The 57,671-nt window shown below is 45.0% G+C and carries 49 protein-coding genes and 1 pseudogene (2 of these 50 running past the window's edge); 41 read left to right on the forward strand and 9 right to left on the reverse strand.

Going from position 1 to position 57,671, the window contains the following annotated elements:
* The 19 genes and pseudogenes from dtd to NST45_RS03540 form a co-directional block, all read left to right on the forward strand.
* Positions 1-13, forward strand: partial view of a D-aminoacyl-tRNA deacylase gene (gene dtd / locus NST45_RS03450; protein WP_036677641.1) — the end only. 431 nt of this gene lie to the left of the window's left edge; only the last 13 of its 444 coding nucleotides appear in the window; the start codon falls outside the window, past its left edge; its stop codon occupies positions 11-13.
* Between the two features lie 134 nt (positions 14-147).
* A complete protein-coding gene (locus NST45_RS03455; protein WP_170914232.1) occupies positions 148-303 on the forward strand; it encodes a hypothetical protein in 156 nt (51 codons plus the stop codon).
* A 150-nt stretch (positions 304-453) separates the two neighbouring features.
* Complete coding sequence (locus tag NST45_RS03460; RefSeq protein ID WP_076141540.1) at positions 454-963, forward strand: type 1 glutamine amidotransferase domain-containing protein; 510 nt, start codon at positions 454-456, stop codon at positions 961-963.
* A gap of 48 nt (positions 964-1,011) precedes the next feature.
* Positions 1,012-1,461, forward strand: coding sequence for a hypothetical protein (locus tag NST45_RS03465; protein WP_036677637.1), 450 nt, complete (start codon positions 1,012-1,014; stop codon positions 1,459-1,461).
* Between the two features lie 367 nt (positions 1,462-1,828).
* Entirely contained in the window at positions 1,829-1,966 is a 138-nt protein-coding gene (locus NST45_RS03470) for a hypothetical protein (RefSeq protein ID WP_170914233.1), read from the forward strand.
* Between the two features lie 192 nt (positions 1,967-2,158).
* On the forward strand, positions 2,159-3,412 hold the full coding sequence (gene hisS, locus NST45_RS03475) for a histidine--tRNA ligase (protein ID WP_036677635.1): 1,254 nt from the start codon (positions 2,159-2,161) through the stop codon (positions 3,410-3,412).
* 55 nt (positions 3,413-3,467) lie between these two features.
* Complete coding sequence (gene aspS / locus NST45_RS03480) at positions 3,468-5,252, forward strand: aspartate--tRNA ligase (RefSeq protein WP_076141541.1); 1,785 nt, start codon at positions 3,468-3,470, stop codon at positions 5,250-5,252.
* A gap of 61 nt (positions 5,253-5,313) precedes the next feature.
* The gene (locus NST45_RS03485; protein WP_036677632.1) at positions 5,314-6,069 is read left to right on the forward strand and encodes a tRNA threonylcarbamoyladenosine dehydratase; all 756 of its coding nucleotides are present in this window, start codon (positions 5,314-5,316) and stop codon (positions 6,067-6,069) included.
* Between the two features lie 239 nt (positions 6,070-6,308).
* Positions 6,309-7,607, forward strand: a complete 1,299-nt coding sequence (locus NST45_RS03490) for an NCS2 family permease (RefSeq protein ID WP_036677630.1) — start codon at positions 6,309-6,311, stop codon at positions 7,605-7,607.
* Positions 7,608-8,615: 1,008 nt separating this feature from the next.
* Positions 8,616-10,799 (forward strand): UvrD-helicase domain-containing protein, encoded by a 2,184-nt coding sequence (locus NST45_RS03495; RefSeq protein WP_038572975.1) that lies wholly within the window; start codon positions 8,616-8,618, stop codon positions 10,797-10,799.
* A 391-nt stretch (positions 10,800-11,190) separates the two neighbouring features.
* Positions 11,191-11,472 (forward strand): CD3324 family protein, encoded by a 282-nt coding sequence (locus NST45_RS03500; RefSeq protein WP_036677625.1) that lies wholly within the window; start codon positions 11,191-11,193, stop codon positions 11,470-11,472.
* Between the two features lie 295 nt (positions 11,473-11,767).
* Positions 11,768-13,072: a replication-associated recombination protein A gene (locus tag NST45_RS03505; RefSeq protein WP_036677622.1), complete on the forward strand. Its 1,305-nt coding sequence runs from the start codon at positions 11,768-11,770 to the stop codon at positions 13,070-13,072.
* A gap of 380 nt (positions 13,073-13,452) precedes the next feature.
* Positions 13,453-14,469 (forward strand): ABC transporter ATP-binding protein, encoded by a 1,017-nt coding sequence (locus NST45_RS03510; RefSeq protein ID WP_036677618.1) that lies wholly within the window; start codon positions 13,453-13,455, stop codon positions 14,467-14,469.
* Complete coding sequence (locus NST45_RS03515; RefSeq protein ID WP_036677615.1) at positions 14,456-15,391, forward strand: ATP-binding cassette domain-containing protein; 936 nt, start codon at positions 14,456-14,458, stop codon at positions 15,389-15,391. Before NST45_RS03510 ends, NST45_RS03515 begins: the two co-directional genes overlap by 14 nt.
* Positions 15,392-15,395: 4 nt before the next feature.
* Positions 15,396-16,358, forward strand: coding sequence for an oligopeptide ABC transporter permease (opp4B, locus tag NST45_RS03520; protein ID WP_036677612.1), 963 nt, complete (start codon positions 15,396-15,398; stop codon positions 16,356-16,358).
* A 27-nt stretch (positions 16,359-16,385) separates the two neighbouring features.
* Positions 16,386-17,291 carry an ABC transporter permease gene (locus NST45_RS03525; protein WP_051490985.1) on the forward strand — a complete coding sequence of 302 codons (906 nt, stop codon included), beginning with the start codon at positions 16,386-16,388 and terminating at the stop codon, positions 17,289-17,291.
* 19 nt (positions 17,292-17,310) lie between these two features.
* On the forward strand, positions 17,311-19,161 hold the full coding sequence (locus NST45_RS03530; protein ID WP_036677608.1) for an oligopeptide ABC transporter substrate-binding protein: 1,851 nt from the start codon (positions 17,311-17,313) through the stop codon (positions 19,159-19,161).
* Between the two features lie 292 nt (positions 19,162-19,453).
* Positions 19,454-22,186, forward strand: a complete 2,733-nt coding sequence (locus NST45_RS03535) for a glycoside hydrolase family 9 protein (protein WP_339824932.1) — start codon at positions 19,454-19,456, stop codon at positions 22,184-22,186.
* A 32-nt stretch (positions 22,187-22,218) separates the two neighbouring features.
* Positions 22,219-25,199: pseudogene (locus tag NST45_RS03540) on the forward strand (glycoside hydrolase family 48 protein).
* A gap of 363 nt (positions 25,200-25,562) precedes the next feature.
* Here NST45_RS03540 and mnmA read toward each other — a convergent pair.
* On the reverse strand, positions 25,563-26,684 hold the full coding sequence (gene mnmA, locus NST45_RS03545) for a tRNA 2-thiouridine(34) synthase MnmA (RefSeq protein ID WP_076141568.1): 1,122 nt from the start codon (positions 26,682-26,684) through the stop codon (positions 25,563-25,565).
* A 294-nt stretch (positions 26,685-26,978) separates the two neighbouring features.
* Between mnmA and NST45_RS03550 the strand changes: the two genes are divergently transcribed.
* On the forward strand, positions 26,979-27,398 hold the full coding sequence (locus tag NST45_RS03550; protein ID WP_036677599.1) for an Rrf2 family transcriptional regulator: 420 nt from the start codon (positions 26,979-26,981) through the stop codon (positions 27,396-27,398).
* A 191-nt stretch (positions 27,399-27,589) separates the two neighbouring features.
* On the opposite strand, the gene NST45_RS03555 is transcribed toward NST45_RS03550, so the two are convergent.
* Genes NST45_RS03555 through NST45_RS03565 form a run of 3 tightly spaced genes read right to left on the reverse strand, consistent with a single transcriptional unit; the run spans position 27,590 to position 29,175 of the window.
* Entirely contained in the window at positions 27,590-28,045 is a 456-nt protein-coding gene (locus NST45_RS03555; RefSeq protein ID WP_076141546.1) for a GNAT family N-acetyltransferase, read from the reverse strand.
* Positions 28,046-28,087: 42 nt separating this feature from the next.
* Positions 28,088-28,732 carry a YitT family protein gene (locus NST45_RS03560; protein ID WP_038572968.1) on the reverse strand — a complete coding sequence of 215 codons (645 nt, stop codon included), beginning with the start codon at positions 28,730-28,732 and terminating at the stop codon, positions 28,088-28,090.
* A complete protein-coding gene (locus NST45_RS03565; protein ID WP_038572966.1) occupies positions 28,729-29,175 on the reverse strand; it encodes a GNAT family N-acetyltransferase in 447 nt (148 codons plus the stop codon). The genes NST45_RS03560 and NST45_RS03565 overlap by 4 nt, the downstream gene beginning before the upstream one ends.
* Before the next feature lie 128 nt (positions 29,176-29,303).
* On the opposite strand from NST45_RS03565, the gene NST45_RS03570 reads away from it, so the two are divergent.
* Positions 29,304-29,756 carry a MarR family transcriptional regulator gene (locus NST45_RS03570; RefSeq protein ID WP_036677586.1) on the forward strand — a complete coding sequence of 151 codons (453 nt, stop codon included), beginning with the start codon at positions 29,304-29,306 and terminating at the stop codon, positions 29,754-29,756.
* Between the two features lie 167 nt (positions 29,757-29,923).
* Here NST45_RS03570 and NST45_RS03575 read toward each other — a convergent pair whose 3' ends face one another.
* On the reverse strand, positions 29,924-30,367 hold the full coding sequence (locus NST45_RS03575; RefSeq protein ID WP_076141548.1) for a carboxymuconolactone decarboxylase family protein: 444 nt from the start codon (positions 30,365-30,367) through the stop codon (positions 29,924-29,926).
* Positions 30,368-30,656: 289 nt separating this feature from the next.
* Between NST45_RS03575 and NST45_RS03580 the strand changes: the two genes are divergently transcribed.
* Positions 30,657-30,806, forward strand: coding sequence for a hypothetical protein (locus tag NST45_RS03580; RefSeq protein WP_155288181.1), 150 nt, complete (start codon positions 30,657-30,659; stop codon positions 30,804-30,806).
* A gap of 204 nt (positions 30,807-31,010) precedes the next feature.
* Here the strand turns inward: NST45_RS03580 and NST45_RS03585 are convergent, their stop codons facing one another.
* Entirely contained in the window at positions 31,011-32,255 is a 1,245-nt protein-coding gene (locus NST45_RS03585) for a sialidase family protein (protein ID WP_051490984.1), read from the reverse strand.
* A gap of 167 nt (positions 32,256-32,422) precedes the next feature.
* Between NST45_RS03585 and NST45_RS03590 the strand changes: the two genes are divergently transcribed.
* The 3 genes from NST45_RS03590 to NST45_RS03600 all read left to right on the forward strand — a co-directional run bounded on the left by NST45_RS03590 (position 32,423) and on the right by NST45_RS03600 (position 35,289).
* Positions 32,423-32,797, forward strand: coding sequence for a hypothetical protein (locus NST45_RS03590; RefSeq protein ID WP_036677578.1), 375 nt, complete (start codon positions 32,423-32,425; stop codon positions 32,795-32,797).
* A gap of 159 nt (positions 32,798-32,956) precedes the next feature.
* The gene (locus NST45_RS03595) at positions 32,957-34,165 is read left to right on the forward strand and encodes a glycosyltransferase (protein ID WP_036677575.1); all 1,209 of its coding nucleotides are present in this window, start codon (positions 32,957-32,959) and stop codon (positions 34,163-34,165) included.
* Between the two features lie 26 nt (positions 34,166-34,191).
* Positions 34,192-35,289 (forward strand): glycosyltransferase family 4 protein, encoded by a 1,098-nt coding sequence (locus NST45_RS03600; RefSeq protein ID WP_036677572.1) that lies wholly within the window; start codon positions 34,192-34,194, stop codon positions 35,287-35,289.
* A 113-nt stretch (positions 35,290-35,402) separates the two neighbouring features.
* Here NST45_RS03600 and NST45_RS03605 read toward each other — a convergent pair whose 3' ends face one another.
* Positions 35,403-36,071: an SOS response-associated peptidase gene (locus NST45_RS03605; protein WP_036677569.1), complete on the reverse strand. Its 669-nt coding sequence runs from the start codon at positions 36,069-36,071 to the stop codon at positions 35,403-35,405.
* 156 nt (positions 36,072-36,227) lie between these two features.
* On the opposite strand from NST45_RS03605, the gene NST45_RS03610 reads away from it, so the two are divergent.
* The 6 genes from NST45_RS03610 (at position 36,228) to leuS (ending at position 43,015) form a co-directional block, all read left to right on the forward strand.
* Positions 36,228-36,683, forward strand: coding sequence for a DUF523 domain-containing protein (locus NST45_RS03610; RefSeq protein ID WP_036677566.1), 456 nt, complete (start codon positions 36,228-36,230; stop codon positions 36,681-36,683).
* A 128-nt stretch (positions 36,684-36,811) separates the two neighbouring features.
* Positions 36,812-37,963 (forward strand): cysteine desulfurase family protein, encoded by a 1,152-nt coding sequence (locus NST45_RS03615; protein WP_076141549.1) that lies wholly within the window; start codon positions 36,812-36,814, stop codon positions 37,961-37,963.
* Between the two features lie 92 nt (positions 37,964-38,055).
* Entirely contained in the window at positions 38,056-38,577 is a 522-nt protein-coding gene (locus NST45_RS03620; protein WP_038572961.1) for a PRC-barrel domain-containing protein, read from the forward strand.
* 14 nt (positions 38,578-38,591) lie between these two features.
* Complete coding sequence (locus tag NST45_RS03625) at positions 38,592-38,801, forward strand: hypothetical protein (RefSeq protein ID WP_036677557.1); 210 nt, start codon at positions 38,592-38,594, stop codon at positions 38,799-38,801.
* Positions 38,802-38,980: 179 nt separating this feature from the next.
* A complete protein-coding gene (locus tag NST45_RS03630; protein WP_036677553.1) occupies positions 38,981-40,048 on the forward strand; it encodes an AI-2E family transporter in 1,068 nt (355 codons plus the stop codon).
* Between the two features lie 516 nt (positions 40,049-40,564).
* Positions 40,565-43,015, forward strand: a complete 2,451-nt coding sequence (gene leuS, locus NST45_RS03635) for a leucine--tRNA ligase (protein ID WP_076141550.1) — start codon at positions 40,565-40,567, stop codon at positions 43,013-43,015.
* Between the two features lie 61 nt (positions 43,016-43,076).
* On the opposite strand, the gene comER is transcribed toward leuS, so the two are convergent.
* On the reverse strand, positions 43,077-43,928 hold the full coding sequence (comER, locus tag NST45_RS03640) for a late competence protein ComER (RefSeq protein WP_036677548.1): 852 nt from the start codon (positions 43,926-43,928) through the stop codon (positions 43,077-43,079).
* 187 nt (positions 43,929-44,115) lie between these two features.
* On the opposite strand from comER, the gene NST45_RS03645 reads away from it, so the two are divergent.
* The 7 genes from NST45_RS03645 (at position 44,116) to NST45_RS03675 (ending at position 54,052) form a co-directional block, all read left to right on the forward strand.
* On the forward strand, positions 44,116-44,835 hold the full coding sequence (locus NST45_RS03645; protein WP_076098998.1) for a ComEA family DNA-binding protein: 720 nt from the start codon (positions 44,116-44,118) through the stop codon (positions 44,833-44,835).
* A 114-nt stretch (positions 44,836-44,949) separates the two neighbouring features.
* On the forward strand, positions 44,950-45,468 hold the full coding sequence (locus NST45_RS03650; protein WP_036677545.1) for a dCMP deaminase family protein: 519 nt from the start codon (positions 44,950-44,952) through the stop codon (positions 45,466-45,468).
* Positions 45,469-45,581: 113 nt separating this feature from the next.
* Entirely contained in the window at positions 45,582-48,257 is a 2,676-nt protein-coding gene (locus NST45_RS03655; protein ID WP_339824939.1) for a ComEC/Rec2 family competence protein, read from the forward strand.
* A gap of 854 nt (positions 48,258-49,111) precedes the next feature.
* Positions 49,112-51,175, forward strand: coding sequence for a glycosyl hydrolase 115 family protein (locus tag NST45_RS03660; protein ID WP_339824942.1), 2,064 nt, complete (start codon positions 49,112-49,114; stop codon positions 51,173-51,175).
* 133 nt (positions 51,176-51,308) lie between these two features.
* Positions 51,309-51,848 (forward strand): RNA polymerase sigma factor, encoded by a 540-nt coding sequence (locus NST45_RS03665; RefSeq protein WP_052097267.1) that lies wholly within the window; start codon positions 51,309-51,311, stop codon positions 51,846-51,848.
* On the forward strand, positions 51,845-52,963 hold the full coding sequence (locus NST45_RS03670; protein WP_036677542.1) for a hypothetical protein: 1,119 nt from the start codon (positions 51,845-51,847) through the stop codon (positions 52,961-52,963). Before NST45_RS03665 ends, NST45_RS03670 begins: the two co-directional genes overlap by 4 nt.
* 72 nt (positions 52,964-53,035) lie before the next feature.
* Complete coding sequence (locus tag NST45_RS03675) at positions 53,036-54,052, forward strand: LacI family DNA-binding transcriptional regulator (protein ID WP_036677540.1); 1,017 nt, start codon at positions 53,036-53,038, stop codon at positions 54,050-54,052.
* A gap of 555 nt (positions 54,053-54,607) precedes the next feature.
* On the opposite strand, the gene NST45_RS03680 is transcribed toward NST45_RS03675, so the two are convergent.
* Positions 54,608-55,558, reverse strand: coding sequence for a sugar kinase (locus tag NST45_RS03680; protein ID WP_036677538.1), 951 nt, complete (start codon positions 55,556-55,558; stop codon positions 54,608-54,610).
* Positions 55,559-55,903: 345 nt separating this feature from the next.
* Between NST45_RS03680 and NST45_RS03685 the strand changes: the two genes are divergently transcribed.
* From NST45_RS03685 to NST45_RS03695, 3 genes are all read left to right on the forward strand, one after another.
* A complete protein-coding gene (locus NST45_RS03685) occupies positions 55,904-56,545 on the forward strand; it encodes a bifunctional 2-keto-4-hydroxyglutarate aldolase/2-keto-3-deoxy-6-phosphogluconate aldolase (protein WP_036677536.1) in 642 nt (213 codons plus the stop codon).
* Between the two features lie 238 nt (positions 56,546-56,783).
* Positions 56,784-57,020, forward strand: coding sequence for a hypothetical protein (locus NST45_RS03690; protein ID WP_036677533.1), 237 nt, complete (start codon positions 56,784-56,786; stop codon positions 57,018-57,020).
* A 240-nt stretch (positions 57,021-57,260) separates the two neighbouring features.
* Positions 57,261-57,671 carry the 5' portion of a sigma-70 family RNA polymerase sigma factor gene (locus NST45_RS03695; RefSeq protein ID WP_036677530.1) on the forward strand. Its footprint extends 138 nt past the window's final position, so the window shows 411 of its 549 coding nt (coding positions 1-411); it begins with the start codon at positions 57,261-57,263; the stop codon falls past the right edge of the window.

Genomic DNA, 57,671 nt, shown 5'->3' on the forward strand with positions numbered 1-57,671 from the left:
TAGCCGCAGCTAACGAAATAGAGGATGTCGAAGATTGCTTCTGGCCGGAGCTAACTTTCGACATCTTTTTTTTATGCGGATAGAGCTTCTTTGGGCTGGATAAACTAAATGCAGGCAGATATCACGCATAAGGCAGGGAGTTTAAGAATGAGACAATCACAGAAGGCATGGGTATGGAGAAGTATCCCGGCACTACCGACTGGGAGTCCTATGGAAGCCTGTGCATTAGCCAAAAAGCTAGAAGGCGAGACCGAACCATTAGTAATCAAAGGAAGAAGCCGCAATCTCTTGCCGCGTACCTGAAGCGGGTGGAAAAGGCGGCTTTTTCGGTGTTGTGAATGAAGCCTTTTTTCCGATTAAAGGTTAGAAAGCATCCTCATAAGGGTAATAGACCACAAGAAAGAATAATAAGAACATCATTAATTGCTAAAGACAGAGAGGAGAAACTATCACATGAGTAACGTTGCTTTCTTACTGGCTAATGATTTTGAAGATTCTGAAATGAAGGTTCCTTATGATGAAATTATAAAGGCAGGACATCAAGCTGACATTATTGGTTTGAAAAAAGGGGAGACCCTGCTGGGTAAAAAGAAAGAAGTCTCCTACGCAGCAGACAAGGCGATCGCCGAGGTTCAAGCAAGTGATTATGACGCGATTGTTATCCCGGGTGGTTCTTCCCCCGAGAATTTACGGCAAAATGCCGATATTTTGAAGTTTGTAAAAGAAGCAAATGAAGCAGGCAAGCCTATCGCCTCTATTTGCCACGGACCGCAAATTCTGATCAGTGCAGACTTGCTTAAGGGACGCACCATTACCTCTTATCCTCCGCTGAAGGATGATGTTGTAAATGCCGGCGCGGAGTTTAAGGATGAGGAAGTAGTGGTTGATCGCAATTACATTACTTCGCGTACACCAAAAGATGAGCCTGCATTTGTTCGTGAAATATTGAAGGTCCTGAAATAAATAAGCAATATTTAAATAAGAGTCTTATAATCCAAGGAGGTAATGGCAATGAGCAGAAAAATCCAAGCGTATTTCAGAACTGAAAATGAAGCAGAAGGCGCAAAAACAGCATTGATTAGCTATAAGGTGGATGGCTTGGAGGTTTGGCCACTCACGGACCCTATCGGCAATGATCGTAATATTCTGTTTCCAATCATTCCACTGGATAGTGCATCTGTAGTCGCAGGCACAACTGGAACGCTTGGAACGGCTAGCACACCTGCAGCTGGAGCTATGCTGGTTCCTGGCATTGCCGCCTCCGACACACGGGCTGACCCTGAAACGCATTATAGTGTGAATGAAGATCAGGTTAGTGCGAACGTGGCAGAAGGAGATCTCGAAGATGGGGATTTAAGTGAACTTCGTTATGTGATGGAGCTAAGTATAGCAGAAGAGAATTATAATGAAGTTGTGGAAATCCTCCGGGGCAAAGGAGCTTATGTTGAACAATTCGAATAGTATTCTATTAAAAATAAACCGCTTTCATGGAATGTAATATAATCGTAATATTACGTACATGATTCCTTAATATAGCGTGTTTATAATAAAGGCATGACCCCCTTTTTAATAATATATGATGATGGACCTGCAGCATTCGGCTGCAGGTCATTTTTTTTGTTACAATATAATTGCTGAATAAAAAACTCGGAAGCTGTCAAAATTTATACTAGGCATCCTTTTTACTACCTTGACTTTAATGCAGTAGTTCAGTAGAATATTAACAATATACGATTTTATCATATGGTTTTGATGACGGGACCAAGTAATTCGAGAACCCACAACTCCAGAGAAGAATCCCTTGTCGATTCGGATGACATCTACTTAAGTGGATGATGAAACGGTATCGCTTGGCTGCAAGGATTCTGTTGATGAGCGAATGAATGACCTCCCCGAGAACGTACGGCGAAAGTGGGCAGTGTTGATTGCCGCGATCAGTAGCCGTTTACGCGTAGGCGGGCGTTAACCGCTTTGAGCGGCTTCAGTATATTTTTACTGATCCGGAATGTGGGTGGTACCACGTGGTGTATTATTGGTTATGATAATCCCTCGTCCCTGTTTTTTTATAAAACAGGGCGAGGGATTTTTTGCTTTTTCTGCAATAGAAACAGATGAAGAGAACAGCTTTAGAGGGGTTATTTTTTAGGAGGGATAGACTGTGGCTAAAGAAAGATTCGAGAAACCAACAGGAACGCAGGACGTGCTTCCGGGTGCTGTGGAGAAATGGCAGTATATTGAGGGGAAGGCCAGAGATTTATGCCGCCGTTTTAACTATCGGGAAATTCGCACACCTATGTTTGAGCACACAGGGTTATTCGAACGTGGAGTAGGCGAAACAACGGATATTGTGGAAGGCGAAATGTATACGTTCAAGGACAAAGGCGACCGTGATTTGGCTCTTCGTCCAGAAGGAACGGCTGGTGTCGTGCGAGCTTACGTTCAGAACAAGCTATACGGTGAACCTGATGTAAGCAAGCTGTATTATATCGGACCTATGTTCCGTTATGAGCGTCCGCAGGCCGGAAGATATCGCCAGTTCCATCAGTTTGGGATTGAGGCGTTTGGGGCCGTGGATCCGGCTATTGATGCAGAAGTAATCTCTATGGGCTATCAGTTCTATAAGGATCTAGGTCTTAAGGATGTAAGAGTGGAGCTTAATTCCGTGGGTAATGCACCAAGCCGTGCGGCTTACCGGGAGAAGCTGCTGGGATTCCTTAGACCGATGAAGGATAACCTCTGTAGTGACTGTCAGCGTCGAATCGAGCGTAATCCGCTTCGTGTGCTGGATTGCAAGGTGGATCAGGATAAATTTACAGATGCCCCTTCTATTTTGGACAGTTTGGATGATGAATGCATAACTCATTTTGAGAAGGTTAAGATGCATCTCGACATTATGGGTGTAGAGTTCACGATTAATCCTCGTCTTGTACGTGGTTTGGATTATTACACGCATACTGCGTTTGAATATAAAGCAGCTGGCATTGGCTCTATTGATACCGTAGGCGGCGGAGGCCGGTACAACGGTTTGGTTGAAGAAATCGGTGGACCGGATCAACCGGGTATTGGTTTTGGGATCGGGCTGGAGCGTATTCTTCTTATTCTGGAGGATCAGAAGGTAGAGCTGGAGACTGCGAAGCCACTGGATGTGTATTTTGTAGCTCTTGGCGAAGAGGCTGACATTGAAATCTCCAAGCAGCTATACTTTCTGCGTAGCCAAGGGTTCTCGGCAGAACGCGACTACCTCGGCCGGAAGATGAAGGCGCAGATGAAGTCAGCTGACCGTATGTCGGCACGTTATACTGCGATTCTTGGCGAAGACGAGCTGAAGAATGGTGTAATTGCGCTGAAGTCGATGAGCACAGGGGAACAGCAGACTGTGAAGCTCGAAGAGCTGGCTCAGGCGTTGGTATAGAAGAAGACTTTTTAAGTAGAAATGTATTTTTAAATAAAAAGGGGAATGGTGAATTATGCAAAGAAGTCATAACTGTGGGCAATTAACACCAGAACATATTGGACAAACGGTAACCTTAAACGGATGGGTCCAGACCCGCCGCGACCTTGGGGGCGTACTTTTTATTGACCTGCGTGACAGAAGCGGTATTGTGCAAGTTGTATTCAACCCGGACTACTCCGGCGAAGCACTGCAAATTGCAGATAAGGTTCGCAGTGAGTATGTTTTGGCTGTCAAAGGAAAAGTGGTTAAACGTGATGAAGAAACCATTAACCGCAATCTGCCAACAGGTGAGATTGAAGTTCAAATTACAGATATCGAAGTGCTGAACACTGCTAAGACTCCTCCATTCTTCATCGAAGATGGAGTGGAAGTAGACGAATCTCTTCGTCTGAAATATCGTTACCTGGATCTGCGTCGTCCGGAGATGCAAAAAACACTGTTGCTACGCTCGAAAGCTTCTAAGATTTTCCGCGATTTCCTTGACAGTGAAGGATTTATTGACGTAGAGACACCAATCCTAACTAAGAGCTCACCGGAAGGTGCGCGTGATTATTTGGTGCCAAGCCGTGTGCATGAAGGCGAATTTTTCGCATTGCCTCAATCTCCACAAATCTACAAGCAGCTTTTGATGGTGGGTGGCGTTGAACGCTATTATCAAATTGCTCGTTGTTTCCGTGATGAAGATTTGCGTGCTGACCGCCAGCCGGAATTTACACAAGTGGACATCGAGACTTCATTCCTGTCTCAAGATGAGTTGCTTGGCATGATGGAGAACCTAATGCAGCGTTTGTTCAAAGAAACTGTAGGAGCGGATATTCAGCTTCCATTCCAACGTTTGACTTATGCTGAGGCAATGGGCAAATACGGTTCAGACAAACCTGACCTGCGTTTTGGATTAGAGCTTGTAGAAATGAACGATATTGTTGCAACAAGTGGCGTAAAGGTATTTGCTTCTGTGATCGAAAAAGGCGGAGAAGTGAAATGTCTAAATGCTAAAGGCTGTGGGACTTGGACTCGTAAAGAAATCGATGATCTCGGACCTTATGCTGCGCGTTATGGAGCGAAAGGTCTGGCTTGGATTCAAGTGAAAGACGGCGAGTTCAAAGGACCGATTGTCAAATTCTTCACTGAAGAAGAAATTGCCGCTGTGAAGGAGCGTACAGGCGCTGAAGAAGGCGACCTACTGTTGTTCTCCGCTGATACCAAAAAGGTTGTAGCGGACGTTCTAGGCGCCCTTCGTGTCAAAATCGGACGTCAGCTGGGTCTGATCGACGATAATGTGTTCAAGTTCGCTTGGGTGACTGACTTCCCATTGCTTGGTTATGATGAAGATCAGAAACGTTATGTAGCAGAACACCATCCGTTCACTCGTCCGCGTGAAGAGGATCTGCATCTGTTTGACACAGATCCAGGTGCAATTCGTGCACAAGCCTACGATATCGTTCTGAACGGTTATGAAGTAGGCGGTGGCTCCATGCGGATTTACAAACGTGAAGTACAGGAAAAAATGTTCCAAGCTCTCGGCTTCACAGAAGAGGTTGCTTACGAGAAGTTCGGTTACCTGATGGATGCGTTCGAATATGGTACACCTCCACATGGTGGTATTGCCTTCGGTTTAGATCGTCTAATCATGCTGCTGGCGGGCCGTACAAATCTGCGCGAAACCATCGCATTCCCGAAAACGGCAAGTGCAACGGATCTGCTTATGGATGCACCTGCACCAGTAGACGGTTCACAATTGGAGCAACTGCATATTAAGCTGGCTCTTAAACCAAAGAAAGAAAAAGAAAAAGAATAATTAAATAAAGCGGGCGAGGCAGATTTCTGCTTCGCCATAGCTTTTGAAGGAGGCTGACCTCATGCTGCATCAGTTCTCACGTACGGAACTGGCGATCGGACCGGAAGGTCTGGAGATTATGAAGAACAGCACAGTAGCGGTACTTGGTATCGGCGGTGTTGGCGGTATGGCTGTTGAGGCATTGGCTCGTAGCGGGATCGGCAGACTGATTCTGATTGATAAGGATTCTGTCGACATTACCAATGTGAATCGGCAGATTCACGCACTTACTACTACGGTTGGGCAAAAGAAGGCCGAACTGATGGTGGATCGCGTGAAGCTGATTAATCCGGAATGTGAAGCGATTGCGCTGAACATGTTCTATACGGAAGAAACCTATGAGGAACTGTTCAAGCTGAAACCGGATTATGTGATTGATGCCTCGGATACGATTATCTACAAGGTCCATTTGATTAAAGAATGTCTGTCACGGGGAATTCCTATGATCTCAAGCATGGGCGCTGCCAACAAAATGGATCCTACAAGATTCCAGGTAGCGGACATTTCCAAGACAACGTATGATCCGATTGCCCGTGTCATTCGCCAGAAGCTGCGTAAGGATGGGATTAAGAAAGGCGTGAAGGTGGTCTTCTCTACGGAGCCGCCAATGAAGCCACGTCAGGATGTTACGGACAAGATTGTTCCGGAGAATGCGCCGGATCGACGTAAAGCGAAACAACCGCCAGCCAGCAATTCATTTGTTCCACCGGTAGCCGGCCTAATCATGGTCAGCGTTGCCGTGCGTGATTTGCTTGAGGCTGGAGGCGTCAGCTTGTAAGTGAATCGCTGAGCTGAGGCTGTTTCAATTATAGATATAGGATTAGAGTAATGGACAAAAGGGCGAGTAGCTGGAATCCGGCTGCGTACGCCCTTTTGTTGTCGTTAAACAGGCGGGTTCTGCAAGAAGCAGGCCACAAATAGGCATAATAGCTGAACCGGGATGAACGGCTGATTATTAGATTTATAATCCGGGTAATATCCGCCTGCGGAACTTAATATCAGTGGAGGTTTTTGTACATGAAATCGAATTTTTGGCGAAATAGTGTGGGGCTTGCGCCTGAGAATGACTGGAAACGGGAATGGGCTGCAGGGATTCTCTCCTATTTTGCTTCAGTTTATATTGTTATGGTGAATGCGACGATTCTCCATGACGCGGGGATGCCGCTTAGACCTGCAATGGTGGCTACACTGTTGACTGCTATTACCGGCTGTCTGCTGATGGCTTTTGGCGGGAAGACGCCTATCATCGTGGTTCCGGGGATGGGGATTAACGCATTTTTCACTTATACGCTTGTTCATTCCATGAAGCTGGACTGGAGAGAGGCGCTTACTGTAGTCGTTATAACAGGCGTGTTATTCGCTATCGTGGCCTTTACATCACTTTATCGTATTCTTAGTGAGGCAATTCCCCAAAACCTGCAGCATGCCATTACAGTCGGTATAGGGCTGTTTCTGACTTTTATAGGGCTGCAAAAGAGCGGGATAGTGATTGCCCATCAGACTACTTTTGTTGCCATAGGACATTTTAGTGATCCTGCAGTTATTACATCCTGTGTGACTTTATTGCTGGCTTTAGTGTTATTTATCCGGGGAACTAACGGCGGCCTGCTGATAAGTATGCTGGTTGGTACAGGACTAGCCTATCTTCTGGGAGCTGCACATGCACCGGAAAAACAAGCTTCAGGGCATGTATTCTCAGGTTATGGCGGCCTATTTTTCGGAATGGACTGGAGCGGTATTGTGAGCCTTGTGTTCTGGATTGCTGTATTCCTGTTATTGTTAATCGTTGTATTTGAAAATATCGGTCTTGTAGCCTCACAGACGATGATGGCAGGCCGTCCAGAACGCTTCAAAAGCAGCCTGCGTGCGCTCTCGCTTGCCAATATCGCCGCGGGTCTTTTCGGAAGCAGTCCAGTCGTGGCCGCTGCAGAATCCAATGCAGGAATAGCTGCGGGCGGGCGTTCGGGTCTCACCTCGCTGGTGACAGGGCTTCTATTCGGGGCGACCTTCTTATTCCTTCCGTTGTTATCCTATATTCCCGATAGTGCGATCGCACCGATCCTGATTGTGATCGGCGGACTTATGGTACAGAATGTGCGTGAGATGGACTTGAGTGATTTGACCGAGCTGTTCCCGTCTTTTCTAATCATGGTTATGATTCCATTCACCTATAGCATTGTGGATGGTATGGCTTTTGGTTTTATTACCTACCCAATTGTGAAGCTGGCGCTGGGCAAAGGGAAGGAAGTGCCACCTGCGCTGTATGGGATTGCTGGTTTGTTTGTAGCTAACTTTATTTTGCAGGCTGTGCTATAGTGCGGCATCCAGTTTCTTTGATTGCGAGGGAACTGTTGTTCACTAATCAGCTCTATTAGCCAGCGTTGAAATCAAAGGTATAAATACCGTCGATTGGAGCTAAATGCGCGTAGACGTCGAAATCAAAGGTATAAATACCGTAGATTCGAGCTAAAAGCGCATAGACGCCGAAATCAAAGGTATAAATACCGTTGATTGGAGCTAAAAGCGCGTAGACGACGAAATCAAAGGTATAAATACCGTAGATTCGAGCCGAATACGCGTAGATGTCGAAATCAAAGGTATAGATACCGTTGATTGGAGCTAAATGCGCGTAGGCGACGAAATCAAAGGGAAAAATACCGTTGATTGGAGCTAAATGCGCGTAGACGTCGAAATCAAAGGTATAAATACCGTTGATTGGAGCTAAATGTGCGTAGACGACGAAATCAAAGGTATAAATACCGTTGAATGGAGCTAAATGCGCGTAGAAGTCGAAATCAAAGGTATAAATACCGTAGATTCGAGCCGAATACGCGTAGACGTCGAGATCAAAGGTATAAATACCGTTGATTGGAGCTAAATGCGCGTAGACGTCGAAATCAAAGGTATAAATACCGTTGATTGGAGCCGAATACGCGTAGACGTCGAGATCAAAGGTATAAATACCGTAGATTCGAGCTAAAAGCGCATAGACGAAGAAATCAAAGGTATAAACACCGTTGATTGGAGCTAAATGTGCGTGTACGCCGAAACCAAAGGCAAAAATGCCTTTGATCCGTGCTAAATGTATGTAAGCGCCGAAATCAAAGGCAAAAACACCTTTGGTGTGTCCTAAATATTCGACGCTTGTGCGAGCTAAGGGGCACCAAAGGGTTTTAGGTTGGAGAACTTATAAGTTTAGTCAAATCATTTGAAAGATTTGGTATTTAAGTGCTGATTGTGCTACAATGGGTATCCTTTTGCGTGAGAAATGGACGTAGGAGCATGAAAATTTAAGCTCGATAAACTTTTAGGAGGTAACTGAAATTGGAAGACAACTTTCAAAGTGCCTATCAAGAGGAAGAAGACAGGCTGAATCAAGCGCTTACTGAAATTGACACTTTGCTGGAGAAGCTCCAGCAGACACCAGTGTACACGGGACATGACTATACGGAACAGGTGCTGGAAGCGAACCGTGATCAGAAGCGCAAAGATCTTGCCAAGCTTAGGCAGGAGCCTTATTTCGGACGGCTTGATTTTCAAGGCAATGATGAGAATGAACGGAAGGCACTCTATATAGGCAAAATCGGCGTAGACCGTGAGCAGGTAAGCGACCGTCCGCTAGTCATCGACTGGCGCGCACCGGTAGCAAGCCTGTTCTATTCGTTTACCGGCGGTACCGAGCCAGCCTCCTATGAAGCTCCTGAGGGATTGATAGAGGGGCTGGTATACCTCAAACGCAACGTCGTGATTCGGAAGCAAATTCTGGAGCGGGTCGCGGATACGTACAATCGGGAAAGCGATGCACCGATAGTATCAGATGAGTTTCTCGTCTATCGACTTGGGGAGAATAAGGATAATCGCCTACGGGATATCGTATCGACCATACAAGAGGAGCAGGACAAGATTATCCGTGCTGCCAAGAATACAGCGCTGATCATTCAGGGCGTGGCAGGAAGCGGTAAAACAACCGTTGCACTGCACAGGCTTGCTTTTCTGCTGTATCAATACAAGGATCAGGTTTCTGCGGAAAAAATGATCATTTTTGCACCAAACCGGATGTTTTTAGATTACATCTCGGATGTATTGCCTGAGCTCGGGGTAGGTAATATTGCTCAAAGTACATTTCCGGATTGGGCAGCTAATGTACTAGGACTGGAATTGCCGGAACAGGATGCGACGGAGACGATGAACCGCTGGTTCGAAACCCCTGGCGGCATGCCGGTAATTACAGAAGAGACACCAGGGCGCTTCAAGGGTTCCACGGTGCTGATGGGAATCATAGAGTCCAGCATCAAGCTATTGGAAAGCAGCTCTGTACCTGAGGGTGATTTTAGCCCGTGGGAGGGTGCGGTGCTACGCCGTTCTATGATTTTGCGCTGGCATAATGAGGAGTATGCTCCCTATCCTCCAGCTAAGCGCAAGGAACGGGTAATGGCGCGGATTCATCGCTGGATTGAGATGGAACTGAAGAAGAGCCCTTCAGCTGCTGCTATGAAGGATCGCAAGAAAAAAGGCGCGCAGCGAGAGAAGGCTTATAGTGCCAAATGGCCTAAATATGATCCATTAACGATCTATAAGCAAATTTTCCGAGCAGCTAAACTTCCTGAGGATTGGCCGATTGAACCGCCTGAGGAAATTCCGGCAGCTGTACTGAAGGAAACGGCAAAAGAGCTGAAAAAAGGCATCATACGTGAAGAGGATTTACCTCCGCTGCTGTATATCCATTATCTTTTGAACGGTGATGAGGGCGTTACTCGCTTTGACCATGTAGTAATCGATGAGGCTCAGGATTTTTCACCTTTCCAAATTGCCGTTCTGGATTTATATGTGCGAGGCCATTCCTTTACGATCCTGGGTGACCTCTCGCAGGGTATACATGCCTATAAAGGCGTACACGCGTGGGAAGAGATGCAGACGTTGTTTGCCCCTGAGAACACTGCTTATCACGCGCTGACACGCAGCTATCGTTCTACTATGGAAATTATAGACTTCGCTAATGGAATTCTATCTTCAGGTGTGGAGAGCTCATTGCTGGCTGTTCCTGTGTTTCGTAGTGGAGATCCCGTGCGTATGATCGCCTACGGTGAGGATAACGGGGAACTGGTGGCTGATGAGCAAGCTCGCTTGCGGACAATAACCTCTGCACTGAAGTCTCTGTCAGGAAGGGAATACCGTACGGTGGCTGTCCTAACAAGAAATCTTCATGAGGCTGCAGAACTATATGCGGAGCTGGCACAGCATTTTGAAGATATTCATCTGATTGATGGCAGTATGACCCAATATCAGGGTGGGTTATCGGTGCTGCCTGTCTATTTATCAAAAGGTTTGGAGTTCGATGCAGTGATCTTAGCAGATGCCGATCAAGACCATTACGGGGCGACGGCTTGGGACGCGAAGCTGATGTATGTCGGCTGTACACGTGCTCTCCATGAGCTGTGGCTGCTCCATAATGGGGAAGTTCCTTCCTATGTGCAAACGGCGGCTGGAAGCGATTCTGAGGGGGAGTAAGACTGGTGGAGAATGGTTATAACTGTTCTTGGTCTTGTAACTCCCCCATAGGTATGGCTTAATAATAAGTGTCCGGCCGGGCAAGAACACTTCTGGAAGGAGGCTGATTGAAATGATTTCAGTATACGAGGTGGTTTCCGTTTAAGACGGAAACCTGCTTAAAGCGAGGAGGCCTTATGGCCTCCTTATTACTAACATAAGAAGTACCACACTTATCCATAAGAACGAAATTTATGAAATCGAATGTAGACGCTACCAAAAGGTTTTTATATAATGAAATTACGGATTTTTCCAAATATGAGGAGAAGAAAGGAGGCAGGTGACGTGATTATAACTAAAAACTTAGTTGACCGACGCATAGGGACACACCTGTTGAAGGAGGAAATGCAAGTTGAGTTATGTAAATGGGAAGGATGTGCTCCCCCCTGGCTTGCTCGAAGAGCTTCAGGGATACATCCAAGGTGAACTGCTCTACATCCCAAAGAGGACGGAAGAGCGGGTTCGATGGGGCGAGAACAGCGGTTCGAGGAAAGAAATAGCGAACCGGAACAAGGAAATTTTCAGTTGTCATCGAAGCGGTGATTCCGTAGCGGAACTTCAGAAGAAGTACCATCTATCGGAAGAAAGCATTCGTAAAATCATATCAAAAATGCGGCTGGCAGTAAATTGCTAGCTTGCAATTCAAGCATAAACGCCTCTGGTGTCCTTATAAGGACGGTAAGCGTTATGCGAGAAATCATAAGGATAAAGTGTAGCGTGAAACCTATACTTTCTTATATTTTGAAAAAAGAGCATGGCTCCCGCCTTTCTAAGACGAGATCATGCTCTTTTTATTTTGGCGTAAAATAAGTCTATGCTGATACTGTTACCTTGAACCGGCAGGACATCCTAATCCTTCCCTGTGATATGGTATGATAGAGAGGGATTTATATTGAGCTTTTACAAGAATATAGCAAGGAAGTGGAGTTATGGATTTATTTTCTTTCGGAGAGGACACCGGGGGCGGACGGCTGCTTGCGGACCGGATGAGACCGGAGAATCTTGATGAATATATTGGTCAAGAGCATATCATAGGTCGGGGGAAGCTGCTGCGAAGAGCGATTGAGGCGGATCAAGTCTCTTCGATTTTGCTCTATGGTCCCCCGGGATGCGGTAAGACGACACTCGCGCATATTATTTCTCATCACACACAAGGGGAATTCGTACGTCTGAATGCGGTGGAAGCTACCGTGAAGGATGTACGGGAGGTTATTGAGCGAGCTCAGAACAATCAAACATTGTACGGCACAAAGACGATCCTGTTCCTGGACGAGGTGCATCGATTTAATAGCTCACGCCAGGATGCGCTTTTGCCAGCGGTAGAAAAAGGGACCATCACCTTCATTGGAGCGACTACAGAGAACCCGTTCCATTATGTTAATGGGGCGCTTATGAGCCGCTCCACCTTATTTCAGCTGGAGGCATTAACGAGTGAACACAGTCTGATCGCGATGCGCAGAGCCTTGGCGGACAAAGATAAAGGTCTTGGATTTATGGAGCTTCAGGTCGATGAAGAGGCTTTGTTGCATATTGCAACTATGGCTAATGGAGACATTCGCCGGGCACTAAATGCGCTGGAGCTGGCAGCCCTGACTACCGCGCCGCAAGTTGATGGAAGTGTTCATATTACGCTGGAGGTGGCGGAGGAATCCATTCGGCGCCCCATTGTGAAGGCTGATGAATCTACGCAGTATGATGTGCTATCCGCTTTTCATAAAAGTATTCGCGGTTCCAGTGACGCCGCGTTGTTCTGGTTTCTGTATGCGGTAGAAAAGCTTGGAATGGACCCTATGACTTTTATTCGGCGCCTGATTGCAGCCAGCAGTGAGGATATCGGCCTGGCTAATCCCCAAGCTATGGTTCAAGCGGTGAGTGCGCTGGATGCCTATCGAAACAATGGTTGGCCAGAGGCGAAGCTGAACATTGCCCAAGCTATTCTTTTTGCCGTGGAAAGTCCGAAGTCTAATGCTGTGGTTATGGCTATTTCCAATGCAATGGCAAGTATGGATGAGATCAAATCAGCGGAGGTACCGCTGCATCTGCGTGATACGCACTATAAAGGCGCAACTGCGTTAGGGCATGAAGGATATCAATATCCGCACAATTTTCCGGGGCATTATGTAAAGCAGGAGTATTTGCCTAAGGAGATTTCTCAGCGTGTTTTTTATCAAGCAACTGAGCAAGGCAACGAGATTAAGATTCGTCATAATCAAAAGCTTCGGCGGGAGCAGTAACCCAGCTAGCGACTGTAATACCTTCCAATTTCATGCTGGAAAGCAAAAGATTTTAACTTTCAGACGAACTAAATAATTCCCAAAAAAAGGCGGCCTAGAGCCGTTTTTTTGTTGCCTACGTTACTTTTAATCACATCGATTGAAAATTTTTTATAGGAAAAGATTGATAATTTACCATAAGTTAATTAAAATGAACTACAAAGTTACGAGATGTTCATTTTTATTTCCGATTGAACTACTGGTAGTATTCTTAATGGTGTTAATTATCATCACATTGGTTATTTCAAAATGTTTCATGAAAATCAACACTATTTATATCAAAATTTACATAATATTTTCATTGTGTTAATTTTGAAATCCTTGTCGTTAGGGTGATGAATATGGGCGAAGAACTACTAGAAATCAAAAATTTGTCGACATCGTTCAGAATTGCAGACGACTATTATGCTGCGGTTGATGATGTTACCCTGTCTGTTCGCAAAAATGAAATTCTGGCTATCGTTGGAGAGTCTGGTTCAGGAAAAAGTGCGCTCGCCTTTTCAATTATGGGGCTGCACACCAGAGCCAAAATTGACGGACAAATCAAATACAAGGGCCAGGACATCGTTACCATGTCTCCTGCTGCACTAAACAAGCTGCGCGGCCAAGAAATGTCTATGATTTTTCAAGATCCTTTATCCGCTTTAAACCCGCTAATGATCATCGGCTCACAGATTGAAGAAGTACTTATCCTACACGATTCCAAGCTTTCTAAGAAACAGAGAAAAGAGAAGGTCATTGATCTTTTGACCAAGGTTGGAATTTCCCGTCCCGAGCATACATATCAGCAGTACCCCCACGAATTATCCGGTGGCATGAGGCAGCGGGTGGTTATCGCCATTGCGATAGCCAATGGACCCAAGCTTTTGATCGCTGACGAACCTACTACAGCACTAGATGTGACTATCCAATTACAAATCCTTGAACTTATTAAAAAATTAAAAAACGATATGGAAGCAGGCATTATCTTAATCACTCATGACTTAGGGGTTGTAAGCGAAATGGCTGACCGTGTTGCGGTGATGTATGCCGGACAAATCGTCGAAATCGCAGATATTTTTACGTTGACGTCTAATCCGAAACATCCGTATACGAGATCCTTATTAAACTCCATTCCAACGGCAAAAGAAGAGAAATCCAGATTGCATGTGATTCAGGGGATTGTTCCACCACTGCAAAACCTTCCGCGTAAGGGCTGCCGTTTCTCGGCACGGACGCCTTGGATTCCTGAATCGGAGCATGAGGAGAACCCACAGCTGCATGAAGTCGCACCCGGACATTTCGTTCGCTGCACCTGTTATAACAATTTCCATTTCCCTGATACTAACGAGGAGGCAATCCACAATGGGACTTCTTGAGGTTAAAAATTTAGCAGTACATTTTCCGATCCACGGCGGTGTTTTTCGAAGGGAAGTTGGCGTAGTTAAGGCTGTCGATAATGTTAATTTTACCATTGAAGCTGGGCAAACCTATGGTCTGGTTGGTGAATCTGGTTCCGGAAAGACGACAACGGGTCGCGCGATTATAGGTCTTAATTCTATTACTAGCGGCAGCGTGATTTTTGAAGGGCAAGATTTGGCCTTGAGGGGTGTACGTAAGCAAAGAAATGTCCGCAAAGACATTCAGATGATCTTTCAGGATCCGTACTCTTCCTTAAATCCTAAGAAGCGTGTACTCGATATTATTGCAGAACCGTTGCGTAATTTCGAAAAAATGTCTCCAGGGGAAGAAAAACGCCGGGTGCAGGAATTGCTTTTACAGGTAGGCTTAAGTCCTGAGAACATCCTGAAATATCCGCATGAATTTTCTGGCGGCCAGCGGCAGCGGATCGGAATTGCCAGAGCAATTGCACTCAAGCCAAAGCTTATTATTGCTGACGAGCCGGTATCTGCGCTAGATGTCTCAGTACAGGCACAAGTGCTTAACTTCATGCAGGACATTCAAAAAGAGCTGAATCTTACTTTTCTATTTATCAGTCATGATCTCGGGATCATCAGGCATATGTGCGATCACATAGGGATTATGTATAAAGGACGACATGTGGAGCAAGGGACTGCTAAAGATATTTTTGACAATCCTCAGCATATTTATACCAAACGACTCATTGCCGCCATTCCTGATATTGATCCGAAACAGAGAGAAAAGCAGACGGAGTTTAGAAAATCAGTAAGCAAAGAATATGAACAAGCGCACCGGAATTATTTTGATGAAGAAGGCATGGCTTATCCATTAAAATCAATTTCCGAGACTCATCTGGTAGCCTTGCCTGAGAAAGGTTGAGAATATGTGGAAGATTATCGTTCGTAGAATTCTTATAATGATCCCTCAAGTAGTTCTATTAAGTATTCTTGTTTTTCTTATGGCGAAGGCGATGCCTGGTGACGCACTTTCAGGAATGCTTGATCCGAATATTGACCCGGCGGCCATTGATGCGATGAGAGAAAAGCTCGGTTTAAATGATCCATGGTACATCCAGTACTGGGATTGGATCACTAAAGCGATACAAGGGGATTTCGGCCAGTCCTTCCGTTTCAAAATGCCGGTCTCAGAGCTAATCGGTCAACGCCTGATGAATACCCTTTGGCTGGCCATTGTTACGCTGATTCTTACATACCTTATTGCTATCCCGCTTGGTATTACCAGCGGACGTTATAACGATTCGTGGCTGGATCGCTTGATAACTGGCTATACCTATATTGGATTTGCTGCACCGTTGTTTATTTTTGCACTCTTAATGGTATGGGTTTTCGGATTTCATTTTCATTGGTTTCCTACCAGCGGCAGTGTCAGTCCCGGGGAAGTTCCAGGTACACTAAGTCACTTCTGGAGTAAATTCTACCATCTGCTTCTGCCTGCGCTATCTATGGCGCTAATTGCAACGGTTGGGACCGTACAATATCTGAGAAATGAGATCATTGATACGAAGCAAAAAGATTTCATTCTCACTGCTAGAGCTAAAGGGGCTTCGGAGTCACGCGTATACAATCGTCATATTTTGAGAAACTCCTTGCTGCCGATCGCTGCATTTTTTGGATATGAGATCACTGGGCTAATCGGTGGTACGGTGTTCGTTGAAACGATCTTCAGCTATCCAGGAATGGGTTTGCTGTTTCTAAGTTCGATAACGATTCGGGATTTCAGCGTGGTAACAGCTCTTGTTCTTCTGTATGGGGTTGCTTCCATCGTCGGTGCGTTGTTATCAGACATTATTTTAAGTATCGTAGATCCTCGTATCCGGATTAAATAAGAAGATGAACACTTTGGGGTGAATGAAATGGCAAAGACGAGCGCAGAGATAGCTCTGCTGCAGGAAACTGATAAAAGTCCATCGGGCTTCAAAATTGTTTGGCGGGAGATGGTGCGGGATAAGCTGGCACTGATCTCATTGATTTTCCTATTTACGATTATTGCTGCTGTATATGGGATCTCCTTATTTTTAGATCAGAAAGAAATTGTCACGGTTGACTTGTTCGCCCTATATGAGAAGCCTTCGGCTGTGCATTGGCTGGGGACTGATTATGGAGGACGGGATGTATTCGGTCAATTAATTATAGGAACACGAAATTCCATGTCTATTGCCTTTATGGTTACTTTTTTTACGGGAATTATCGGTATTCTGGTAGGTTTAGTCTCAGGTTACTTTGGGGGAACGGTAGATAATGTCGCGATGCGTATTGTGGATTTCTTCATGATTCTACCTTTTCTAATGATTGTTATAGCTTTTGTCAGCGCAGTGCCTAAGTACAATACATTGACCTTCTCCTTTATCATGACAGCATTTCTTTGGATGGGGATTGCCAGGCTAATTCGTTCCAAGACATTGCAAGAGAAGGAATTGGATTATGTTCAGGCATCTAAGACCCTAGGCTCCTCCAATCTAAAAATTATGTTCACGCAAGTTCTGCCGAACTTAAGCTCTATCATTATCGTAACGATGACCTTGAATCTGGCAGCTAATATTGGATTGGAATCAGGCCTATCCTTTCTAGGTTTTGGTTTTCCAGAAAGTACACCCAGTCTGGGTACTCTAGTAAGCTATGCGAGAAATCCGCAGACCCTTGAGTTCAGATGGTGGATCTGGTTACCCGCATCATTGCTGATCCTGGTATTGATGTTGAGTATAAATAATGTGGGTCAAGCGCTTAAACGTGCGACCGACGCAAGACAAAGAAAAGGATAATAAGGGAGGAAATGATTAAATGAGAAAAGCCATTCGTTCAAAAGCTTTACTAGTTTCATTAATGTTTGTAATGTTGTTCGCTCTTGCGGCTTGCGGCTCCAAGAACAACAACGAAGCGGCTGAATCAACAGCAGCTCCTAGCGCCAGCGCACCTGCGGCAACTGCAGAAGCAACGGCCGCGCCTGAGGCAGAAGACGGACTTTATAACATTAAAGATTTTAGTAACGTTAAGACTAACCAAGGTGAAGCTATTGACGGAGGGACAATTACATTTGGACTTGTTTCCGATAGTCCATTTGAAGGTACTTTGAACTGGAACTTCTATTCTGGAGATCCAGATGCTCAAGTTCTGAACTGGTTTGATGAAGGTTTGTTAACTTGGGATAAAGACTATGTATATACTAATGATGGTGCGGCTACTTATGAAGTTGCAGAAGATGGACGGACGTTTACCTTTACGATTCGCGACAATGTAAACTGGCAGGATGGTAAGCCAGTAACGGCTGAAGACTGGTTGTTCGCCCATGAAGTTATTGGTAATCCTGCTTATGATGGTCCTCGTTATGGTTCTGACTTCACTAATATTGAAGGCATGGATGAGTACCATTCCGGTAAAGCCAAGACCATATCCGGGATTAAAGTGCTGGGTGATAAGAAACTGCAGATTACTTATAAGCAATCTACACCTTCCTTGTTAACGGGTAGCGTATGGATTTATCCATTAGCCAAACATATCTTTGGCGGCATGGATGTTGCCAAAATCTCCTCTTCCCCTGAAGTCCGCCAAAAGCCAATTGGCTTCGGAGCTTTTAAAGTAGAGAGCATCGTTCCTGGTGAGTCTGTAGTATTTGTTAAGAATGAAGATTACTGGCGCGGAGCCCCAAAACTGGATAAAGTAATTTTGAAGGTTATCAACCCAACAACGATTGTACAAGAACTGAAATCTGGCGGAGTTGACTTGGTGGATTCCTTCCCTATTGATCAATTCCCGGATAATGCAAAGATGTCAAACGTTGAATTCCTGGGTGCGGTTGATCGTGCTTATACGTATATAGGCTTTAAGCTTGGTAAATGGGATGCAGAGAAAAAGGTTGTTGCAACAGATCCTAAAGCTAAAATGGCGGATGTAAATCTGCGTAAAGCCATGTGGGCTGCCGTAGATAATGATACTGTCGGTAAGAAGTTTTATAATGGACTTCGCTGGAATGCGACTACGTTGATCCCACCTTCCCATCCTGAATTCCATGATGCTTCCAATCCAGGTGTAGCTTATGATCCAGAAGCAGCTAAGAAGATCCTGGATGACGCTGGTTACAAACTAAACGGTGAATTTAGAACGAATCCAGATGGCAGCGAGCTGAAGATTAATTTCATTTCGATGACTGGTGGAGACATTGCTGAGCCGCTGGCTCAATATTATGTACAATCCTGGAAAGCGATTGGTCTGAATGTAACTTTGGAAATGGTAGAGTTTAATACCTTCTATGATCGCATAGGTCAAAATGGTGAGGATGATCCTACTGTTGATGTGTACCAAGGCGCTTGGGGTGTAGGGATTGACGTTGACCCATCAGGTCTGTATGGCAAAGATGCAATCTATAACTTCCCGCGTTACTCGAGTGCAGAGAACGATCGTTTGCTCGCCGAAGGGATCTCCGAGGCTGCATTTGATGTAGACAAACGTAAAGAAATCTATAAAGAGTGGCAACAATTTATGGTTGATGAGATTCCAGTATTCCCAACACTTTATCGTGCTGTAATAGTGCCGGTTAATAACCGCGTCCTGAATTATTGGGCTGTTGGTGATGGAGTTGAAATCTATTATAACGACATTGCGGTTTCTGCAGATAAAGCTGCGGTAGCTCAGTAAGAGGGTATTAATGAACAGCAGTTCAAGGAGAGATCCTGAGCTGCTGTTTTTTATTTTTCATTAAATTAACAATAATTCCTATATTTTGTGCATTATTTACTGTAAAAATATAGTGTTTTAATGAAAGATATGGTATATTTTGGGTGAGGGCGAAACTTTCGCTTAAATATAGCTCTTAGAGAGAGGTGAGTGGATGATCGCAATGACGGGTACCTGATTCAAGTGAGGGAGGTGTTACGGGACTGAGGTGTAATCTTTCTTGTGGCATTCACTGAAGAGAGGGGCAGTAGAAATGATCAAGAGGTATAGGAAACAAGGACTGGTGTTCAGTTTGTTGTTTACGCTTACATTTTGTTCAAATGCTGCATTTCAACCGGCGATAGCAGAGGCGGCGGCCGGAGACTACAACTATGCGGAGGTTCTTCAAAAATCTATTTATTTCTACGAAACCCAGCGGTCTGGTGAATTGCCAGATAACAATCGGGTGGAATGGCGGGGCGATTCCGGTCTTTTGGACGGGGCGGATGTGGGACATGATCTGACTGGTGGTTGGTATGATGCCGGTGATCACGTTAAATTCGGTCTGCCTATGGCTTATTCTACGACGATGCTGGCGTGGTCGGTTTATGAGTACAAGCAAGGATATGAGGGGTCTGGGCAGCTGGAGGAAATATTAGACAATATTCGCTGGGCAACCGATTATTTTGTAAAAGCTCATACTGCTCCTAACGAGCTGTGGGGACAAGTTGGTAACGGAACAACCGATCATAATTGGTGGGGACCCGCAGAAGTCATGCAGATGCAGAGACCTTCCTACAAAATTGATGCCACTCATCCCGGATCAGATCTTGCCGCAGAAACAGCTGCAGCGTTAGCTTCAGCATCCATTATTTTCAGGGATACGGATGCCGTATATGCGGACAAGCTGCTGCTGCATGCTAAACAGCTTTATAATTTTGCTGACACTTACCGCGGCTCCTATTCCGATAGCATTACCGATGCCAAACAATATTATAATTCTTGGAGCGGTTATGCGGATGAATTGAGCTGGGGGGCTGTCTGGTTGTATTTGGCGACTAACGATCAGCAGTATCTCAATAAGGCTATTGCAGCAAGTGATCAATGGGGAACGAATCAGGCTGGAAACTGGGGTTATCAGTGGACGCAGTCTTGGGACGACAAGCATTATGGCGCTCAATTACTGTTGGCACGAATCACCGGGCAGACCAAGTTCATTCAATCCACTGAACGGAATATGCAGTATTGGACGACTGGAGTGGGTGGAACAAGTGACCGTGTTGCCTATACACCTGGCGGACTAGCCCATCTGGATCAATGGGGCGCATTGCGTTATGCAGCCAATCAGGCTTTTATGGCCTTCGTTTACTCGGACTGGGTGAGCGATCCGGTGAAGAAAGATACGGCGCGTTCTTTCGCGGAGAGACAAATTACGTATATGCTTGGCGACAATCCACGAAACAGCAGTTATGTTATCGGTTATGGTAATAATTCTCCTCAGCATCCCCATCATCGAACCTCACATGGATCATGGAATGATAGTCAGACCGTTCCGGTAAATCATCGCCATGTCTTGTACGGAGCGCTAGTTGGAGGCCCGTCCAAAACAGACAGCTACAACGACTCCATTAACGATTATGTCTCGAATGAAGTTGCAACCGATTACAATGCAGCTTTTACAGGAGCTATTGCAAAAATGGTGCTGCTGCATGGACAAGGGCAACAGCCGCTTGCACAATTTCCACCTGCAGAGACACGTGAAGATGAGATGTTTGTCGAAGCCTCTGTGAATGCTAGTGGCAGCAACTTCGTAGAGATTCGAGCATTGCTGAATAACCGTACGGGCTGGCCGGCACGGGCCAGTAAAGAGATGTCTTTTAACTACTATGTGGATCTTAGTGAAGCGATAGCGGCTGGTTATGCTCCTGAGGATATTACGGTTACGGCGGGAGGCTACAATCAGGGTGGAACGGTGTCTGCACTTCAGCCTTACGATGCAGCTAACCATATCTACTATACTAAGGTTGATTTTACAGGTACTTTAATTTATCCGGGTGGACAATCTGCTCATCGTAAGGAGATTCAATTCCGAATTGCAGCCCCGCTGAACACTAACTTCTGGAATAATGCTAATGATTTTTCATTCCAAGGTGTGGCAGCTCAAGGAGCAACTCCTGTTAAAACAGCGAACATTCCGGTGTTTGATGCAGGTGTGCACATGTATGGAGAACTTCCAGCGGGTGGTGGACAACCTGGAGAACCTCAAGTCCCTGCACGTCCGACTAATGTTCAGGCAGTAGCAGGTAATGGGACTGTCCATTTGACTTGGAATGCCATTAGCGGGGTTAGTGAATATACCGTTAAACGCAGTGAAGTGAGTGGAGGCCCGTATACGGTGCTTGAGAATGTCATGGGAACGGATTACATGGATAGTGGACGGGTGAACGGAACCACTTATTATTATGTGATCACTGCCACGAATAGTGTAGGGGAGAGCTTGCCATCTATACAGGTTAGTGCCAAACCCCAAGAAACAACACAGCCCACAACGGGGAATTTGAAGGTGCAATATCGTACGAATGATACGAATGCCAGTGATGGACAGCTGCGCCCTCAGTTCCGAATTATGAATACAGGAACCGAGTCTGTGGCACTTAGCGGCTTGAAGCTGCGTTATTATTTCACTGTGGATGGGGATAAACCACAACAGTTTCATTGTGATTATGCTGTAGTGGGCAGTGGTAATTTAAGCGGCAGTTTTGTTAAGCTGAATCCCGCCAGTACGGGCGCGGATTATTATCTGGAGATTTCTTTTGGTGCAGGGGCTGGAAGCGTAGCGCCTGGTGGAGATAGCGGCGAGATTCAGGCTCGCACCAATAAGACGGACTGGACGGCTTACAATGAAACGGATGATTATTCCTACAGCGCGGTTCAGCAGACATTTGCCGATTGGAATAAAGTTACACTTTATCAAGGTGAAACACTTGTATGGGGCTTAGAACCATAAATATATCCAAGAGAGGGAGCTTGCCTAAGATGATGAAATTGAGCTTAATAAAGAAGCCTGTTTCTGTAATGATGGCCGCAGTCCTGTTTCTCTCACTCATGACCGGTCTATTTAATTTTAGACCTCAGACTGCTCACGCTTCTACTACGGAGCAGACGCGATTTCTGCAATTATATGCGCAGCTAAAAGACCCCGCAAATGGTTATTTCTCTGCTGAAGGAGTACCTTATCATGCGGTAGAGACCTTGATGAGTGAAGCCCCTGATTACGGACATATGACGACCTCAGAAGCTTACAGTTATTGGATGTGGCTTGAGGTACTCTATGGTTATCACACAGGGGACTGGACTAAGCTGGAATCAGCTTGGGACAACATGGAGAAGTATATCATCCCTATTAACGAAGGTGATGGCAAGGAAGAACAGCCAACCATGAGTTATTACAATCCGAACAGCCCGGCTACGTATGCAGCGGAGCATGCTCAGCCGGATCAGTATCCAAGTCAGCTAGGTGGCCAGTATACAGCAGGTAAAGATCCGCTAGATGCTGAATTGAAGGCGACGTATGGCAACAACCAGACCTACTTGATGCACTGGCTGGTAGACGTGGACAACTGGTACGGCTTCGGCAACTTGCTGAATCCTACGCATACAGCCGCTTATGTGAATACATTCCAACGGGGTGAACAAGAGTCCGTTTGGGAGGCGGTCCCTCACCCGTCTCAAGATGACAAAACGTTCGGAAAAGCAAACGAAGGCTTCATGAGCCTGTTCACAAAAGAAGCTAACGTGCCTTCCGCTCAATGGCGTTACACGAATGCTACAGATGCCGATGCACGGGCAGTACAAGCAATGTACTGGGCTAAAGAGCTCGGCTACAACAATACAGTGTATTTGAATAAAGCTAAGAAAATGGGCGATTTCCTGCGGTACGGTATGATAAATACTTCCAAAAAGTAGGAAGTGCAGCTACTGACGGCACACCTGATGCCGGGACTGGCAAAGATTCCAATCAATATCTTCTGGCTTGGTATACCGCATGGGGCGGTGGACTTGGAGCTACAGGAAACTGGGCTTGGAGAATCGGGGCGAGCCATGCCCACCAAGGGTATCAGAATGTCGTGGCTGCCTACGCACTTTCTGATTCGGATGGTGGTCTGATCCCGTCATCAGCTACAGCTGGACAGGATTGGGAAAATTCTCTGAAACGTCAATTGGAATTCTATACTTGGCTGCAGTCCTCTGAAGGGGCAATTGCCGGAGGAGCGACCAATAGTTATCAAGGCGCCTACAAGGCTTATCCAGCCGGAACCAGTACTTTTTATGGCATGGCATATGACGAAGCTCCAGTCTACCACGATCCTCCATCCAATAACTGGTTCGGGATGCAGGCATGGAGTGTGGAGCGGGTAGCAGAGCTGTACTATATCCTTGCTTCTAACGGAGACACTACATCTGAAAACTTTCAAATGGCAAAACAAGTTATAGAAAATTGGGTAGATTGGTCTAAAGATTATGCCTTTGCCAACAAACGTCCAGTTACGGATGCTGAAGGTTACTACCTGAACAGTCAAGGTAATCGAATTCTTGGAGGAGACAACCCACAAGTGGCAACAGTCTCTGCACCAGGAGAGTTCTGGATTCCAGGTAATGTGGAATGGACAGGACAACCTAATACGTGGAATGGCTTCAGTGGTTCTGCAGCAAACAGTAACCTGAAAGCCGTAACTAAGAGTCCAAGCCAAGATACAGGTGTACTGGGCAGCTATATTAAGGCACTTACCTTCTATGCGGCTGGCACCAAAGCTGAACATGGCAGCTACAGTACTCTGGGAGGAGAGGCTCAGGTACTGGCTAAATCTTTGTTAGACACGGCATGGGGTTATAACGATGGAGTTGGTATTGCAACTACCGAAAGCCGTGGAGATTATTCTCGCTATTTCACTAAAGAAGTCTATTTCCCAAGCGGTTGGACAGGTACATTCGGCCAAGGAAATACGATCCCTGGTTCATCTACAGTGCCTTCCGATCCAGCTAAAGGCGGAAACGGGGTATACGCAAGCTATACCGATATCCGTCCAAATATCGTGAATGACTCCAAGTGGCAATATTTGCTGGACAAATACAATACTTCTTTTAATAAAGTGACTAAAACTTGGGACAATGGAGCCCCTGAATTTACCTACCATCGCTTCTGGTCGCAAGTAGATATGGCAACTGCTTATGCTGAATACGATCGACTGATCAACAGCAGTGTGCCTACTGAGCCAGTAGCTCCAAAAGCACCTTCCAAACCAAGTGTGGTCGCTGGTAACAAAGTTGTAGATCTTAGTTGGAACAACGTAACTGGAGCTACTAGCTACACTGTGAAAAGAGCTGCGACAACTGGTGGCCCTTACAGCGATGTGGCTGTTGTCACTCAGGCGACTTACAATGACGCTTCAGTGGTTAACGGTACGGATTACTACTACGTAGTTAGTGCTTCCAACGTGGTTGGAGAGAGCCCAAATTCGCTTGAGGTTCATGCCAAGCCTATTGATGTGCCGATTCCGGTACAAGGAGATTTGCTGGTGAAATACCGGACAAGTGATACCAATCCGGGAGATAATCAGTTCCGCCCGCAGCTGCAAATTGTTAACAATGGGGATACGGCTGTAGCGCTTAGCGATGTAAAGCTGCGGTATTATTACACGATTGATGGCGATAAACCTCAACAATTTAATGTTGACTATGCTAACATCGGTGGAAGTAATATACAGGGAACATTCGTGAAGGTGGACCCTGCCAAAACTGGAGCGGATTATTATTTAGAAATCTCCTTCGGCGCAGGTGCAGGCAGTCTTGCACCGGGAGCCAACACGGGTGATATCCAGATCCGGGTCAACAAAACGGATTGGAGCAATTACAACGAGGTTGGAGACTACTCTTATGATCCTGCCAAAACATCGTACACGGAATGGAATCATGTGCTGTTGTATTTGAATGGTGATCTAGCATGGGGACTTGAGCCTTAAAGTCTAAATAAGGGAAGCCCTAGCCATTTGGCTGGGGCTTTTTTTAGTAATTGGCTAGTTAGCGACTGCGACTAAATGTGGCTTCATATCCATTTTAATTGTATTTCCTACAACTAAAATACACCCTAGCCGCGCCAACGTAATTTAGTTGCACTTCATACAACTATTTATCAGTATATGGGTATTTATTGAGGTATAAGCTCAGTTTAACTGTACAATATACAACTAAAACCCAAAAAGAAATAAAAAAGCACGAAATAGCTGTATTAAATACAACTATTTCGTGCTTTTGGTATGTTAGTTAGATATTGTGAGTTACTACGATTACTTGTAGATAGGCTTTTATAGAAGCTTGGCTTACATTCACACTTGTGCTGAAGGAACAACCTTCTGCGCGTATTCTATCGTTCCGCCGCCGAGACATTGCTCGCCGAGATAGAAGACAACGGCTTGACCAGGTGTGATAGCTTTTTGTGGAACATCAAAGGCTACATTTATTGTTCCATCTTCACGCGCTGTAAGGGTCACGCCTTGATCTGGCTGGCGATACCGGAACTTGGCGGTGCATTTCAGCGGCTCTTGCCCAAGCTCTTGACCGTCAATCCAGTTAACACCGGAAGCAATCAGGCTAGTAGAGTACAGGCTATGGTGCTTGTCTCCTTGTACTACATAAAGAATGTTGCGGCTAAGGTCTTTCTCAGCTACAAACCACGGTTCGCCGTTGCCAGAGCCACCAATACCAAGGCCTTGGCGTTGGCCTAACGTGTAATACATAAGTCCGTCGTGGCGGCCTTTGATCTCTCCAGTTACTATGTCAACCATATCGCCAGCTTGTGCCGGGAGATATTGACTGAGGAATTCGCGGAAGTTGCGCTCGCCGATAAAGCAGACGCCTGTGCTATCTTTTTTCTTGGCAGTGTAAAGTCCTGCTTCTTCAGCAATTCTCCGCACTTCAGGTTTCGGCAGATGTCCAATAGGGAACATTGTTTTAGAGAGTTGATGTTGCCCCAGTGCATTCAGGAAATAGGTTTGATCCTTATTGTTGTCTACGCCGCGGAGCAGCTTGTACACACCATCTTCTTCTATAACACGTGCGTAATGTCCAGTTGCGACATAATCGGCACCAAGCTGAAGAGCTTTGTTCAAAAATTCTCCAAACTTAATCTCGCGGTTGCACATGACGTCAGGATTTGGCGTCCGGCCGGCCTTATATTCATCGAGAAAATAAGAAAATACCTTATCAAAGTATTCCTTCTCGAAATTAACGGTATAGTAAGGAATATCAATCTGCTCGCATACGCGGCGAACATCCTCTGCATCGCTTTCGGCCGTACATACTCCGAATTCGTCGGTATCGTCCCAGTTCTTCATGAAGATGCCGATGACGTCATAGCCCTGCTGCTTGAGCAGAAGCGCCGTGACGGAGGAATCGACCCCTCCGGACATGCCGACGACGACACGGGTGTCTTGTTTTGCTTTTGTCATCGTAATCACCATTTCTGTACCCAAAATACCGGTCATTCATGGAACACCCGGCTCAAAATGTATTATAACATACCTGTCTACTCTAAACCTCTGAAATAAGAGACTGGAAACAACAAAATGTCCACCTGGGGTGAACATTCTCGTAAAATGTTTCGTTTACCATTTCATTTGTGACTTCGGATATGATAACATAAACTGAGAGTAATTATCGGAATACCTTGATATGACAATCAAAATGACTTGCCGAATCAATAGTATACAATAATCAGACATTAAACTGAAAGAGGTGCCCCTTTGAAAATATCAACCAAAGGTCGTTACGGACTAACAATTATGATGGAGCTTGCACTGAAATTTGGTGAAGGACCAACTTCACTTAAGAGTATCGCTGAGAAAAATGGTCTTTCCGAGCATTATCTGGAGCAACTAATTGCTCCTCTGCGCAATGCAGGGCTTGTAAAAAGTATTCGTGGAGCATATGGCGGATACATTTTGTCGCGTGAGGCGAACGCTATCACTGCCGGTGATATCATCCGTGTGCTGGAGGGCCCTATCTCTCCTGTAGACTTCACGGAAGAGGACGATGCAGCGAAACGGGATTTATGGTTGCGTATTCGTGACAGCATTGCCGATGTGCTGGATTCCACAACACTTTATGATTTGATTAACTACAAAGAAGAGAGTTTGGCTGACAATTACATGTTTTATATTTAGTCCTCGAATGAAAGATATTCCAAAAAAAAATGTGTCAACGTTTAGGCTCCCATTTGGGAGTCTTTTTTTATCTGCGATTCTATTTGTTCTTACGCTTATTAAAGAGCGCGATCCAGCAGCAAGAGGCTCCGATGAACGCTGCGAGAATCGGTATCCATTGATTAGTAGTCAAATTAGCATCTCCATAGTGCTTATAATTCTTTCGTCATAAAAACACTATAGGGGTCTTCAATGTAATCTGCAAACGGACTGCAGTATTCAAATCCATATTGTTCATATAATTTTCTAGCTGCTTCGAACCCTTCAGTGGATCCGGTTTCTAAGCTCAGCCGCCGATAGCCTTGTTGCTTAGCTTCCTTAATGATATGGGCAAGCATTTTAGATGCAATGCCCTTCCTAAGATGCTTGGTAGAAGTACGCATGGATTTGATTTCACCATGATGGCTACCCAGGTCTTTAAGAGCACCGCAACCTAAGAGTTCGCCCTGCTCCCAGGCGCTCCAGAAGGTAATTTCAGGTGTTTTTAATTTATCTAAATTCAACGCATGTACACTCTCTGGCGGGGATTGCTCAAACATGCTCTGCAGATGTTCACTGATCAATGCTATGATTTCGGTTCCGGTTAAGTTATCGATTCTAAACTCCATATTATTCACTCCCAATGATAAGATTATGGTTTGCTCTATATATCATATTTCTTTAGCGGAGTCCGCTGTTGTATGTTGTAGCAATCGGTCCAAGGCTTTCTGTATAAGTGGCATAAAGTAATTAAGAATTAAGCCGCCTAAACAAATGGTAAGTAGAGTGCCAATCCCAATAGGCCCATTGAAAATAATGGCGGCAAATAAGAAAACCAGATAAATGATTGTTTTAGTAAATAGTATACTAAGCCTAGTTATCGTTTGCAGTACTAATGTTAGTCGGTCCACTGGAATCGGTGCGAAATTTGCGTACAAATAAATGGATGTACCTAATCCAATTGCGATTAAGCCTAAACCATAAAAGGCGATTTTACTGATCCACAGATTAGGCTCGATCAGATTGTTTAACAAAAAAAGCCACATATCGATACCAATGCCTGCTATAAATGCAGTTACCAACCCTAATAATTCTGGTCTTTGCTTGGATAAACATGAATTACATCCAATCAATAGGCATGCGATCAGCACTTCCCAACTGCCTACTGTAAGACCGACATTTTGGGATAGACCGACTAAAAGTGCATCAAAAGGTGACGCTCCAAGATCGGAGATTATTGTTAGTGAAACGCCTAGGGTTAAGATGAAAATTCCGCAAGTGAAAATGGAAAACGTAGTTACACTAAACTTCTTCATTCTATTGAAGCAGAAAGATCTTTAATCATTAAAAGATGAGGGATGCCATCCTCCATAAATTCAGTAGATGAAGCCCGATAACCAAGTTTCTTATAGAACCCCTCTGCCTGAGTTTGCCCGTGCAATTTAACCTTTTGATGCCCCTTTTCAACCACGATCTCTTCTAATGCAGAAATAATTTTTTTCCCAATTCCAAATTTACGATAAGGTTCTAGGATGCAAATACGCTCTAACTTACCTAATCCATCAAGAAAGCGGATCCTTCCTGTGGCAACTGGTTGCCCATCATAATAGGCGAGAACATGCTCACATTCTCCATTCAGCGTATCGAATTCATCAAATTCATCATTAAGGGGTACGCCTTGTTCCTCAACAAATACTTTTTTTCTTATTGAAAATGCAGCTTCAAGTTCCTCGATTAGTGTAATTCTTTTAAGATTCATTCTTGCTTACTCCATTCTGTATTTGTTTTTTTTAGGAAAAACGTCATAATGAATTAACGACAATTATAAGTATATATATAATCAATATTGTTGTAAATACAACATTATTGGAACTGGTAGGTGATTGAATGAAGGAGATACTTCGTGAAGTTGGAATGATAGCGAGGGCATTAGATTCCATAAGTAATATAGAGTTCAAGGAATTAGAGCTTACAAAGGGGCAGTATTTATATCTGGTCCGGATATATGAGAATCCAGGTATTATTCAAGAAAAGCTGTCGGAAATGATAAAGGTGGACCGAACAACAGCAGCGCGTGCGATTCAGAAACTTGAAATCCAAGGTTTTATTGAAAAGAAAGACGATGAAACGAACAAAAAAATAAAAAGGTTATTCACAACTGAAAAAGGTAAACAAGCCTATTCTTTTCTGAAGAGAGAAGGGGAACATACCGATTTGGTTGCGTTAGCAGGATTATCTGAAAAAGAAACGGAAGTATTGTTTCAACTCTTGCAAAGGGTTAGGAAAAATGTTGAGGTTGAGTGGGAATACGTAAAGAAGGGAAATAAAAGAGAGTACTAAAATCAGCAATTGTTATTGAACTAACCCAACGCGATCGCATGAAAAAATGCCTTGCTAGTGATAATACTGGCAGGGCATGTTAATGTGATGATCTATATATCAACGGAGCCGTGGAACGTGCGGAGCGGAGAATAAAAAAAACACCCTAAGGTGTTCTTTGAGGGTAATTATTGTTCTGCGGGTGTATTTCCCATTGCAATAGAAATTCTGTTCCAACTGTTGATTTGATTAATGACCAGTACAAGATCAATATATTGTTTCTCATCGTATTGTTCACGTACTCGTTTATATAGCTCATCAGGAACTCTTTTGGAAGGGATTAGCGTAATATGCTCAGATAGTTCGAGAGCAACCTTCTCTTCAGGTGTATAAAAAGTACATTCCTCCCAAACATTTAAACAATAAATTCGTTGTTCGATTTCACCCATTTTACGAGCTTCGGATGTATGCATATCTATGCAGAAAGCACATCCGTTAATTTGAGAAACTCTGATTTTGATAAGTTCTCTTGTAGTCCGATTAATCGTAGATTTTTTGGTGTACATCTCCATATCCATCATGATTTTCATACCCTCAGGTGCAACTTCATTGTAGGCAACTCTTTGACTCATTTGGCAAGACTCCTTAGGCTTTAGTTTAGGAATAGTATAACTTTATTTTAACACTATTATTCTTTATATGCGAACATTTGTGCTTATTTACTTATGAGAAGGCAGAAATCACCCGATGACCTCTGCATTGGTATACATAATGTTCCAAATCTAGTATTCTAGTAAGAAGATTTTATACGGATGATGTGAAATACATAGGAGCCCGTAATGAGACGTAGTTAACATAATAATACTCAAAATGAGGTGTTTTAAAATGGGCAAGAATTATCGTTGGAGGCACGAGAAAGGAATGGGAGTATTTCGAATGTTTGGTGTGATATTTATTTTTACTCTAATGCTTAAGGGCGTCACGTTATTAGTTCAGGGAATGGAGAGTCTGGTAAGAAATACATATGAATTTGGTTATGCTTTTGGATCTTTATTAGAGAAGGTTTTTTAACTGAAAAATCGAACATATGTAATATCAAAGCCCAGTATGCTATGGATCTTGCCAGAGTGGGAATCGGCGATGATGCGGATGCGAAAGCTCAGCGTAACAGCGTTCAAGTTCATGAAAATATTTTCTTTTTCATTACCTGCACTAAAAAGCCTATCGCCTAATCCCCGGCAATAGACTTTTTATGATGTGGGCAGCCAGCCCCAATCAAGTAATAACTACATCGGAATATCCCGCAAAAATAGTCTGTGTTCCCGGACTAGTATCTGTCCATACGCCGATATATCCTCCAGGCGGAACGGAAGTGATATCAATATAATCCCCTATTAAGGTTACAGGTCCTGTACCTCCAGCATTCGGATCGAAGGAAACGTTAGTTATTCTAGTGTTGGTAAATGTCTGTCCACCGTTAATGGATCGCGCAACATATACATCTAGCAAAAATCCGTTAACCTGATTGCTGTAATAGATCACATTTACTACGCCCGTCAAAGGGTCGACATCGATCGCAGGAAAAAAGTTCTGAGATCCCGCGGGTGCACCGGTAATACTAACGGGAGTGCTCCAAGTCATGCCCCTGTCGTTTGAAATGGACATGAATACATCAGAGTACCCTTGGCGGAAATCCTGCCAGATGGTATACACACGGTTGGTAAAGGGTCCGACTGATCGATCGGTTGAAATATTCGCAAATGTTAAGACCCGAAAAGCATAGCCGGGAACGGGCAGGACTATGGGCACAGGTACGATCGTGGACACAAGAACAGGGGCGCCAAACGTTGTTCCACCATCCAAAGAAGTTCTGATCACAAATCGGAATTCCGGATTTGTCGTAATCCATGCTCCATACACGCTGCCTATCAAATCCACAGCCACATCGGGACGTTCTACCTGATTAGCTTCACTGGAAAGCAGGATGGGAGTGTCCCATGTGGCTCCATTATCACGAGATCGACTAAGAAAAGCTGTCGAGTTACCTCCGTTAGCTACATTGAACTGATGATTGTAAGAAACATAGATATTTCCTAAATATGGGCTAGATTGTCCTACATCGATTGTGATATTTGTTTCGTCATTATTAATGTAGGTTCCATACCCGCTACTTACAATTACAGGGCTGCTGAAATTAGTACCATTGTTGGTGGAAATATAGAATATAGTTGTTCCGTCTGAAGCGCCTGGAAAAGCATGTGCAGAAATGGCAAATGTATTCGGAAAGGAGTACGCAACAGCAGGTGCTTCGGCCCCTGTAAATCCTGGAGGCAGAGGCAGTAAAGCTTGTGACCAGTTGGCACCGCCATCTAACGAGCGATACATCCCTATTAATGGAACTCCGGTTGTAGTGTCTACAGCTACAGCAATCATGATCCCGGGAATAAGCAGATTCACAGCAACATAGGGTTCAAACTTTGGTGGCAAACCTGTAGTGACCTGAAAATTGAAATTGGTCATTGTCACCTCTCCTTTTTCATCTTTAATCTATGTTATGAAAAAAGCGGGAAAGGAACTGTATACCTGTCTATTTGGCTATTATTCCACGTGTTAACCCCTCCTCTTGCCTCACAACTATAAGCTAGCTGTTGAATAAGTTGATAGAAACCAAGAGGAGGAGTGAGAAAATGCCTTATACAACAGGTCTTATTACGAATACGAGAGCAACTGGTACTGCAGCGAGTAATGTAGTGGTCAGTGTTCGTAACACAAGTAATGCGAGTGCAATGATGATTGTCGAAGTCTTCGGTGTTCCATATTCCTTGCCAGCTCTTACCCCGCTTTATGTCACAGGTTATTTCGTTCCTGCAAAGAGTTCTGATATTAGAGAGTTTTTCATTGGGGGGAATCTGGCTTACGAGGTGCAAATTAGTAGTCCTTATCCTTTGGCAGAAGTAGTCACCTCTGTTTATGGGCTGGATGAGTTCGGAAATCTAGTTACCGATCAGCGGGTGCTTCAATCTGAAATGACGGAGATTACCGCTCTTTCTATACCTGTATAATAGTAATATTTAGACCATTAAGCAGCAGTCGCTGAAAGAAATAGGGCGATTGCTGCTTTTTTAGGCGTAATAAAGTATTTTAAGGGCATTCACACAGTCAGATGGGAGGAATCAAAATATACTGATTTTATACTCCAATGTAGAGAGAGGTAAAAAATCATGGCGGATGTAGGAGTAGTTATGCCTGTGTATACCCAAAAGCCGGAGTTCTTACGGCAAGCTCTGCAGTCTGTTCTACACCAATCTTTTACCAATTTTCGGCTGGTTGTTGTGATCGATGGTGCACCTGAAATGGAACCGCTCGTGAGATCCATTATTGTCGAAGATCCAAGGGTAACGGTTATCTCTTACGTACAGAACAGGGGTATAGCACATGCACTGAATACCGGCTTTGATCTTTTGTATAGTGAGCCTAGTATTCAATATCTAAGTTGGGTTTCCAGCGACAATGTTTATGAACCCCGTTTCCTCGAAATCCTTCGGGGGGCGCTAGTTAGAGGTCCACAGGAGTTAGGCATCGTGTACAGTTCTTTTCAAAGCATCGATAACGAGGGAAGGTTTCTTCATAACGAACATCAATTAGCTACTCAGCGTAATTATCAGTCACAGCCTAAAGAGAGATTGCTGGATTACTCGCTTATTGGCGTTTCTTTTATGTACAAAGCACAGATTGCGAAGCTTGTTGGAGCTTATGGAATGGAACCGGTGGAGGATTATGATTACTGGCTGAGACTGGCTGAACATTGTGAAATTCGCTTTATACCGGTGGAACTGGTGAATTATCGTGTGGATTCTACCTTTAGTGTATCTGCCCAATTACATTCGGTTGAAAATCATCGTAGATGGAGATATGCCTATCATTTGACCCGCCATCAGGCACGGTTTCGCAGAGGAATTCCGGCGATGATTACCGTTCTATATCCTGTAGTGAATGCTTGTGCGGATGAAATAACGCGGATAGAGAATCTGTACGAACAAACGTATAGCAATTATGAATGCCGGGTGTTGGATTTATCAACTACGCGTCAGCCATCGGCTCTATTGGAAACCATACCTCATCCTGCGACAGCGTTCGCCTGGCTGCCTGGAGCTGTGGAGTCACACGCGATTTGCAGTGCTATAGAACAACTATCCACTCCATTCACGATAGTTTTAGGTCCAAAAGTTTTTATAGGAGCGCTCGATATTGAGTACATGCTGGAAGCTTTGGTAACTACGGGCGGGGATACGACTTCCAATTACTATACGGATGATCATAGCCTGATTGGATTTCGACACAGACATGTCCCATCGACCAAAGGCCACTATTATAATGAGCTGTTTCGCAGCGCAGATCTGTATGATTTGTTGAAGACCTCTTTTACCTAAAAATAATTTGCGAATGAGTGATCATAATGAAGATTTTGTTCACTTTTTATAACCCGAGTGGAGGTATGCAAACCCTGAACCGAGTTCGCTGCCAAGCGTTACATGCTCGCGGTGTAGAGTGCCATTTACTGTATACACACCATGGAAAAGGACAGCAGAATATCCGTAACATTCAAACGCATATTACCAATAGCGATGACGAGATCAGGGCAATGCTTGCTCGTGAAGCTTTTGACTTAATTGTAGTGTGTACGGATATTAACTTAGCAGAGCGGATTCGAGGGTTCGGGTATAAAGGGCCGCTTGTTTTTGAAGTGCAGGGTTTAGGCACCTTAGATGAAGCTGAGCAGGTCGTTAATAATTTTACAGAGCGCATTTACAGGCTCACCGATGCACTGCTGTATCCAGAAACAACCCATTTGCAGGCGCTTTTCAAAGGCGGATTTCCAACCATTCCACAATATTGTTTTGATGATCCGATCGATTGCGATCAGTTTGGATATACCAATTATCCCGCGAAAAGTTTCCCTATCCTCGGCTGGGTAGGACGCATTCAAACGAATAAGAATTGGCGGGAATTTCTGCAAATCGGGCAAAGGCTGCTGGCGATCCATCCCGAACTTTATTTATGGATTTTTCAGGATGATACTTTGTTTGATCCAGAGCAAAAAGAAAGCTTTGATCAATTTGTAGCTGAGACGGGGATTTCTTCACGGTTGATTTCGTATTCCAATATTCCTCATGAGCAAATGGCAGATTATATGAGTATTATTGGTGATTCGGGAGGTTTGCTCCTTTCTACCTCTATTTTGGAAGGGTTTGGATACGCGGTTGCTGAGGCGATGTTGTGCCGTTGTCCTGTACTTACTACAGATTCAGACGGCGTTCGTAGACTCGTCATTAACAATCACACTGGAAAAATATACACTAGAGGGCAGCTGGATGAAGCTGTGGTTGCTGCTCTATCCTTAATGAATGATCCAGAACTACGGGCCAGAATCAGGATGAATGGAGAATGGCATATCCGGACTAACCTATCCTCTGAGCTGTATGCAGACAGATTTCTACAGATGTATCATCAATTGATGGGACGCAGAATTCATATTGAGCGGCGCTGGTCTTAACTCTGCGGTTAATCCGCAGGGTTAAAATGTTTTTTCATGGATAAACAACGAGGTCAGAATTAGTGTCAATAAAAGGGTGATAATCATTCCTACCATTTGAATAATATTGTTTTCTATATCTCATTGATTAATTCCTTCGTATTATTCCGAACATTTCCCACTGCAGTAGAAACCGGGTAGGCTCTCATTTGATGCTGATCATAGGGTTTAAGAAGCTTTATTAACGAAGTTGCGTCCTGATTGTCCCGGCTCAGCCATTCTGGCTCATCCTCAGGCTTCAAAATAACTGGCATACGGTTATGGATTTCAGCCATAAGTTCATTTGGGGTAGTCGTTATAATCGTGCAGGTACTTAATTTATTACCTTCAGGGTCCATCCAAATATCATACAATCCGGCCATTGAAAAAATACCCCCATCGCGCATCACGATTCGCATGGGTTGTTTGCTATTGCCCTGAACCTTCCATTCATAGAAGCCATCAGATGGAATGATGCAGCGGCGGGAGCTTACTAATCGCTTGAAAGAAGGCTTCTCAAGGAGTGACTCTGCCCGGGCATTGATCATTTTACTGCCGATTTTGTCATCTTTGGCCCATGAAGGAACCAGACCCCAGCGCAGTTCCCCAAGTTTATTGCTGGATCCTGTGTTAATGACTGCCGGAATTTGCTGCATGGGTGCTGCGTTATATGTTGGAGCATAGTGGATAATGGTTGAATCATTCGCAAAATATCTGACCATCAGCTCTTCCATGGTGACGGTTATCGTATATCGTCCGCACATTTTATACACTTCCCATTCGGTCGTTTTTGAGGCTGGATTTGTTTACAGCTTGTAATCAGCATGTTATGCTCGAAATATTTCTTAGCTTGAACGGCTGTTAAGGGTTGTATCTTATTATAAACGAAGCATAATGAATGAAGAAAGCGGTGCATATAGGTGATTTTGGTAAGCTCTTGTTTAGCTGGTATGAAGGTAAGATATAATGGCACGGATTGTTTGGATGAGAAAATTCAGAAGCTTTTGAATGAGAATCAAGCTATTGCTGTGTGTCCGGAATTATTAGGGGGATTCTCTACGCCTAGAGAGCCAGCTGAAATTGTCGGCGGGGATGGTGAGGCTGTGCTTGCAGGAACGGCTAAAGTAGTGGACCGATCGGGCATAGATGTAACAGAACTATATTTAAAAGGGGCTTATATTACGCTTGAGAAAGCTCAAGAAGTTTCAGCTACGATGGTAGTCCTCAAGGAAAACAGTCCTTCTTGCGGCAGCACCATGATTTATAACGGAGAGTTCAAAGGGAAGAAGATCGCTGGGAACGGCGTGACTGCAGCTTTACTTAGAAAAAACGGCATAGAAGTTACCTCTGAAGAGAATTGGCTGTCATTACCTTAGCCTGTGCAGGGAATTGATTACAATATTGTGTTCTTTAGTTTGTGGAAAACTAACTTCTCGCGCGGTATAATTTAATAGTTCTTAAAAACGAACTGTTTTCCTATACCCTAGAAGTGGAGAAATGAATGATGAAAACCATCTATTTGGACCACGCCGCATCAACCCCGGTTCATCCGGAGGTGGCCAAGGTCATGCTGAATATAATGACAGAACAATATGGAAATGCGTCCAGTGTACATCAGTTCGGACGTTCAGCCAAGAAAATATTAAATGGGGCGCGCGATACTATCGCCGCCTTTTTAGGCTGCTCGCCGGAAGAGTGGGTGTTCACTGGCGGCGGAACCGAAAGTGACAATCTAGCACTCTATGGAGCTGTCGCTGCTGTTGCCCAGAAAGGCAATCATATTATCACCTCTGCGATAGAGCATCATGCAGTGCTACATACCTGCGAAGAGCTGGAGAAGGAAGGCTTTAAGATTACTTATCTTCCTGTGGATTCTACAGGCCGAGTATCCGTTGCAGATGTAGAAGCAGCGGTGCAGGAAGACACAGTGCTAATCAGTGTAATGTATGCCAACAATGAGGTAGGAACCGTTCAGCCGATTCAGGAAATTGGCCAATTTGCCAGAGAGCGGGGTATTCTGTTCCATGTTGATGCTGTACAAGCTCTTGGTGCCTTACCGATCACACTGCGGGAGCTTCCGGTAGATTACATGAGCTTTACAGCTCACAAAATCAATGGACCTGGGGGGATCGGTGGCCTTTATGTGCGGAGTGGAGCACCGCTGCATCCAAGACTCCACGGTGGCCTTCAGGAGCGCGGCAGACGAGCCGGAACAGAAAATTTAGCAGGTACTGCTGGATTTGCCAAGGCTGTTGAAATAGCAGTTACAGGTCTATCAGAACGTCGACAAAAAGTGCAGCTCCTGCGCAATAGACTACTTGAAGAGCTGGATGCGCTGATTGGACGGGAAAGTTATTCAATTAACGGCAATACCGAGCATTTTTTGCCTAGTATACTGAATTTGAGCTTCCCGGGAGCTAGAACAGATGTTATGCTGATGAACCTGGATATGGACGGGATTGCGGCAGCAAGCGGTTCAGCCTGCACGTCAGGATCACTGGAAATATCCCATGTTCTGAGAGCAATGGAGCTTCCAGAAAATATTTTAGGGTCAGCGATTCGATTTAGCATGGGTTTGGGTAATACTACTGAAGAAATTGAGTACGTTGCTCGAAAAGTTGAAACCATTCTGAATCGGCTTCGTATCAGAGACTAGTTACTTCTAGGCTATGGTAGGTATCCTGATCATTCGGGCTTTCACTTTTTGAGAACTCGTAATTACACTCAAAGTGAGGAGACCGAGCAGCCATGAAACTTCAAGATCTGATCGGCTTGGCTGTATATGAAGTTGAAGAGGGTAACGCAATCGGCAAAATTGTCGATATTTTGCTCGATTCAAACTGGAATATTACGGGTATTGAACTGGAAAGCAAATCTTTTTTTGGTGGCCATGTGAAATTTGTGGCATGGGAAGATATTGTGGCCTACGGCGAGGATGCTGTCATGATTCGTAATAAAGAGTCGATTGATAAGATAGATGCCGATCATATACCTTGTACTTTTCTACTTGGAAAGAACAAACTTAAGGATTTGAAAGTGCTAACTACAACTGGAACTATACTCGGACGAATATCTGATGTTTATTTTGACCAAAAGTTGGGAAACACAATAGGAGCGCTGGAAATTAGTGACGGGCTTGTCACTGATTTGATCGAAGGCCGCAAATGGCTGCCTTGTTCTGACGAGATGTCCATTGGTGAGAATGCATTAATGGTTCCTGCGATGAGCGAAGAACGGCTACAAAAAGCCATTAATATTGTTAACGGATAGGTGGAATGTATTATATGAAGTGTCCAAACTGCAACTCCAAAGATATCGGAAAGATCGGTTCCCACCAGTTTTATTGCTGGGGCTGTTTCATCGAATTGACGGTAAATGGCGAAAAAATGTCGGTTTATCAAGTTGAAGAAGACGGCACACTAAGCTCGCTGGACGACCTGTTCTCCGGGGATGATATGACTCAGGATTTCCCGCAAATTCATGCGTCGTCTTAACTATGAATCTTGCTTTGTAAGCAAGACTGCTCTATGTACTTAAGCGTCAATTTCCTTTCAGCTGAAATCAGTTGCAAGGTTATTGACGCTTTTTTGTGTGTTTGATGGTTATTTTGCTGCGGCCATACATATACTTATTTACGAAGCTAGTCCAGGCTCTACCGCAGGAGGGTACTCTCATGGAACAATGGTCCCAAAGTAAATGGTTCCGCTGGATGATCGGAGTGCTGCTATCCCTGATCATTTTGTATTTTGTTTGGTTGCTTCGTCCGATGCTGCAGGGGATTTTTGTATTTTTAAAGGCAATCCTCGCTCCATTTCTGGCAGCTATGATTATTTCCTATGTGCTGAATCCCGTGGTTAGTATGCTGGCCGGACGGAAGATGCCGCGTAGCGTAGCTGTTCTACTTATATATGCAGTGTTTCTAACGGCGATTACCGTGATCGCCATCAACCTTATCCCGATGTTTATTGAGCAGCTTGAAGAATTAAATGAACATCTGCCTGAGATCACACTGCAAGCCCAGGGGCTGATGAGCCATATGAATACAAGGCTAATACCGCCTGGGGTTGAAATGGGGATGAACAACTGGTTTTTTCAACTGGAGAATCGTCTGGCCGAAGGGATTTCGCATTTTCTCGATAATATAGGGACAACGATTAACTTGCTGTTCAATGCTTTTATCGTGCCGTTTCTGGTGTTCTATATTTTGAAGGATTTTGACGTATTTGAACGGACGGTGGTCTCTTGTCTGCCCCGCGCACGCCGCAAGTCTATTGTTACTTTGTTAAAAGATATCGATGCTGCGCTCGGCAATTACATTCGCGGACAATTTCTGGTCTGCATCATTATAGGTGTGCTTGCCTATATCGGCTATGCCATCGTCGGAATGCCTTATGCCTTACTGTTCGCCAGTGTGGTGGCAGTATTTAATATTGTTCCGTATATGGGTCCTTTTCTAGGGGCTGCACCTGCCATTGTGATGGCTTCGACCGTCTCTTTTCGATTAGTTCTACTGGTTGCTGTGGTAAACACTTTATGCCAAATTGTGGAGAGCAATATTATTTCTCCACAGGTCGTAGGCAGGACGCTACATTTGCATCCGCTGCTTATTATCTTCGCATTGCTGGTAGGTGGTGAACTGGCAGGGATGATTGGACTTATCCTTGCTGTACCGTTCTTTGCAGCTGCAAAAGTCGTAATTCAACACTTTATGGCGTTTTTAATCAAACGAAAGCCCGTATAAAGGGATAATCATTGACTATTGATAACAGTTTTGTATATAATGTTGGGGAATATTACTGATGACTCAGTATATAGTTGTTCGATGATGAGGAGTATTAATTCTATACCGTTATTGCAGAGAGCCGACACTAAGGTGCGAGTCGGTTAACGGAACAGAGTGAACTCACCTCGGAGTAACGGTGCAAGTTTACAGGATATCCATAAGAGATAATGGATGTCATGAATGAACCGCCGTCGCCTCACCCCCGCTAAAGGGTGCAAAGTGAGTGGCAGAATAAAGTATATTCGCCGCTAACTAGGGTGGTACCACGGGAATTATAACCTCTCGTCCCTAGCGATAATACGCTAGGGATGGGAGGTTTTTTTGTAAATATAAGAGAGTATACGTTTCACGCAATACTTCATGTCTTATATTTCCCGCATAAACGCTTACCGTCCTTATAAGGACACCGAAGGTGTATATGCTTGGTTAAGAAATAAGAAATCTAAGAAGTAACACTCCAAGGAGGAGCAGACAATGAGCGACAATCAAACAAATAGCACACCCGCTGGTGGTTACCGGGCGCAGACTATTGAGCCGAAATGGCAAAAGTTCTGGGATGAGAACAAAAGCTTTAAGACAGGAGAAGATCCTGAAAAACCCAATTTTTATGCACTGGATATGTTTCCGTATCCTTCAGGTGCAGGACTGCACGTAGGTCATCCAGAGGGTTACACAGCAACGGATATCGTTTCTCGCTACAAGCGGATGCGCGGTTTCAATGTATTGCATCCGATGGGCTGGGATGCTTTTGGACTTCCGGCAGAGCAGTATGCGATGGATACCGGCCAGCATCCACGTGATTTTACCGATAAGAACATTGATAATTTCCGCCGTCAGATCAAATCGCTGGGTTTCTCCTACGATTGGGACCGCGAGATCAGCACGACAGATCCGGATTATTATAAATGGACACAATGGATTTTTATCCAGTTGTATAACAAAGGCCTGGCTTATGTAGCAGAAGTACCTGTTAACTGGTGTGAGGCACTGGGTACGGTACTTGCCAACGAAGAGGTTATCGATGGTAAAAGTGAGCGCGGCGGTCACCCGGTCGTGCGCAAACCGATGCGTCAATGGATTCTGAGAATTACAGAGTACGCTGAGCGTTTGCTGGAGGATCTGGAAGAACTGGATTGGTCCGAAAGCATCAAGGATATGCAGCGCAACTGGATCGGGAAATCAACAGGTGCAGAAGTGAACTTTAACATTGAAGGTCACAAGGCTAACCTGACCGTGTTTACTACACGTCCAGATACACTGTTCGGAGCAAGTTACTGCGTACTGGCACCAGAGCATGAGCTTGTTGATGTAATTACCACTGAAGCTCAGCGTGCTGCTGTGGCAGAATATCGTGAAAAAGCTTCTCGTAAAAGCGATCTGGAGCGTACGGATTTGGCAAAAGAGAAGAGCGGTGTCTTCACAGGCGCATATGCAATTAATCCTGTGAATGGTGCGAAGGCGCCAATCTGGATTGCAGATTATGTGCTTGCTGGTTACGGAACGGGAGCAATCATGGCAGTTCCGGGTCACGATACACGCGACTGGGAATTTGCTAAACAATTCGGCCTGAATATCGTGGAAGTCGTTCAAGGCGGCAACGTTGAAGAAGAGGCTTATTCCGGAGATGGTCCGCATGTCAATTCTGATTTCCTGAATGGACTCAAGAATGAAGAAGCGATTGCGAAGATGATTGCTTGGTTGGAAGAAAAGGGCGTAGGTAAAGGCAAAGTAACCTATCGTCTGCGTGACTGGCTGTTTAGCCGCCAACGCTACTGGGGAGAGCCCATTCCAATTCTGCATTTGGAAGACGGCACAATGAAGACTGTTCCGGTTGATCAGCTGCCGCTGGTACTGCCGGATGTAGATGCGATCAAACCTTCGGGTACAGGGGAATCTCCACTTGCGAATGTAACAGAGTGGGTGGAAACTATTGATCCTGAGACTGGCATGAAGGCTCGCCGCGAGACGAACACCATGCCGCAATGGGCGGGCAGCTGCTGGTATTACCTGCGTTATATTGATCCGAAAAACGATCAAGAGCTGTGCTCCCCTGAGAAGCAAAAAGCATGGCTTCCAGTAGATCTGTATATTGGTGGAGCGGAGCATGCCGTGCTTCACTTGCTCTATGCACGTTTTTGGCACAAGGTGCTTTATGATCTCGGCGTTGTTGAAACAAAAGAACCTTTCCATAAGCTGGTTAACCAAGGTATGATTCTTGGAAATAATAATGAAAAAATGAGTAAATCACGCGGAAATGTCATCAACCCGGATGAGATTGTGGAAGCTTTTGGTGCAGATACACTACGTGTGTATGAAATGTTTATGGGCCCTCTGGAAGCAACCAAACCTTGGAATGAAAAGGGTGTAGAAGGAGTTCACCGTTTCTTGTCCCGTGTATGGCGCCTGTTCGTGAGTGAAGATGGTAAGCTGAGCACCAAAATCACAGCAGACGGTGGCACTGACGAGTTCAAACGCACTTGGCACAAGACCATTAAGAAGGTCACTGATGATTTCGAGCATCTGCGTTTCAATACCTCAATTAGCCAGTTGATGATTTTTATTAACGATGCTTATAAGCAAGAAACTTTGTCCCAAGAAGCTGCTGAACACTTCGTACAAATGTTGTCACCACTGGCGCCTCACATCGCTGAAGAGCTGTGGCAGCTGCTCGGTCACGAAGGAAGTATCAGCTACGTGGCTTGGCCAACGTATGATGAAGCATGGACGGTGGATGCTGAGGTTGAAATCGTTATTCAGGTAAATGGTAAAATCGTACAACGCGCGTTGATCCCGCAGGATATGGGTCAAGAAGAGATGCAAGCTCATGCGTTGTCACTCCCGAATGTGAGTGCAGCAGTAGAAGGTAAAACCGTACGCAAGATCATTGCGGTTCCTGGCAAGCTTGTAAATATCGTAGTGGGTTAAGCGAAGAACGCAATAATGCCCGCAGCAACGGAGAACTCCGTGCTGCGGGTTTTATTGTTTTCTAACGGTCTACAGGACTTTGAATAATACCGTCATGCCCAAATAGCGCATCCAGCTTGGTGACATCCTCATCGTATTTATCATGCGTAGTCATGATGAGACGTTCGAATACGCCCTCAAGGCTAATGCGAAGATGGTTCAGTGCCTCTGCGGTAATCCCGCCACGGACAGCTACACGTTCTTGGAGCTCTTGCGGGGTGAATTCTCCTTCTGTTAGCAGCTTGCCTGTTCCAAGCAGCATTTCACCTGCAAGCCGGCTGATTAACGTCTCTTCAATCCCGGTAACTTCCACCGCAGCTTCAATCCAGCGTTCAATGAAATAGCTCAAGAACGCAGGTCCGCAGCTGGAGAAATCAGAAGCGATTCGGGTATGGGCCTCTTGAATTTCCAAAGGAACACCTATGAAAGACAACAGCTGCAGCAGCACAAGCCTGTCTTCTTTATTAAGCCTGCTGCCAAATATGCACAGTGATGTCCCACTTTTGACACAGTGTGTAATGCTGGGGATGATCTTGGCTATTTTGGACGGCAAAGCGGATTCCAGATGTTGCAATTGAACGGGACTTGTAATGGATACGACGATTTGATCGCTGCGGAGATAAGGGCCAATCTCATCTGTTAAGGTTTTGAATTCCAGCGGTTTTACACATAAAAAAACAATGTCACTTCCAGTCGCTGTTTCACTATTGCTTCCGCATAAGTTTATGCCGGGATGACGATCTTCTAGCTCCAGCAGTTTATTCAGACTGCGGTTGCTGGCGAGTACATCGCACGGATTCAGGGCTCCGGAAGAAAGAAAGGCGTCAATCAGCAGGCTGCCCATGCTGCCTGTTCCGATAAATCCTACTTTCACCTGTGGTTCCTCCTTTCTAGCGTTGCTTTTTTACTAACTGACATGAATGCTCTTCGTTATATGTATGCAGGATAGACTTGGACAGATGACAGGTTTTGTATGAATTATTAAAGGAGTTTCCAGCCGCAGGAATGTATGAAGATTCACAAAAAGGCATAAGAAGAATTTTTGTGAGGAGGAAAGTGATATGAATAAAGGGAGTATCGTGCTCGGAGTGGCTGCTGCTGTAATAGGAAGTGGGCTATTCTGGGCGGCGGGAAGCAAGGGCGATTCCGGGATTGCCGGGTGGGAGACTTTGAATGTTGGTATGGAGCAAGCTGTTGGAATCGCTGAGTCTGGTGACGCTCCAGCTGCTGGGGGCAGTGAGGGAGGTCATCAGACGAAAGGAAATAAGCAACATTTAGAGAAAGATGCAGGGCAGGCTGAAGCTGCTGGGAATGTTGAAGACGGTGAGAAGGTTAAGGAGGCTGCGCAAGCAGAAGAAGCTGAACAAGCAGAACAAGCTGTCCAAACTTCGGCAGATGAAAAAGCTACGGCAGCCGCTGCGGGGGAGCGAGCAAAAGGAGCGGGCCAAACACCAACGGCAGAAGGTCAAACACCAACAGGGGCAGAAGTTCAAACGCCAAACATTGCAGGAAAGCAAACGTCGGCAGGGGATAAAGCTGTTGCGGCTAAGGAGGCGACTGAGCTTTCCGCATCAGCAGCTTCACAGGAAGGTAAAGTAAATGTGAATACTGCGGGTGTTAAGGAGCTGATGGATCTTCCGGGCATCGGAGAAAAGAAGGCTCAGGCAATTATGGATTACCGCAACCTTGTAGGGACCTTTCGCAGCCTATCTGATCTGGGGAAGGTGAAGGGGATAGGACCCAAAATACTGGAGAAGTTAAAAGCATTAGTAATATTTTGAAGATAAATAGGAACTGAAGCCTCGCTGGATGTGCTACAACCGTTGTCCTAGTGAAAACTTGCGGGGATGTGCTACAATAGTTAACAACTATTTAGAAGGATATGGAGATTGATTATGACTACTGCCTATCGTAAAGACTGGGATACTTATTTCATGGACATTGCCTGTATGGTCTCAACTCGTTCACGCTGCTCACGACGACATGTAGGTGCTGTGCTGGTGCAAGGCAAAAAGCTGCTAGGTACCGCGTACAACGGGGCGCCAATGGGCGTACCTGATTGCTCAGAGGCAGGTTGTATGCTCTCGGAGCAATATGAGATGGAGATCGTGGATGGCGTAGAGACTATGGTGAAGAAACAGCGCTGCATTCGCACGATTCATGCGGAACAGAATCTTTTGCTATTCACAGACCGGATTGACCGGGAAGGCAGCACCGTCTATGTGACGGATGAGCCTTGCTGGACCTGTGCAAATATGCTGGCTAATAGCGGTATTGTGGAGATTGTGTATTATCGTCCTTACCGTAAGGATATGGAAAAGGTAGAGGCAATGATGGCTGCCAAAGGCATCGTATTTCGCCAATTGGAAAATTATGAGCCGCCAAGTGAAACGATGATTAAAGTAGCGGATTAGCTGTATTGTACAACCCTAATTGAATAAGATGACTTGAGGAAGAACCTCTCGTACGCTTTTATGGCGTATGCAGAGGTTCTTTTTTTATCTTGCGAAAGGAGGAGAATGGAGGCGTGAAGGAGAGACCCTTATTAAGTTTTACAGTGTGTTGGGTGACTGGAAGTGCAGCAGCGTGTTTATACTCAGGGATTAGCTTGTGGTTGGCGGGGGCTGGATTACTATTGTTACTGGTTAGTATGAGAGTTTGGGTGAACATGAGCTGGAAACAGCTGGCGGTATTTTGTTTGGCGATTATTATATCCGCTGGATATTGGGAATGGAATGAAGGCCGCAATGTAAGTCACCTGCCTGAAGTGCTGGGGAAATTATTTTCGGAGTTGAATGAGACTGCCGTGGAGGCTAAGGGGACGATTATTTCCGTTGTGGAACGGGACGGGGACCGGGTTGATTTTACGATGAAGCTCTCAGAGTTATCGTTGATTACTGAGGAAGAGGCCGCTTCGCCTGATCCGCGGGACGAACAAGATAAAAGGGGGCATGGGGAGTTAATTATGGTGCAGATCAAACTTCTTGCCGAGCAAGAAATCGCTATTGCCGCGGAGTGGCGCAGAGGGGATCAGGTGTCGCTAAACGGTGTACTTGAAGAGCCAGCGACAGCGCGGAATTACGGAGGGTTTGATTATCGAGCCTATTTACATACGCAGAAGATCCACTGGCTTCTAAAGGGTCAGGGGGCAGAGAACGTGCAAGCAACGGCTCCAGATTCATGGCGTCCGTTAATGATCTTACGCTGGAATGATAAAGCGCGGGCAGTTCTTGGAGCAGAGACGGATCGGCTGTTTCAAGAGCGCCACTCTGGATATATGAAGGGTTTGGTGATTGGGATGCAGGATGATCTCGATCCGGATACCTTTAAGCAGTTCTCACAACTTGGGTTGACACATATCCTCGCCATTTCAGGCATGCATGTTGCAGTGTATGTTGGTGTTCTTTTATTTATATTCAGGCGCTTACGGATGACAAAAGAGACCACGCTAACAGTCACCTTAGTGCTCGTTCCCATATACGTCCTTTTGACAGGTGCGGGTCCGTCTATCGTACGTGCGGGATTAATGAGTATGATTGCATTGCTCGCTGCACGAGTTGGCATGCTGAAGGATGGACTGAATATTTTGGCTGCAGCGGCACTGGTTATGCTGATTTGGAATCCTTACATGCTGCTCAGTGTCAGTTTCCAGTTGTCATTTCTGGTGACCTTAGGATTAATGGTCTACGTTCCGCTTATGGACCCTCTGCTGAGGGCACTGCCACGCTGGCTTAAAAGCGCCGTCTCTGTGACTCTAGTTGCCCAGTTGGTCTCATTTCCATTGACGATCTATTATTTTAATCAATTTTCGCTGCTGTCTTTAGTGGCTAATCTGGTTTTTGTGCCCTTTATTACTTTTATTGTATTGCCTTTAGGAACGCTGGCGCTACTGCTTGGACGATTGTGGGGAGATGCTGCAATTTTTTTGGCACATATTACGGAGCTGCTGAATAACGTTACTTTTTATGCGGTTGAATGGATCAATGGTTTTGCTGGTGGAGTTTTGATTTGGCGCTCGCCTTCACTGCTGTGGATCGGAGTGTATTATGTCTTGTTGTACGGGCTGTTGTATGCTGCCAAGCTAAGAATGGAAGCCCGCGCAACACCGCAGTATATGGAGGATGAGACGAAGCCGTTAGCTGAGATTGGTTTACCTGTGAACAAGCACGGCGGGTTTGGGGGAGCGGGGAGCGCACAGTATTTTTTGGATGCGCCTATGTTTGTACGTTGGAGCGGAGCGATTGTTCTACTATCTGCGGTTGGACTGGGCCTAATGCTGTACAAGGGTTATCAGTCAGAAAGAATGGAAGGTAAAGGGACGATTAGTTATCTGGATATCGGGCAAGGCGACAGTATCCTCATCACTACACCAAAAGGAGCTCATATTCTTGTAGATGGTGGAGGAACGTTAAATTTTGGGCAAAAAGAAGAATGGCGCATTCGCCGCAGCCCGTTCGAGGTAGGGGCTAAAGTGTTGGTGCCTTTGCTTAAAAAACGTGGGATCCACCGTCTGGACGCGATTATTTTGACCCATGGGGATCAGGATCATGCCGGGGGACTCCAAGCCGTTATGGAGGCGATTCCGGTCTCGGCACTGCTATTTAATGGCACACTCGCTGATCGTGAATCTTATATGGAGATGATGCGGACTGCGCTGGAGAACAATGTTCAGCTGTATGCCGTGCATCAGGGAATGAGGCTTTCCCCGGATGATAAGACAAAGCTGTCCTTTTTATGGCCGGAGGAACAAGATAGAGAGGGAGCAGCGTCAGGTTCTTCTATGCTGAATGGTATCCCAATGCTAGAGGATCAGAACCACGATTCTGTAGTTTTTCGTTTAGAGATGAACGGAAGAAATTTTCTATTTACCGGAGATATGGATCTGGAAGCCGAGGAGGAGATTGTGCAGCAAGCACTGCAAAAGGGTATTAACGCAGGACCTGCCATTGACGTTTTAAAAGTAGCTCACCATGGGAGCAAAACTTCAACAGGCGAGTCTTGGCTGCAGTTCTGGCATCCATCGGCTGCGGTGATTTCTGCGGGAGTAAATAATCTATATGGTCATCCGAAAGCTGAGGTATTGGAACGTTTGGAAGCTAATCATGCTGCTATTTTTAGAACGGATCAGCAGGGGGAGATTCAGATGCGTGTGCGGGCCGACGGGATTATGGTGCGTCATAAGTTGGCGGAGGGAGCGGATTAAGGAAGGTAGTAGAGTAATGTGATTGAGTGCTGGGGTATGAAAGAGGGATTTGTGAGTGCACACGGACTTCTACTGTTGCGGTTTGTGTAAGCGGGCAAAGTTGCTCCTATCCGAATTAATTTAGGTAGTAGACAGCTCAAGTAGCTCCTTCTGTCGCGTAGTGCAGAGTAGGTCATCATGTATCAATATCGCAGAATCTATGTAGCTCCTTCCGTTGTATTCTTCCCCATAGACACCATAGAACCTAAAAACTCGTTTAGTTGCACTTTGTGCAATAGATCGCACCTTAAAGTAGCTGGATCTTCATTTAGTTGCACTTTGTACACTTGGAATCTGGAAAAATGCCTATTTCTCTAATTTTGAGCAGAAATAGTTGCATGAAGTGCAACTAAATCACTTTATGAGCTGGAAAGATCTTTTTTAGTTGCACAAAGTGTAATAGAACGCTCCATATGAACATACCAAAGCGCTTCTGTTACATATTATCGTTGTAACGATGTTAACTTCCACCCAAATTCCGATTACTTGCTGATGATCCAGTCCATTTGTTCTAGCACCAGCTGCTCTAATGCAGTAACTGTAGTCCCTGTCTAGCACCAGCTGCTCTATTGCAGTAACTGTTGTAACTGTTGTCCTGTCTAGCACCAACTGCTCTAATACAGTAGCTCCAGCTCCAGTAACCGCCGTCCTCCTCCAGTAATTATTACGCGTGCATGCACAATCTATGTAAACGCTTTATAATAGAGATAGAAGATTCTGGTAAACTCTATGCCTATTTAAACTATGTTTCAAAGCCCGGTGGTGAGAAGCTTATGTCCTCCGTGTTTTGTAGCGAATTAGGAGATGAAGCGATAGTGAATACATATGCAGAATTTAGAGTCACAGCGGAAAGTGTATATGATGTTCAAGTGGAATGTAGTAATCCAATTGGACATGCTTGGCGAATGATCGCCAGAGATCATGAGCAGGTGTTCGGAAAAGCTCCGTTACAAGGAGCAGCAGCTACTGTAATTATTCGTTATGCAACACAGGATGATGGCTGCCCGGAATGGGCAGAGGGTTTTTGTTTGCATTTTGCAGGTAGTGAAGAGGATCGGGTCCTGCATATTATCGGCCGTGATGAATTGGGCATTATTTATGGGATGCTTCATTACAGCCGCCACGTGCTTGGTGTCGATCCCTTCTGGTTCTGGGCGGAGCTTCCTCCTGCTAAGAAAGATGCGATCAATCTGCCTGTTTCTGACTACAACAGCATTCAGCCAAAGGTACGTTACCGAGGTTGGTTCGTGAATGATGAAGTGTGTCTTATCGGCTGGAAGGAGGATTATCCTCCGACGGCGGAGGTATGGGAGCCTGTTTTTGAAGCGCTGCTGCGCTGTGGTGGAAATATGGTAATCCCGGGGACGGATTTGCCGAGAGACGGAGTTCATCATCAGCTTGCGGTAAATATGGGACTGTGGATCACACATCATCATGCGGAGCCGCTTGGCGCGCAAATGTTCCTGCGTGCTTTTCCGGGCAAGCAGGTTAGCTATAAAGAATATCCAGAATTGTTTGAACAGCTGTGGAGAGAAGCCATCGAGCGGCAAAAAGATGAAAAAACACTCTGGGTGCTCTCCTTCCGCGGACAGGGCGATAAACCTTTTTGGGAGAATGACCCCTCTTTTGATACTCCGGAGAAACGGGGCGATTTGATCTCATTTGTGGTTCGCAAGCAATACGATATGATCTGTGAATATGTGGACCAGCCTGTGTGCTGTATGGCGATGTACGGAGAAATTGCGGAGCTGTATAAACAGGGGAAGATCGAAGTTCCAGAAGGTGTTATTAAAATATGGGCGGATAACGGATACGGCAAAATGGTGTCGCGACGACATGGCCATCTGAATCTGCGCGTGCCTGCTCTACCCGAGGCAGGTGATCAAGGCAAAAACGGGGTATATTACCACGTCACCTTCCACGATTTGCAGGCCTCCAATCATCTAACACAATTCCCTACGGATCCGTCCTTTATAGTGGAGGAATTACAGGGTGCATTTGCGGCAGGGGCTAGTGAATATCTGCTGGTGAATTCAGGGAATATTTTGCCTCATCTCTATACATTAGATCTGACAGCAAAGTTGTGGATGGATGGAACAGCAGATGCTGATGAACAGCTTCAGACCTTCGTTAACCGTTTCTACACAGCGCAGCAGGGGCGAATTGCCCAATTGTACAAAAGCTACTTCAAAAACACCATAGTATATGGTCCTAATGCTGACGACCGCGCAGGCGATGAATTCTATCATCATCCGGCAAGGCAGATTATAGGGCATTGGCTGCAAAATAAGACGGAGAGCGATGAACGTCTGTGCTGGGCCGCAGGGGATGTTCCTTTTGTAGAGCAGGTTCGATGGTTCAGGGATCGAGCTGAGCGAGTTGTACTAGTCTGGTATCTGCTGCGAAAGCAGTGCCTAGAGGTGATGGAACTTTTACCCGAAAAAGAGCGAAACAGGCTGCATGTTCAACTGCTAGTTCAAATTGAGCTGCATTGGAGCGGGTGCAGAGGGTTATCCTCTCTTTGCCAGGCGTATATGTGTTACCAAGAAGAGCGATTTCCAGAGGCGTTTATCGAAGCTTCACATGCGGTTTGGGATTATAAGGAGGGCCAGCAGGCTCTTTTACGGGTAGAGATCGGTCAGTGGAAGCATTTTTATCGGGCTGATTGGTTGACCAATATTGCCAACACTATAGATCATGTAGAAACAGCCCGCAAATTTTTGCGGATTCAGGGGGATAGTCCGGATATGTTTTTATGGTATAAGGAATATTTGATGCCCGAGACTGAAAAGCATATCTATCTGGAAAATACGCATCGTAATCCGTTACCGGACGATGAGCTTGCACGGCGGCTGGAGGAGAAATTCAGCTCTCTTTAAAATATCCGCACACCACTAGTGAACGCTTAAAACGTTCATCGGTGGTGTTTTTTAATGAATGACCTATTTTTTTATTTTAGAGGGAACTTTTTCAAGTTTGGAAAGTCTTATTAGGCAAGGGGTGAGGCGAAACATGCTAAGCGAAGATATACCATATACAGCAGCGTACGCGCCCGCAATGAGTTTGCGGGAAATGATGGAGGCGCATGGCTCGGATGTGTGGAATTATGCTTTTTTCTTAACTAGAAGTCGAGAGCAGGCAAATGATATCAGCCAAGAAGTATTTTTGAAGGCGTATAAGAATGTTGGGAAATACCGGGGTCAATCTTCGATGAAAACCTGGCTGCTTACAATTACCAGAAATACGGCCTTCAGTTGGAGCAAAAATAGCTTTTGGCGCAGATTCATAGCTTTGGGCGATCAACCTACTACTGTTAATGCTCCTTCTGCGGAAAAAGAAGCTCTCGGCAATCAGTATGCGAACCGTATCTGGGAAATTATTATGACCCTTCCAGAGAAGAACAGAGAGGTGCTTGTGCTAGATATTCAACATGGATTATCCATTGCCGAAATGTCAGATTTGCTGAATGTAGCACAAGGAACCGTGAAATCTCGGCTCGCGCGGGCGAGAGAGAAGGTTAAAGAGGCTATCCAGAAGGAGGAGAGGGAATGAAACGCAACGCGGATGATAGTAATCCAGTGATGATCGGGCAGACGGATTGGTATGCGGAAGCAGGCAAAAGACCTTTCATTGAAGATGGTTTCACGCCTGAGTTAATGATGCGGATCGAACAGGCTGCTGTGAATAAAAATTCAGGTTACAAACGTTATTGGATGAATAAAAATGTGCTTCTAACCAGTCTGGCTACGGTTTTGTTGATAGGTGCGCTTACCTTGCCTATGGGTGTATGGAAAAACACAGGGCCAATCCATTCGCCATCCGTTCAGTCACAAGGCGCAGGCATACTGCCTTCTTCTAGTTCTGCAACTAATGATAAAGCGTTAGAGCCTCCGACAAGTCCAGTAGAATTTGAGATTAGCGGTAAGAAATACTACATGCCTTTGCCAATGAACAGAGATAAGAGCAAAGCGTATGCCGTTGAGACAACAGCGGGAATTCTTTGGTCGCCGCCACCCCCGATGGTTGACTACAAGAAGCCAAAGTACACACATCCTACAGAACCGTTCACTCTTTACCTGAGCTCTAAGGACCAGACGGAGCTATCGGCTTCTTCGGCTACTAGGATTTATACTTTTCCTCTTTATGGGGGAGGGGCAAGTACGTATCAATATTTGAGTGGATTTTTTGGAGCAGGCGATTACGTCCTGTTAATTTCCTTCAAAATGACTCTTGGTGTAGGAATGTATGAGGATGTTAAATTTTCAATGCTTAATGTTAAAAAAGCAGCGGCGGGAGAATCTGTAGTTCCAATAGCGCTTGCATCCTTCGATAATACACTTTTAGAATACAAGTCATTAATCGCTGTTGATAAGGAGCATGGACAACTCGTACTTAGTTACTTAGAATATGCAGGGGATAAAAAGTACAAAGAGAAAACCGTACTTTATGATATGGAGACCATGAGCATTCCAACACCTGCTACAGCAATTGGTTTTAAAGAGATTAAGGGAGAAACATTAATTATGGATTATAAAGTGGGTGGGGAACAACGTAAAGCGGATATTCTTACGAAAGCTGGATTGGGGTGGCTGGATGAGAATTGGGCTTTTTTATCCGAAGAGCAGCAAAATAAGCTTTATATGGATTATATGAACAATACTCCCTAGTAGATAAATCACTAAATAAAAGCTATACTTTTTGATAAAGTATTTTCTTTTGAGAAGAGTGGAGCCGAAGCGATGAAGAAGTTAACGATTGATGATGTGGCTCAAAAAGCGGGAGTTTCGAAAAGTACGGTCTCCCAATTTTTGAACAAACGTTTTAAATATATGAGTGAAGCGACGAAAAACCGGATTGAGGCAGTAATTGAGGAGCTTAATTATCAGCCGAATGGTCTGGCGCGCAGTCTGAAGCAGAATCGGACGCATATGGTCGGGATCATCGTAGCCAATATTGACTATACGCTGTCAATCCAATGTATCCGGGCGATTGAGAATGAGCTGCAGCATCACGGAATCCAAGTGATCATATGCAACGCGGATGAGAATGCGGAGAAAGAAAGCAAGTATGTAGAAACCTTAATCGCACGTCAGGTGGACGGGCTGATTATTTTTCCTACAGGGAATAACCCGTCTGCCTATAGCAGGCTGATAGAGGCTGATTTTCCGCTAGTCTTTATGGATCGTCTGGTAGATGGAATCACCACGCAGAGTCTATTGCTGGACAATGAAATGGCGGCAAAGATAGGCGTAGGGCAGCTAATACAGCAAGGTCATGAGCGGATTGCTCTGGTGTCCCTCCCAATTGGGGAGCATGCGATTACCCCTCGGAAAGAGCGGATTAGTGGCTACAAAAAAGCGATGGAAGAAGCGGGCATAACGCTGCGTGAGGAGTATATTTGCAGTGTATCCAAAGAGGAATTAGCTTCGGGGCTGGAACACTTATTAGCACTGCCGGAGCCGCCGACAGCGTTGCTGGCTACGAACGACATCACACTAGCGGAAATTCTGAAATATGCGAATCGAAATGCCATCTCTATTCCAGAACAGTTGTCGGTCATCGGGATAGATGATGCGGAATTCGCGCAAATATATAATCCGGTCATTACGACAATCCGACAGCCTGCTTACGAGATGGGGATGCAGGCTGCCAAGATTATACTCTCTTGTATCGAGGATAAGGGAGCTTCTGTTCCAATTACATATCGTTTTCCGCCGACCTTGCAGCAAGGGCAGTCGGTGAAGTCTTACAAATAAGTTTGAACTATAAAAAGGGGAGTGCCCAGCAGCTATTTCTTAGCTTGTTGAGCACTCCCCCTTTTATTGGACCTAACTTTATCTAAACACTAAACTTGGGTTTGATTGAGTAATATTTTCGCGCAGGAAGTCGCTATCGGACTCAGCTGATCTTATAAGCAGTATAATCCCATATTTGGAGTACAATCGGACCCCATCGCAGCTATCGGCATGGAAAACATGCTAAATGCCCTTTTTCATAAGGAATAGCGTCACTGGAGTCCGAAACTACGCCGCAAAGGTAAAAAAATCGCAAATAGCGTCTTCTGGGTCCGAAAGCCCCAGGGGTACGTGATTACACTGCTGAAGCATAGCAATAGCAATAGCAATAGCAATAGCAATAGCAATAGCAATAGCAATAGCAATAGCAATAGCAATAGCAATAGCATAGCAATAGCAATAGCAATAGCAATAGCAATAGCAATAGCAATAGCATAGCCATAGCAGCCAATCAGCGACCCAAAAAGCAGAGCAGCGCTCCTCCAATAACGGAGAATCGCTGCTCTTTTGCGATTATTAGACTTCTTGTTGCATAAACTTCGCAAGTTCCTCACGGGTGGGAAGTCCGTCCATATCGCCTGGCGACATGACGGCTAACGCACCGATCGCATTGCCGCGTTTGACGGCCTCAGCAATCGGAAGCTTTTCCAGCATCGCACTGATTACGCCAACCGCAAATCCATCACCTGCACCCACCGTATCAACAACCTGCTCCACCTTGAATCCGTCCACGTAACCTTCCCCAGCAGAGGATTTATAGTAAGCGCCTTCAGGGCCAAGCTTGATGACGACTAAGCTTACGCCACGCTCCAGGTAATAGTCAGCAATCTCTTCGGGTGTGCTCAGTCCGGTAAGGATTTTACCTTCACCGAGCCCCGGCAGGAACCAGTCGCAGCGTGTAGCCAGATCATTAATGGTACTCACCATTGTTTCTGTATCCGGCCATAAGCTAGGACGCAGATTAGGATCCAGAGAGATCGTCTTTCCTTTACTCTTCATAAATTCCATAGCGTGAATAGAAAATTCAAGACAGTTCTTGGACAAAGCGGCGGAGATACTTGTAACATGCAGATGTCCTGCGGAATTGAAGTAGGCCTCGTCAAAATCCTCCAGACTAAGCGTGGAGGCTGCGGAGTTTTTGCGGAAGTATTCGACCTTTGGATCGCCGGTAACCACTTTCGATTTGATAAGCATACCTGTTGAATACTCTTTAGTAAAAGTAATATTGTCCGTATTAATGTTCTCATTCTTCATCGCCTGAGCAATGAATGTGCCAAAGTTATCTTCGCCAAGCTTCGTAACATAACCTGTAGGATGATTCAAACGCGACAAGCCTGTAGCCACGTTGCTTTCTGCACCTGCTAATGCTTTGGAGAACGAAAATACTTCATGCAGAGGACCGGCCTCATTCGCATAAAACATCGCCATCGGCTCCCCGAAAGTGACGGCATCCAGCTGTTTACTCATTTTTAGTTCCTCCTAGGGTAATGATTTTATCCCAGTATAATGATTTGTAATTTGAAATTATCACATAAATCGGTTTTGTACAATAAAATAATGATTGTTAACCAAAAAACTTTTTTCGTAAAAAGAAAATAATGTTTCCATAAACCCTTGTTTTATAAAGGTTTTTCTTAGATTTTATTACTTATTTCCCTCTGATGTAATAAAAATGTATTGACTGTTAATCGTATTGTTATTACTATTTCCTTATAGAACAAAACGCAATAATTAGTAAATTTAATAAAATAGTTTATCTAAAAAAGTATTTCCTGTTTATCTATGATCGTCCAAGAGAAAGGGAGTCTACTGATGAAGAAAATGAAAGTATTACAGAATGTGGCATCCGTCGGGGTTGTAGCGGTTATTCGAGCAGAAAGTGCTGAGGAAGCTTTTAAGATGTCCGTTGCTTGTATAGAAGGCGGTCTAAATAATATTGAGGTAACTTTTACTACACCAGACGCGGACGTGGCGATTAAGAGATTGGTTGCAGAGTACGGGAGTCGTGCGGTGATTGGCGCCGGAACTGTCTTGGACCCATTAACAGCTAGAATAGCCATTCTTGCAGGTTCAGAGTTTGTCGTTAGTCCCTCTTTTGAAGTGGAGACAGCTAAGATGTGTAATCTTTACGGCATTCCCTATATGCCTGGTTGCATGACATTAAATGAAATGAAGGAAGCGTTGAAGTACGGCGTGGATGTGCTTAAACTGTTCCCTGGCAGTGCTTTCGGTCCGGATTATGTAAAAGCGGTTAAAGGTCCTATGCCACATGTGAATATTATGCCGACCGGTGGCGTGGATTTGAACAATATGGAGAAGTGGATTGCAAACGGCTGCATGGCTGTGGGCATTGGGGGGAATTTGACTGCACCGGCGAAGAATGGCCGATACGATCAGATTACCGATCTTGCTGCCCAATATGTGGCGAAGTTTAAAGAGATAAAAGGGATTTAATGTATAGTTCGAACGGAGATTGAAATCCAGATTCGCGTTTTTATTTATAGGCTGTGTGGCTGACAGATGTTGGCCATGCAGCCTTTTTATGTTGATTTTCTTTGAGCTGTCCATATTCCTTTTATTCTATGCTTTTTAGAAAGTATAGAATCGGGATAAAGATAATAAACTATATAATAGAAGAGTAGTGATACATGGACTGAACGTCAGGATCTATTATCCAGCCGGGAGTGAGTATATGCCTGCTTATAATGACAAAGCGCTGTATCAAGCAGCGGATGAAGATGATGCTGAGTACGTAGAAATTGAGTCGGCATTCCATGGTTGTAAGGTGACGGAAGGGCAGATCTACAGATTAGAGCGCAATTACAATAACCCTCAATTATTTGAGAATGGAGAAGCCTATGTGGTGGATGATGAGACTAGGGAAAACTACGCGGTCTTCATGCTCTGCAAAATTGCGCTCTATAAATAGAGTTTCTTGCCCGATTCCGGAGGGTAATATTTAAGACAGACGGCTTCATTTCCGACAAGGGGATAGGCCGTTTCTTTTGATGTCATTTTTGTTACTAAGATAGTGAAAAAGAGTATTTGAATGATTGTTGTTTCCCCTGTATGCTTAGTAGGAATTATTGGCTAAAAATATTAATTACACGGTTGCAACAAATTCGCAGTCTTGCGCGTCAGTAAGATTGCATAGAGAGGGGGAACCTTCGTGGTGGAGCAGGGACTCATCAGAGCCGCTCAAGCGGGCGATCGCGACGCTCTAATCACCCTATTGCGAGAAATTGAAGGACATGTATATAAAACGGCCTTCTACATTTTGCATAATGAACAAGATGCGTTAGATGCATCTCAGGAAGCCTTGATCCGGGTTTATACAAAAATCGGCTCATATGAGGAGAAGGCCCAGTTCAAAACGTGGGTTCAGCGAATCGTCACTAACATTTGCATTGATAAATTCAGAAGAACTAAACCTACAGTTTCTATTGATGAACATGAAATGGTGTTTCAGGATAAACACAATGTGGAACGTGAGGTTCTATCCTCTTATTTAGCTGAGGATATACGTGAAGCAATTGATCAATTGCCCGAGCATCATCGGACAGTCATCGTCCTGCGCTAT

This window comes from Paenibacillus sp. FSL R7-0163, from assembly GCF_037969975.1.
In the GTDB taxonomy this organism is placed as follows: Bacteria; Bacillota; Bacilli; order Paenibacillales; family Paenibacillaceae; genus Paenibacillus_AQ; species Paenibacillus_AQ odorifer.

Coding starts and splice junctions, on each gene's coding strand:
- NST45_RS03455 (WP_170914232.1), top strand. CDS start 148: ATGAGACAATCACAGAAGGCATGGGTATGGAGAAGTATCCCGGCACTA.
- NST45_RS03460 (WP_076141540.1), top strand. CDS start 454: ATGAGTAACGTTGCTTTCTTACTGGCTAATGATTTTGAAGATTCTGAA.
- NST45_RS03465 (WP_036677637.1), top strand. CDS start 1,012: ATGAGCAGAAAAATCCAAGCGTATTTCAGAACTGAAAATGAAGCAGAA.
- aspS (WP_076141541.1), top strand. CDS start 3,468: ATGCAAAGAAGTCATAACTGTGGGCAATTAACACCAGAACATATTGGA.
- NST45_RS03485 (WP_036677632.1), top strand. CDS start 5,314: ATGCTGCATCAGTTCTCACGTACGGAACTGGCGATCGGACCGGAAGGT.
- NST45_RS03490 (WP_036677630.1), top strand. CDS start 6,309: ATGAAATCGAATTTTTGGCGAAATAGTGTGGGGCTTGCGCCTGAGAAT.
- NST45_RS03505 (WP_036677622.1), top strand. CDS start 11,768: ATGGATTTATTTTCTTTCGGAGAGGACACCGGGGGCGGACGGCTGCTT.
- NST45_RS03510 (WP_036677618.1), top strand. CDS start 13,453: ATGGGCGAAGAACTACTAGAAATCAAAAATTTGTCGACATCGTTCAGA.
- NST45_RS03515 (WP_036677615.1), top strand. CDS start 14,456: ATGGGACTTCTTGAGGTTAAAAATTTAGCAGTACATTTTCCGATCCAC.
- opp4B (WP_036677612.1), top strand. CDS start 15,396: ATGTGGAAGATTATCGTTCGTAGAATTCTTATAATGATCCCTCAAGTA.
- NST45_RS03525 (WP_051490985.1), top strand. CDS start 16,386: ATGGCAAAGACGAGCGCAGAGATAGCTCTGCTGCAGGAAACTGATAAA.
- NST45_RS03530 (WP_036677608.1), top strand. CDS start 17,311: ATGAGAAAAGCCATTCGTTCAAAAGCTTTACTAGTTTCATTAATGTTT.
- NST45_RS03535 (WP_339824932.1), top strand. CDS start 19,454: ATGATCAAGAGGTATAGGAAACAAGGACTGGTGTTCAGTTTGTTGTTT.
- mnmA (WP_076141568.1), bottom strand. CDS start 26,684: ATGACAAAAGCAAAACAAGACACCCGTGTCGTCGTCGGCATGTCCGGA.
- NST45_RS03555 (WP_076141546.1), bottom strand. CDS start 28,045: ATGGAGTTTAGAATCGATAACTTAACCGGAACCGAAATCATAGCATTG.
- NST45_RS03560 (WP_038572968.1), bottom strand. CDS start 28,732: ATGAAGAAGTTTAGTGTAACTACGTTTTCCATTTTCACTTGCGGAATT.
- NST45_RS03565 (WP_038572966.1), bottom strand. CDS start 29,175: ATGAATCTTAAAAGAATTACACTAATCGAGGAACTTGAAGCTGCATTT.
- NST45_RS03570 (WP_036677586.1), top strand. CDS start 29,304: ATGAAGGAGATACTTCGTGAAGTTGGAATGATAGCGAGGGCATTAGAT.
- NST45_RS03575 (WP_076141548.1), bottom strand. CDS start 30,367: ATGAGTCAAAGAGTTGCCTACAATGAAGTTGCACCTGAGGGTATGAAA.
- NST45_RS03580 (WP_155288181.1), top strand. CDS start 30,657: ATGGGAGTATTTCGAATGTTTGGTGTGATATTTATTTTTACTCTAATG.
- NST45_RS03585 (WP_051490984.1), bottom strand. CDS start 32,255: ATGACCAATTTCAATTTTCAGGTCACTACAGGTTTGCCACCAAAGTTT.
- NST45_RS03590 (WP_036677578.1), top strand. CDS start 32,423: ATGCCTTATACAACAGGTCTTATTACGAATACGAGAGCAACTGGTACT.
- NST45_RS03595 (WP_036677575.1), top strand. CDS start 32,957: ATGGCGGATGTAGGAGTAGTTATGCCTGTGTATACCCAAAAGCCGGAG.
- NST45_RS03600 (WP_036677572.1), top strand. CDS start 34,192: ATGAAGATTTTGTTCACTTTTTATAACCCGAGTGGAGGTATGCAAACC.
- NST45_RS03605 (WP_036677569.1), bottom strand. CDS start 36,071: ATGTGCGGACGATATACGATAACCGTCACCATGGAAGAGCTGATGGTC.
- NST45_RS03615 (WP_076141549.1), top strand. CDS start 36,812: ATGAAAACCATCTATTTGGACCACGCCGCATCAACCCCGGTTCATCCG.
- NST45_RS03620 (WP_038572961.1), top strand. CDS start 38,056: ATGAAACTTCAAGATCTGATCGGCTTGGCTGTATATGAAGTTGAAGAG.
- NST45_RS03625 (WP_036677557.1), top strand. CDS start 38,592: ATGAAGTGTCCAAACTGCAACTCCAAAGATATCGGAAAGATCGGTTCC.
- NST45_RS03630 (WP_036677553.1), top strand. CDS start 38,981: ATGGAACAATGGTCCCAAAGTAAATGGTTCCGCTGGATGATCGGAGTG.
- leuS (WP_076141550.1), top strand. CDS start 40,565: ATGAGCGACAATCAAACAAATAGCACACCCGCTGGTGGTTACCGGGCG.
- NST45_RS03645 (WP_076098998.1), top strand. CDS start 44,116: ATGAATAAAGGGAGTATCGTGCTCGGAGTGGCTGCTGCTGTAATAGGA.
- NST45_RS03650 (WP_036677545.1), top strand. CDS start 44,950: ATGACTACTGCCTATCGTAAAGACTGGGATACTTATTTCATGGACATT.
- NST45_RS03665 (WP_052097267.1), top strand. CDS start 51,309: ATGCTAAGCGAAGATATACCATATACAGCAGCGTACGCGCCCGCAATG.
- NST45_RS03670 (WP_036677542.1), top strand. CDS start 51,845: ATGAAACGCAACGCGGATGATAGTAATCCAGTGATGATCGGGCAGACG.
- NST45_RS03675 (WP_036677540.1), top strand. CDS start 53,036: ATGAAGAAGTTAACGATTGATGATGTGGCTCAAAAAGCGGGAGTTTCG.
- NST45_RS03680 (WP_036677538.1), bottom strand. CDS start 55,558: ATGAGTAAACAGCTGGATGCCGTCACTTTCGGGGAGCCGATGGCGATG.
- NST45_RS03685 (WP_036677536.1), top strand. CDS start 55,904: ATGAAGAAAATGAAAGTATTACAGAATGTGGCATCCGTCGGGGTTGTA.
- NST45_RS03690 (WP_036677533.1), top strand. CDS start 56,784: ATGCCTGCTTATAATGACAAAGCGCTGTATCAAGCAGCGGATGAAGAT.